Annotated in this window: 55 protein-coding genes and 1 riboswitch (1 of these 56 running past the window's edge); of the genes, 38 read left to right on the forward strand and 17 right to left on the reverse strand. The window is 64.2% G+C overall.

Annotated features, from left to right (window positions below; translation table 11 throughout):
• The first annotated feature begins 350 nt into the window (after positions 1–350).
• The 12 genes from AOT87_RS08695 (at position 351) to AOT87_RS08750 (ending at position 13,666) form a co-directional block, all read left to right on the forward strand.
• Positions 351–2,525 (forward strand): glutamine synthetase III, encoded by a 2,175-nt coding sequence (locus AOT87_RS08695; RefSeq protein WP_057969232.1) that lies wholly within the window; start codon positions 351–353, stop codon positions 2,523–2,525.
• A gap of 329 nt (positions 2,526–2,854) precedes the next feature.
• The gene (locus tag AOT87_RS08700) at positions 2,855–4,921 is read left to right on the forward strand and encodes an adenylate/guanylate cyclase domain-containing protein (protein ID WP_109398587.1); all 2,067 of its coding nucleotides are present in this window, start codon (positions 2,855–2,857) and stop codon (positions 4,919–4,921) included.
• Positions 4,921–6,342, forward strand: a complete 1,422-nt coding sequence (locus AOT87_RS08705) for a mechanosensitive ion channel family protein (RefSeq protein ID WP_057969234.1) — start codon at positions 4,921–4,923, stop codon at positions 6,340–6,342. The genes AOT87_RS08700 and AOT87_RS08705 overlap by 1 nt, the downstream gene beginning before the upstream one ends.
• Positions 6,343–6,571: 229 nt before the next feature.
• On the forward strand, positions 6,572–7,147 hold the full coding sequence (locus AOT87_RS08710) for a hypothetical protein (RefSeq protein ID WP_046253635.1): 576 nt from the start codon (positions 6,572–6,574) through the stop codon (positions 7,145–7,147).
• Positions 7,132–7,908, forward strand: coding sequence for an APH(3'') family aminoglycoside O-phosphotransferase (locus AOT87_RS08715; protein ID WP_057969235.1), 777 nt, complete (start codon positions 7,132–7,134; stop codon positions 7,906–7,908). The genes AOT87_RS08710 and AOT87_RS08715 overlap by 16 nt, the downstream gene beginning before the upstream one ends.
• A gap of 46 nt (positions 7,909–7,954) precedes the next feature.
• The gene (locus tag AOT87_RS08720) at positions 7,955–8,317 is read left to right on the forward strand and encodes a metalloregulator ArsR/SmtB family transcription factor (protein WP_057969236.1); all 363 of its coding nucleotides are present in this window, start codon (positions 7,955–7,957) and stop codon (positions 8,315–8,317) included.
• Positions 8,314–8,952, forward strand: coding sequence for an SRPBCC family protein (locus tag AOT87_RS08725; RefSeq protein ID WP_030097986.1), 639 nt, complete (start codon positions 8,314–8,316; stop codon positions 8,950–8,952). The genes AOT87_RS08720 and AOT87_RS08725 overlap by 4 nt, the downstream gene beginning before the upstream one ends.
• Before the next feature lie 36 nt (positions 8,953–8,988).
• Complete coding sequence (locus AOT87_RS08730; protein WP_057969237.1) at positions 8,989–9,504, forward strand: VOC family protein; 516 nt, start codon at positions 8,989–8,991, stop codon at positions 9,502–9,504.
• A complete protein-coding gene (locus AOT87_RS08735; protein WP_057969238.1) occupies positions 9,501–10,964 on the forward strand; it encodes an FAD-binding protein in 1,464 nt (487 codons plus the stop codon). The genes AOT87_RS08730 and AOT87_RS08735 overlap by 4 nt, the downstream gene beginning before the upstream one ends.
• Before the next feature lie 122 nt (positions 10,965–11,086).
• Positions 11,087–11,485 carry a hypothetical protein gene (locus tag AOT87_RS08740; RefSeq protein WP_030097983.1) on the forward strand — a complete coding sequence of 133 codons (399 nt, stop codon included), beginning with the start codon at positions 11,087–11,089 and terminating at the stop codon, positions 11,483–11,485.
• A 109-nt stretch (positions 11,486–11,594) separates the two neighbouring features.
• Positions 11,595–12,953 (forward strand): AarF/UbiB family protein, encoded by a 1,359-nt coding sequence (locus AOT87_RS08745; protein WP_057969239.1) that lies wholly within the window; start codon positions 11,595–11,597, stop codon positions 12,951–12,953.
• 83 nt (positions 12,954–13,036) lie between these two features.
• The gene (locus AOT87_RS08750) at positions 13,037–13,666 is read left to right on the forward strand and encodes a TetR/AcrR family transcriptional regulator (protein ID WP_057969240.1); all 630 of its coding nucleotides are present in this window, start codon (positions 13,037–13,039) and stop codon (positions 13,664–13,666) included.
• Here AOT87_RS08750 and AOT87_RS08755 read toward each other — a convergent pair.
• Positions 13,650–15,176: an AarF/UbiB family protein gene (locus AOT87_RS08755; RefSeq protein WP_078322528.1), complete on the reverse strand. Its 1,527-nt coding sequence runs from the start codon at positions 15,174–15,176 to the stop codon at positions 13,650–13,652. The genes AOT87_RS08750 and AOT87_RS08755 overlap by 17 nt on opposite strands.
• 248 nt (positions 15,177–15,424) lie before the next feature.
• Between AOT87_RS08755 and AOT87_RS08760 the strand changes: the two genes are divergently transcribed.
• The 14 genes from AOT87_RS08760 to gcvP all read left to right on the forward strand — a co-directional run bounded on the left by AOT87_RS08760 (position 15,425) and on the right by gcvP (position 29,636).
• Complete coding sequence (locus AOT87_RS08760) at positions 15,425–15,901, forward strand: SRPBCC family protein (RefSeq protein WP_030097979.1); 477 nt, start codon at positions 15,425–15,427, stop codon at positions 15,899–15,901.
• 46 nt (positions 15,902–15,947) lie between these two features.
• Positions 15,948–17,222 (forward strand): acyl-CoA dehydrogenase family protein, encoded by a 1,275-nt coding sequence (locus AOT87_RS08765; protein WP_057969241.1) that lies wholly within the window; start codon positions 15,948–15,950, stop codon positions 17,220–17,222.
• A 36-nt stretch (positions 17,223–17,258) separates the two neighbouring features.
• Positions 17,259–18,092, forward strand: coding sequence for a GNAT family N-acetyltransferase (locus tag AOT87_RS08770; protein ID WP_057969841.1), 834 nt, complete (start codon positions 17,259–17,261; stop codon positions 18,090–18,092).
• A gap of 59 nt (positions 18,093–18,151) precedes the next feature.
• On the forward strand, positions 18,152–20,476 hold the full coding sequence (secA2, locus tag AOT87_RS08775; RefSeq protein ID WP_164687590.1) for an accessory Sec system translocase SecA2: 2,325 nt from the start codon (positions 18,152–18,154) through the stop codon (positions 20,474–20,476).
• A 56-nt stretch (positions 20,477–20,532) separates the two neighbouring features.
• Positions 20,533–21,129, forward strand: coding sequence for a CDP-alcohol phosphatidyltransferase family protein (locus AOT87_RS08780; protein WP_057968260.1), 597 nt, complete (start codon positions 20,533–20,535; stop codon positions 21,127–21,129).
• A gap of 1 nt (position 21,130) precedes the next feature.
• Complete coding sequence (locus tag AOT87_RS08785) at positions 21,131–22,075, forward strand: DUF881 domain-containing protein (RefSeq protein WP_057968261.1); 945 nt, start codon at positions 21,131–21,133, stop codon at positions 22,073–22,075.
• A 36-nt stretch (positions 22,076–22,111) separates the two neighbouring features.
• Positions 22,112–22,444 (forward strand): DUF1290 domain-containing protein, encoded by a 333-nt coding sequence (locus AOT87_RS08790; RefSeq protein WP_005058551.1) that lies wholly within the window; start codon positions 22,112–22,114, stop codon positions 22,442–22,444.
• Positions 22,445–22,448: 4 nt separating this feature from the next.
• A complete protein-coding gene (locus AOT87_RS08795; RefSeq protein WP_057968262.1) occupies positions 22,449–23,207 on the forward strand; it encodes a DUF881 domain-containing protein in 759 nt (252 codons plus the stop codon).
• 53 nt (positions 23,208–23,260) lie between these two features.
• Positions 23,261–23,656, forward strand: a complete 396-nt coding sequence (gene gcvH, locus AOT87_RS08800; RefSeq protein ID WP_057968263.1) for a glycine cleavage system protein GcvH — start codon at positions 23,261–23,263, stop codon at positions 23,654–23,656.
• Positions 23,657–23,851: 195 nt separating this feature from the next.
• On the forward strand, positions 23,852–24,325 hold the full coding sequence (gene garA / locus AOT87_RS08805; RefSeq protein ID WP_030097970.1) for a glycogen accumulation regulator GarA: 474 nt from the start codon (positions 23,852–23,854) through the stop codon (positions 24,323–24,325).
• Complete coding sequence (locus tag AOT87_RS08810) at positions 24,322–25,065, forward strand: MerR family transcriptional regulator (protein WP_064393459.1); 744 nt, start codon at positions 24,322–24,324, stop codon at positions 25,063–25,065. The genes garA and AOT87_RS08810 overlap by 4 nt, the downstream gene beginning before the upstream one ends.
• A gap of 45 nt (positions 25,066–25,110) precedes the next feature.
• Positions 25,111–25,614: a bifunctional nuclease family protein gene (locus AOT87_RS08815; RefSeq protein WP_030097968.1), complete on the forward strand. Its 504-nt coding sequence runs from the start codon at positions 25,111–25,113 to the stop codon at positions 25,612–25,614.
• 224 nt (positions 25,615–25,838) lie between these two features.
• On the forward strand, positions 25,839–26,462 hold the full coding sequence (locus tag AOT87_RS08820) for a MerR family transcriptional regulator (protein WP_030097967.1): 624 nt from the start codon (positions 25,839–25,841) through the stop codon (positions 26,460–26,462).
• A gap of 62 nt (positions 26,463–26,524) precedes the next feature.
• A riboswitch (glycine riboswitch) is annotated at positions 26,525–26,622 on the forward strand.
• 185 nt (positions 26,623–26,807) lie between these two features.
• The gene (gene gcvP / locus AOT87_RS08825; protein WP_057968264.1) at positions 26,808–29,636 is read left to right on the forward strand and encodes an aminomethyl-transferring glycine dehydrogenase; all 2,829 of its coding nucleotides are present in this window, start codon (positions 26,808–26,810) and stop codon (positions 29,634–29,636) included.
• A 57-nt stretch (positions 29,637–29,693) separates the two neighbouring features.
• Here gcvP and AOT87_RS08830 read toward each other — a convergent pair whose 3' ends face one another.
• The 8 genes from AOT87_RS08830 to AOT87_RS08865 all read right to left on the reverse strand — a co-directional run bounded on the left by AOT87_RS08830 (position 29,694) and on the right by AOT87_RS08865 (position 40,952).
• Positions 29,694–31,547, reverse strand: a complete 1,854-nt coding sequence (locus AOT87_RS08830) for a substrate-binding domain-containing protein (RefSeq protein WP_057968265.1) — start codon at positions 31,545–31,547, stop codon at positions 29,694–29,696.
• A gap of 201 nt (positions 31,548–31,748) precedes the next feature.
• The gene (locus tag AOT87_RS08835; protein ID WP_030097964.1) at positions 31,749–33,944 is read right to left on the reverse strand and encodes a malate synthase G; all 2,196 of its coding nucleotides are present in this window, start codon (positions 33,942–33,944) and stop codon (positions 31,749–31,751) included.
• 100 nt (positions 33,945–34,044) lie between these two features.
• The gene (locus AOT87_RS08840; protein WP_030097963.1) at positions 34,045–35,100 is read right to left on the reverse strand and encodes a hemolysin family protein; all 1,056 of its coding nucleotides are present in this window, start codon (positions 35,098–35,100) and stop codon (positions 34,045–34,047) included.
• 5 nt (positions 35,101–35,105) lie between these two features.
• The gene (locus AOT87_RS08845; RefSeq protein WP_057963447.1) at positions 35,106–36,455 is read right to left on the reverse strand and encodes a hemolysin family protein; all 1,350 of its coding nucleotides are present in this window, start codon (positions 36,453–36,455) and stop codon (positions 35,106–35,108) included.
• A gap of 104 nt (positions 36,456–36,559) precedes the next feature.
• Positions 36,560–37,996 carry a GuaB1 family IMP dehydrogenase-related protein gene (locus AOT87_RS08850; protein ID WP_057968266.1) on the reverse strand — a complete coding sequence of 479 codons (1,437 nt, stop codon included), beginning with the start codon at positions 37,994–37,996 and terminating at the stop codon, positions 36,560–36,562.
• Between the two features lie 26 nt (positions 37,997–38,022).
• Positions 38,023–39,477, reverse strand: a complete 1,455-nt coding sequence (gene gndA / locus AOT87_RS08855) for an NADP-dependent phosphogluconate dehydrogenase (protein WP_057968294.1) — start codon at positions 39,475–39,477, stop codon at positions 38,023–38,025.
• Between the two features lie 87 nt (positions 39,478–39,564).
• Complete coding sequence (locus AOT87_RS08860) at positions 39,565–40,530, reverse strand: M56 family metallopeptidase (RefSeq protein ID WP_030097959.1); 966 nt, start codon at positions 40,528–40,530, stop codon at positions 39,565–39,567.
• 14 nt (positions 40,531–40,544) lie between these two features.
• Positions 40,545–40,952 carry a BlaI/MecI/CopY family transcriptional regulator gene (locus AOT87_RS08865; protein ID WP_030097958.1) on the reverse strand — a complete coding sequence of 136 codons (408 nt, stop codon included), beginning with the start codon at positions 40,950–40,952 and terminating at the stop codon, positions 40,545–40,547.
• A 244-nt stretch (positions 40,953–41,196) separates the two neighbouring features.
• Between AOT87_RS08865 and AOT87_RS08870 the strand changes: the two genes are divergently transcribed.
• Positions 41,197–41,955 (forward strand): hypothetical protein, encoded by a 759-nt coding sequence (locus AOT87_RS08870; RefSeq protein WP_057968267.1) that lies wholly within the window; start codon positions 41,197–41,199, stop codon positions 41,953–41,955.
• Between the two features lie 177 nt (positions 41,956–42,132).
• The gene (locus AOT87_RS08875; protein WP_030097956.1) at positions 42,133–42,543 is read left to right on the forward strand and encodes a PaaI family thioesterase; all 411 of its coding nucleotides are present in this window, start codon (positions 42,133–42,135) and stop codon (positions 42,541–42,543) included.
• A gap of 133 nt (positions 42,544–42,676) precedes the next feature.
• On the opposite strand, the gene AOT87_RS08880 is transcribed toward AOT87_RS08875, so the two are convergent.
• The 4 genes from AOT87_RS08880 to AOT87_RS08895 all read right to left on the reverse strand — a co-directional run bounded on the left by AOT87_RS08880 (position 42,677) and on the right by AOT87_RS08895 (position 45,824).
• The gene (locus tag AOT87_RS08880; RefSeq protein WP_057968295.1) at positions 42,677–43,477 is read right to left on the reverse strand and encodes a sensor domain-containing protein; all 801 of its coding nucleotides are present in this window, start codon (positions 43,475–43,477) and stop codon (positions 42,677–42,679) included.
• The gene (locus AOT87_RS08885; protein WP_057968268.1) at positions 43,474–44,238 is read right to left on the reverse strand and encodes a sensor domain-containing protein; all 765 of its coding nucleotides are present in this window, start codon (positions 44,236–44,238) and stop codon (positions 43,474–43,476) included. The genes AOT87_RS08880 and AOT87_RS08885 overlap by 4 nt, the downstream gene beginning before the upstream one ends.
• A 90-nt stretch (positions 44,239–44,328) precedes the next feature.
• A complete protein-coding gene (locus AOT87_RS08890; RefSeq protein WP_057968296.1) occupies positions 44,329–45,057 on the reverse strand; it encodes a sensor domain-containing protein in 729 nt (242 codons plus the stop codon).
• A gap of 11 nt (positions 45,058–45,068) precedes the next feature.
• Positions 45,069–45,824 (reverse strand): sensor domain-containing protein, encoded by a 756-nt coding sequence (locus AOT87_RS08895; protein ID WP_030097952.1) that lies wholly within the window; start codon positions 45,822–45,824, stop codon positions 45,069–45,071.
• A 145-nt stretch (positions 45,825–45,969) separates the two neighbouring features.
• On the opposite strand from AOT87_RS08895, the gene AOT87_RS08900 reads away from it, so the two are divergent.
• From AOT87_RS08900 to AOT87_RS08925, 6 genes are read left to right on the forward strand one after another with little or no spacing between them, the layout of a single operon-like run.
• Complete coding sequence (locus tag AOT87_RS08900) at positions 45,970–46,272, forward strand: urease subunit gamma (RefSeq protein WP_030097951.1); 303 nt, start codon at positions 45,970–45,972, stop codon at positions 46,270–46,272.
• A gap of 5 nt (positions 46,273–46,277) precedes the next feature.
• Entirely contained in the window at positions 46,278–46,601 is a 324-nt protein-coding gene (locus AOT87_RS08905) for an urease subunit beta (protein ID WP_057968269.1), read from the forward strand.
• On the forward strand, positions 46,598–48,331 hold the full coding sequence (locus AOT87_RS08910) for an urease subunit alpha (RefSeq protein WP_057968270.1): 1,734 nt from the start codon (positions 46,598–46,600) through the stop codon (positions 48,329–48,331). The genes AOT87_RS08905 and AOT87_RS08910 overlap by 4 nt, the downstream gene beginning before the upstream one ends.
• 8 nt (positions 48,332–48,339) lie before the next feature.
• Positions 48,340–48,984, forward strand: a complete 645-nt coding sequence (locus tag AOT87_RS08915; RefSeq protein ID WP_078354372.1) for an urease accessory UreF family protein — start codon at positions 48,340–48,342, stop codon at positions 48,982–48,984.
• Positions 48,985–49,029: 45 nt separating this feature from the next.
• Positions 49,030–49,704, forward strand: a complete 675-nt coding sequence (ureG, locus tag AOT87_RS08920; protein ID WP_030097947.1) for an urease accessory protein UreG — start codon at positions 49,030–49,032, stop codon at positions 49,702–49,704.
• Complete coding sequence (locus AOT87_RS08925; RefSeq protein WP_057968272.1) at positions 49,694–50,341, forward strand: urease accessory protein UreD; 648 nt, start codon at positions 49,694–49,696, stop codon at positions 50,339–50,341. Before ureG ends, AOT87_RS08925 begins: the two co-directional genes overlap by 11 nt.
• A gap of 6 nt (positions 50,342–50,347) precedes the next feature.
• Here the strand turns inward: AOT87_RS08925 and AOT87_RS08930 are convergent, their stop codons facing one another.
• From AOT87_RS08930 to AOT87_RS08945, 4 genes are all read right to left on the reverse strand, one after another.
• On the reverse strand, positions 50,348–51,802 hold the full coding sequence (locus tag AOT87_RS08930) for an NAD(P)/FAD-dependent oxidoreductase (protein ID WP_109398581.1): 1,455 nt from the start codon (positions 51,800–51,802) through the stop codon (positions 50,348–50,350).
• Positions 51,803–51,925: 123 nt separating this feature from the next.
• The gene (locus AOT87_RS08935; RefSeq protein WP_057968273.1) at positions 51,926–52,522 is read right to left on the reverse strand and encodes a TIGR03086 family metal-binding protein; all 597 of its coding nucleotides are present in this window, start codon (positions 52,520–52,522) and stop codon (positions 51,926–51,928) included.
• A gap of 49 nt (positions 52,523–52,571) precedes the next feature.
• Complete coding sequence (locus AOT87_RS08940; RefSeq protein ID WP_057968298.1) at positions 52,572–53,555, reverse strand: LLM class F420-dependent oxidoreductase; 984 nt, start codon at positions 53,553–53,555, stop codon at positions 52,572–52,574.
• A gap of 99 nt (positions 53,556–53,654) precedes the next feature.
• A complete protein-coding gene (locus tag AOT87_RS08945; protein ID WP_030097942.1) occupies positions 53,655–54,338 on the reverse strand; it encodes an SDR family oxidoreductase in 684 nt (227 codons plus the stop codon).
• A 171-nt stretch (positions 54,339–54,509) separates the two neighbouring features.
• On the opposite strand from AOT87_RS08945, the gene modA reads away from it, so the two are divergent.
• The 4 genes from modA to AOT87_RS08965 all read left to right on the forward strand — a co-directional run.
• The gene (modA, locus tag AOT87_RS08950) at positions 54,510–55,340 is read left to right on the forward strand and encodes a molybdate ABC transporter substrate-binding protein (protein ID WP_057968274.1); all 831 of its coding nucleotides are present in this window, start codon (positions 54,510–54,512) and stop codon (positions 55,338–55,340) included.
• Positions 55,337–56,134, forward strand: a complete 798-nt coding sequence (locus AOT87_RS08955) for an ABC transporter permease (RefSeq protein ID WP_057968275.1) — start codon at positions 55,337–55,339, stop codon at positions 56,132–56,134. The genes modA and AOT87_RS08955 overlap by 4 nt, the downstream gene beginning before the upstream one ends.
• A complete protein-coding gene (locus AOT87_RS08960; protein WP_057968299.1) occupies positions 56,131–57,198 on the forward strand; it encodes an ABC transporter ATP-binding protein in 1,068 nt (355 codons plus the stop codon). Before AOT87_RS08955 ends, AOT87_RS08960 begins: the two co-directional genes overlap by 4 nt.
• Positions 57,199–57,333: 135 nt before the next feature.
• Positions 57,334–57,671: the 5' end (the start) of an APA family fibronectin-binding glycoprotein gene (locus tag AOT87_RS08965; RefSeq protein ID WP_057968276.1), read on the forward strand. Its footprint extends 676 nt past the window's final position; 338 of the gene's 1,014 nt are visible here — the first part of the coding sequence; the start codon lies at positions 57,334–57,336; its stop codon lies off the right edge, out of view.

Genomic DNA, 57,671 nt, shown 5'->3' on the forward strand with positions numbered 1-57,671 from the left:
CCAACGCGGCACTGGCCAGCATCCACGCAGTGTCTCCGGTATTCGGGACACCCATTGACGGGAAACCATCCACTAGCGGCATTCCTCTCGGGGATCTTGGAACATGCACGGCGGAAGGGCCGCGGCCAGAACAATGCGCAGCAGATATGTCGAACGCGGCTCCTGCGTGTTGCATCTCTGTGAAGTGCTCAGCGCGAGTCGAACTCCATGCAGCAAGTTAGGGGGAGTTCCACAGCTACGCATTCTGCTGTTGATGTGTGCGAAACATCCCGGCTATCGGTCGTCCCTAACGTAGCCACGTTGGTCGCTCGCAAATCAGGTGCGGGCACGTCACGGCGATAGGAAGTCAATTGAGCGGAAATGCTGTTCGGCTGCAGGCGATCAACAACGTCGAGGCCTACGTGCCGCCGGCAATCAGCTTCGTGGTCGGTGAAGAGCCGGGTGAAGTGTTCGGCGCGAACGTCTTTAGCAAGGCCGTCATGCAACAGCGGCTTCCCAAGTCGGTCTACAAGTCCGTGACCGCCACCATCGAGCAGGGCGCCAAGCTGGACCCGGCCGTGGCCGATGCCGTTGCCTCGGCGATGAAGGACTGGGCACTTGAGAAGGGTGCGACACACTACGCGCACGTCTTCTACCCATTGACTGGTCTGACCGCCGAAAAGCATGACAGTTTCCTTGAACCAATCAGTGACGGTGCGACTCTGGCCGAGTTCGCAGGCAAGACCCTGATCCAGGGCGAGCCGGACGCGTCCAGCTTCCCCAGCGGCGGCCTGCGAAACACTTTTGAGGCCCGGGGGTACACAGGCTGGGATGTCACCAGCCCCGCGTACATCCTCGAAAACCCCAACGGCAACACGCTGTGCATCCCGACTGTGTTCGTGTCGATGACCGGTGAGGCTCTGGACCACAAGACCCCGCTGCTGCGCAGCCAGCAGGCGATGGGGGAGCACGCCGAGCGTATTCTTAAACTGTTTGGCCACAGCAACTTTGATCACATTGTGTCGTTCTGCGGTCCCGAGCAGGAGTACTTTCTGGTGGACCGTCACTTCTTCTTGGCTCGCCCGGATCTGATCAACGCGGGTCGTACTCTGTTTGGCGCCAAGCCGCCGAAGGGTCAGGAGTTCGACGACCACTACTTCGGCGCGGTGCCCGAGCGTGTTCTCGGATTTATGATGGATACCGAGCGTGAGCTGTTCAAGCTCGGCATCCCGGCCAAGACACGGCATAACGAGGTTGCGCCTGGGCAGTTCGAGATCGCTCCGATGTTCGAGCGGGCCAACATTGCCTCGGACCATCAGCAGTTGCTCATGACGACGTTCAAGACGATCGCCAAGAAGCACGGCATGGAGTGCCTGTTCCACGAGAAGCCCTTCGCCGGTGTCAACGGTTCCGGCAAGCACGTCAACTTCTCGTTGGGGAACTCGCAGTTTGGCAGCCTGCTGGTGCCGGGCGACACACCACATGAGAACGCGCAGTTCCTGGTCTTCTGCGCCGCGGTAATCCGTGCTGTGCACAAATTCGGTGGGCTGCTCCGGGTTTCAGTGGCATCGGCGACCAACGATCACCGTCTCGGCGCGAACGAGGCTCCGCCGGCCATTATCTCGATTTTCCTCGGCGATCAGCTGGCCGATGTGTTCGAGCAGATTGCCAAGGGTGCGGCGACGTCGTCAAAAGGCAAGGGCAGCATGATTATCGGCGTCGATACATTGCCGGTCTTGCCTACCGATCCGGGCGACCGCAACCGCACCAGCCCCTTCGCGTTCACCGGGAACCGTTTCGAATTCCGCGCCCCCGGCTCGATGCAGACAGTTGCCGCACCGATGGTCACGATCAACACGATCATGGCGGAATCGCTGGATTACATTGCCACCGTATTGGAAAAGGAAGTTGCCGACGGCACCGACTTCGACGAGGCCGTTCAGCAGCTTCTCACCGACATCATCACCGAACACGGCGACGTGGTGTTCAACGGGGATGGCTACTCGGAGGAATGGCAAACCGAGGCGGCCGTTCGGGGCCTGCCGAATCTCAAGACCACCTTGGACGCGCTCCCGGAGCTGATCAAGCCCGAAGCCCTGGAGTTGTTCGACAAGTACAAGGTCTTCAACGACCGGGAGATGCACAGCCGCTACGAGATCGGTCTTGAGCAGTACGCGCTGACGATTCACGTCGAGGCGAAGCTGTCCCTCGAGCTGGCCTCGACAGTCGTGCTACCCGCGGCACTGCGCTACCAGACTGAGATCGCGCAGAACGTCGCCGCACTGAAGGCCGCCGGGATGTCGCCCAGCACCACCTTGCTGGAGGATGTATCGGGCCCCATCGCCGACCTCGTCGCGGCCCTCGCCGACCTGAAGAAGGGAATCGAGAGCGACTCCGCCGTCAGCGCGCTGGAGGAAGCGGAGCACGCCAAGAGCCTGCTGCCCGCGATGGATGCGGTGCGAGCCGCCGCCGACATGCTTGAGGGGATAGTGGCCGATGACCTGTGGCCGCTGCCGACCTACCAGGAGATGCTTTACATCCTGTAAGTCGAGGAGCCAGCCGGCGGTGAATGTACCGCGATGCCGTGCTCATTCATTGTGCCCAAAGGGTTTAGTCGCTATCGATGAAAGGCGCCCGCCGAGTTGTGGGCTGAATACGGGCACGCACCCTATGCGTTCTGACCAATCTTGATCAGAGCAGGCCCTCGCTCTGTCACACTGATCAGTCGTCTAGCTGGGCCGTCGAAGGGACGCCGAGGGTGCAAGTTACGCGTGAGGCCCAGGGGGCGACACCGGACGCCGGTGGAGTCAAGAGGTTCAGGCTGCTGCGTTTCCGGCCGTTGTCCAGAGTCAGCATTCAATCCAAACTGATCGCGATGATGGTGGTGTGCACCATTGTGGGGGCCGCGGTGGTCGGCATCATCGCTTTTCAGGTCGGCCGCAACGGACTGCGCACGGCGGTGTTCACCCGGCTGACGGAGGTGCGGGAGTCGCAATCGCGCGCGCTCGCGGGGCAGCTTTCGGATCTGAAGAATTCACTGGTCATCTATTCTCACGGGACGACCGTCTCGGGCGCACTCGATGCGTTCACCAGTGGCTTTGATCAGCTGTCCAACGCGACCGTCGATCAGGCGCAGTGGCAATCGGTCGTCAACTACTACAACAGCAACTTCCTCAAGCAGACCGAACAGAACAGCGGGGTCAAACTCGACGCCGCAGCGGTGCTGCCCACGTCCAACGCCCAGCGCTATCTGCAGGCCATCTACACGGCTCAGCGGAAATCCGATGATGTGGCGATCGGTCTCAATGACGCCCATGACGGCAGCGCCTGGTCGGCGGCGAACGCCCGCTATCAGGAGTACTTCCGCGAAATCGCCAACCGTTTCCAGTTTCAGGATGCGCTGCTGCTCGATACTCGCGGAAACATCGTCTATACCGCGTTCAAAGATGTCGACTTGGGTACCAACATACTGACGGGCCCGTACAGCGGATCGAAACTACATGACGCGTATCAGAGAGCGCTGACGTCCAACGATTCAGACTTTGTGCTGTTCACCGACTTCGAGATCTATCAGCCGGCGGAGAATGAGCCCACCGCCTGGATCGTGGCACCGGTCATTCCCAACGACAGGGCAACCGGTGTGCTGGCCTTGCAGTTCCCGGTGTCGAAGATCAACAGCCTGATGACCTTCGACAAACGCTGGCAGGCAGCCGGTATCGGCAAAACCGGTGAGTCTTACCTGGCCGGCCCGGACGGTCTGATGCGTTCGGATTCACGTCTGTTCCTGGAAGATCCGCAGCGCTACAAGCGCGATGTCGTCGCGGCGGGAACTCCCACCGATGTGGCAGACAGGGCCATCCGGCTCGGTGGAACCACACTGGTGCAGCCGGTGGACTCCGATGCCACCCAAGCGGCACAACGTGGCCAATCGGGCACCCTGATCGCCACCAATTACCTTGGGCAGGAGACGTTACAGGCGTACGCACCGCTGGTGCTGCCGGACTCCGATGTGCACTGGTCGGTGATCGCGACGGTCGACACCGCGGAGGCATTCGAACACGAGGTGTCGTTCACCAAGACCATTGTGGTGTCGACCACCGGCATCATCTTCGCCGTCTGCCTGGCCGCCGCATTCTTCGCGCAGCTCTTCGTCCGCCCCATCAGGCGGCTGGAAGAAGGGGCCCGGAGAATCAGTGCCGGCGACTACACCGTTGCCATCCCGATCGAAACGCGTGATGAAATCGCGGATCTGACAAAAGCATTCAACGAAATGAGTAGAAGTCTGACCATCAAGGAGGACCTGCTCACCGAACAGCGCCAGGAAAACGACCGCTTGCTGCGATCGTTGATGCCCGAACCCTTCGCCGAACGGTACCGGCAAGGCGAAGAGCTCATTGCCACCGAACGTCATGACGTGTCGGTCATCTTCGCCGACATCGTCGGCCTGGATCGACTCCAGGCCGAGCTGGCCTCCGAGGATTCACTGGCGCTCGTCAACGATCTGGTTCGCCAACTCGATGCGGCGTCCGATGATCTCGGAATCGAGCGGGTACGAACGGCACACAACGGTTACCTCGGAAGTTGCGGTCTCAACACTCCGCGGCTGGACAACGTGCGCAGGATCATCGATTTCGCCCTCGCATGCCAGGGAATCATCGGGCGATTCAATAGCGAAACCGGGCATGAACTGAGCCTGAGGGCAGGCGTCGACACCGGCACAGTCAGCAGTGGGCTTGTCGGACGTCCCACGATGGTCTACGAAATGTGGGGAGCGGCAGTAAATCTCGCGCACCAGGTGAAGAGTGGTTCGCCGCAGCAGGGTATTTACGTCACCTCGCGCGTGCACGATGCCCTTCGCGAAACCTTCGAGTTCACATCGGCCGGAGCCGTTACGGTCGACGGGGAAGAACAACCGATCTGGCGGCTGTCGGAGAATCAGTGATGACCGACATCCTCACGTCTCCCTGGTTCTTCTGGTCTGTTGGCATCGCCTTCGGGCTGCCCCTGGGGTTGATCGCGCTGACCGAGTGGCAACAGGCGTTGCGCCGCAAGCACAGCGTCTTGGTGCGGCCGGTCAGCGTGCTGCGCAACTATCTGCTGCCGCTTGGTGCACTCCTACTGCTGCTGATCGAGGCGAAACAGATTCCGCCCGAGGCAACGTCGGTGCGACTCGTGGGCACCCTTTTCGCCTTCGTGGTGTTGGTGCTGGTGCTCTCGGGCGTGAGCGCCACGCTCTTCCACGGTGCTCCCGAGGGGACATGGCGCAAACGGGTGCCGGCCATCTTCGTCGACGTCGCACGGTTCGTCGTGATCGTGGTCGGCCTCGCGATGATCTTTTCCTACATCTGGGGCGCAAATGTGCGGGGGCTGTTCACCGCACTCGGCGTGACATCGATCGTGATGGGACTGGCGCTGCAGCAGTCCGTCGGCCAGATCGTCTCCGGACTGTTGATGCTCTTCGAGCAGCCGTTTCGGATAGGGGACTGGCTCGATACCCCGACCGCGCATGGCCACGTCGTCGAAGTCAATTGGCGTGCAGTGCATCTGCAGACTGACACCGGGCTGCAGATCACCCCGAACTCCGTGCTGGCCACCTCGTCGTTCACCAATGTGAGCCGCCCTGTCGGCAAGCACAAGATCGCGATCATCAGCGTGTTCTCTGTCGAAGACCCCCCAGATCGAGTGTGCGCCATGCTGCTGCGGGTGGCGGCCGAGCTGCCACAGCTCCGCCTGGATGCACCGCCCTTGTCAATCCCATTGGGCGGCATGGAATATCGCACCACTATCCCGCTGCTGTCCTTTGACGATGATGGCGAGGCGAAGGCGACCTTCCTGCGCTGGATCTGGTATGCCGCTCGCCGGGAAGGGCTTCACCTCGATCACGCCGCCGAGACGTTCTCCACACCGGAACGCGTCGCAGACGCGATACAGACTGTGGTCGCACCAACATTGCGGATAGGACTGGACGACCAGCAGGCGCTGATCTCGCATTCGACAGTCCAGCGTTACGGGTCCGACGAAAAAATTCAGGGCTCAGGCGAGGTGCCGAACCACATGCTGTTCATCGTCGCGGGCCGCGTGCGTCTCACCGCGGTCGGTGCGGATGGCGCGGAGATATCGGTGGGTACTCTCGACGAAGGTTCCTTTCTTGGGCAGAGCACGCTCACTCGTCAGCCGGTGATCGGTTGCGCGTATGCCGTTGGCGAAGTCACTGTCGTGCAGATCGAACGCGAGCAGGTCGAGACGCTGGTGCACCGGAACCCCTTGCTCATGCAGGAGTTTGGCCGCACGATCGAAGAACGAAGGGCTAATGTCCGCCGGGCAATCACCAGCGATGCCCTCGCAGAGAGCCGGAGCGGTTGAAACCCATCGGCCCCGGCGTGACCAGCAGTTGCTTGCATTGACGGCCTGTATACGGTCGGCGCATAGCCGCGAATATGTCATCTTGACACCTACATGCTGCGTAATGATCGTCACATGTTTGCTACTGATGCGACGGTCGCATCGATTGGTGCGGATTCGGGGTTTCTGACACACGGACACTCCGACAGTTCACACTTCCGGCCCCGTCCATGAGACCGTATCTCTCACTATGGATAGCGAGGCGAGTGGCCACCAATACCTCTCGTATGAGGAATTCGGCAGGGCGTTCTTCGAGATAGCCGTCAGCGAGGCCCGCGTACGGGCGGCGGTCGCGTCGATCGCCGGCGAACCGTTCGAGGTCGGCCCCATGGCTCAAGGGCCCGGAAAGATCGCCAAGGTCACTGCGAAGGTCCAGATCCTGGACCCGATAGTCACCCGGAACGCCGGCGAGACCATCACCTTCGACATTCAGGTGCCGTTGGCCATCGATCTGTTGATCGACCTGAAGCTCGACAAGAGCCGATTCAACGTCGCGGGCAATATCAACCTGAAGGCGACCGCCCGCGCCGCCGCGCCGCTGCAGCTGATCATCGACGTCGCACCGCCCGGCCCGTCAGACATCACCGTCGACGTGTCCTCAAACACCATTCGCGGCGAGCTGTTGCGCATCCTGGCGGGCGTCGATCAGCTGATCAGCCGTTTCATCGCCAAGTATGTCGCCGACGAGGTCGATAACCCGAAGGCCATGGCGGCACGCACCATCGACGTCGCGCACCGGCTCGATTCGGCCTGGACGGGCGTTTGATCGACCTCTCGGCCTGGGAACCTGTCACAACAGGGGAGTCCGGCGCCTTGGTCTACCGGTCGGCCGACCGCACGCGCTACGCGAAAGCGGGCGGTGCCGACCTGGAGGCGGAGCGAGATCGCATCGACTGGCTTAGCACTCGGGATGTCCCGGGCCCGAAGGTCCTTGAATGGACACCGGGGCCCAGCGGCCCCGTGTTGATCACCTCAGCCGTTCGCGGCACGCCCGCCGATCAGCTGGACGCGGACGATCTGGACAGGACGTGGCCCGCCATCGCCGAGACAGTGCGCCGACTGCACGCACTGCCGACGGCACAGTGCCCTTTCACACGGAATCTGGATGCGATGATGGCGCTGGCGCGTGACGTGGTGGCCCGCGATGCCGTCAATCCGGACTTCCTGCCCGATGAGGACCGTGATGTTCCTGCCGCGGAGCTCCTGGCGCGTATCGCGGCCGACGTACCGGCGCGCCTCGCCCAGGAAACCGGCGACCTGGCCGTATGCCACGGCGACTTGTGTCTGCCGAATATCCTCGTCGCTCCGGACGGCTTTTCGGTCGCCGGACTCATCGACCTCGGCAGGCTCGGGCTGGCGGATCGGCATGCGGATCTCGCATTGCTCTTCGCCAATTCGCGGGATACCTGGCCAGAGGACACCCGGGCGGCAACCGCACGTGGGCGGTTCCTGGACGTGTACGGGACACGTGCGGACCCCGATCGGCTGAAGTTCTATCTGCAGCTCGATCCGTTGACCTGGGGTTAGTATTTAATTATTGACTTATATAAGTAAAGGCTTTTAATATTGCGGCGTGCACGCCTTCGACATACTCGGAGACTCGGTGCGCCGGCGCATTTTGGAGCTGATCCAGGCGGGTGAGATGTCCTCGGGTGCCGTTACCGAGGTGATCCGGTCGGAGTTCGCGATAAGCCAGCCTGCCGTATCACAGCACCTGAAGGTGCTGCGCGACAACGGGTTCGCGACGGTACGTACCGAAGGAACCCGGCGTCTCTACAGCCTGGACGCCGCGCCGCTCCGGGAAGTGGACCGCTGGCTCGACACCTTTCGCCGCAACTGGACTCCGCATTTGGATGCGCTGGCCACCGAGATCTCCCGCGGCAAGCGGCACCGCGCATCCGCAAGCCCCCGAAACGACAAGGAGGACATCTCGTGATCGACGTTCAGCATCAGCTCAACGCCGTCCGCCGCACGGTCGGCACCAGGACATTCCAGGCACGAGAGGCGCGCGTTGTGACGGTCAGTCAGACCTACGACACCAACGCCGAAGACCTATGGGATGCCTGTACCAACGCCGAACGCATCCCGCGGTGGTTCCTGCCGGTCACCGGAGACCTACGCCTCGGAGGCCATTACTCATTGGAGGGCAACGCATCTGGAACCGTGCTCACCTGCGATGCGCCGCATTCGTTCAGCGCGTCCTGGGAAGCCATGGGCGCCACCAGCTGGATCGAGGTGACGATTACCCCCGAGTCCGGCGACCGGGCCACCTTCACCCTGGAACACATCTCCGATATCAGCGACGACGACGAACACTGGCTGCAGTTCGGTCCGGGCGCTGTCGGAGTCGGTTGGGACTCTGGGATTCTGGGCCTGGCCGGATACCTCGCGTCACCGGAGGATCGGATTACTCCCGAAGAGGGAGCGGCCTGGGCGGCCGGCGATGAGGGGCGCGCATTCATGGCCGGCTCCAGCGAACGGTGGTACGAGGCGGCCGTTGCTTCCGGTATGGACCCAGCGCAGGCCCGAGGCATGGCAGATCGCACCACGCAGGCCTATACCGCGGGCTGAAGTGGCCGGCGCCACAGCGGACGCTAGTATCGGCCCATGACCACATCGGCAATGCCGCCGGATGTTTCTGGATTTGGACGCGTCACCCAAATTGCTTGGGTTACTGATGATCTCGACGCCACGGAAGGCATGCTCAGTGCCGTATTCGGGGTCAAGAAATGGACGCGAATTCCAGATGTGCACTTCGGCCCCGACTCGTGCACCTATCGCGGTGCGCCGGCCGACTTCACCGCGACCATCGCGCTGAGCTACCTCGACGACATGCAACTCGAACTGATCCGCCCGGTCAGCGGTGTAAGCATCTATTCGGAGTTTCTGGAACAACATCCCCCGGGGCTGCACCACGTATGCGTGGAACCGCCCGACATGGACGTTGCGGTCCAACAGGCCACGGCACGCGGCATGGCAGTGGTCCAAGACGGTGTGATGCCCGGCGGTATGCGCTTTGCCTACCTCTCGGCACCTGAGGCCGCGTTGCCGTACATGGAACTGGCCCATGTCCCGTCCGAAATCCGGGCGTTCTACGACTACATCAAGAGTGAGCAGGCATGAGCGCAGCGATACCGGAAACCGTAGCGGTCCAGGACGTCACGGAGTGGTCTGACGAGGTAGATGTACTGGTCATCGGATTCGGCATGGGCGGCGGATGTGCCGCCGTCTCGGCCGCCGAGGCGGGCGCACGCGTACTCGCCCTTGAGCGTGCCGCCTCCGCGGGCGGGACCACCGCCATGGCGGGCGGGCATTTCTACCTCGGCGGCGGCACCGCGGTTCAGGAGGCCACCGGACATGCCGACAGCGCTGACGAAATGTACAAATACCTCATGGCGGTATCTCCGGATCCCGATCCGGAGAAGATCCGTCTGTACTGCGACGGAAGCGTCGATCATTTCAATTGGCTTGAGGCGCTGGGTTTTCAGTTCGAACGCAGCTTCTATCCGGAGAAGGCGGTCATCCAGCCCAACACCGAAGGGTTGATGTTCACGGGCAACGAGCTGGTGTGGCCGTACCGCGATCAGGCCGTTCCGGCGCCACGCGGACACAAGGTGCCCAAGCCCGGCGACACCGGCGGTGCGGGCATGGTCGTGGACCTGCTCGCACGGCGTGCCGACGAGCTGGGTGTACCCATCCGCTATGAGACCGGCGCCACGGCGCTCATCCTCGACGAGGAGGGTGCGGTCGTGGGCGCCACGTGGAAACGTTTCGCGGAAACCGGTGCGATACGCGCGAAGTCAGTGATCATCGCGGCGGGCGGATTCGTCATGAACCCCGCCATGGTGGCCGAGTACACCCCCAAGCTCGCCGAGAAACCCTTCGTGCTCGGCAGTACCTACGACGACGGTCTCGGCATCAGACTCGGGGTGTCCGCGGGTGCAGGTACCCGCAACATGAACCAGATCTTCGTGACTGCTCCGGTGTACCCGCCGTCGGGATTGCTCACCGGAATCATCGTCAACAAGAACGGTGAACGATTCGTCGCCGAAGACTCCTACCATTCCCGGACCTCTGGGTTCGTAATGGATCAGCCCGACAGTGCCGCCTACCTGATTGTCGACTCCGAGCACATGGATCGGCCGACCCTGCCGTTGACGCCGTTCATCGATGGCTGGGAGACCGTCGCGGAAATGGAAGCGGCGCTGGGCATCCCGGCGGGAAACCTTGAGAAGACCTTGCAGCGGTACAACGAACATGCCGCCAGGGGAGAGGACCCCGACTTCCATAAGTACCCGAAATACCTTGCCGCGCAGGGAACCGGCCCATGGGGTGCGTTCGATCTGACCCTTGGTAAGGCGATCTATGCGGGATTCACGCTGGGTGGACTTCGCACGGATTCGGACGGACGTGTGCTCGCCGAATCCGGGGAGCCGATATCGGGTCTCTATGCGGCGGGCGCCAGCGCTTCGAACATTGCTCAGGACGGGAAGGGCTACAGCAGCGGAACCCGGCTTGGCGAAGCGTCGTTCTTCGGCCGGCGCGCAGGTTCGCACGCGTCAGCAGGGGTATCCACCGGCTAATCCGATCTGGCACGCTATGTGAGGCCGGTCACAAACGTGCATCAAATGGTTGTCCAACGGGATAGCCGGTGGGTGACTGTGAACATGTCGCCTAGGCTGGGCGCAACGGAAAGGTGACTCCAATGGCGGAGGTCTATACCAGCAACGGGAACCGGCCCGCCCCGGCCCGTAAGATCCGCAAGCTGGCCAACGTCGCACTGAACATCGATGGCACCGTCGGACATATCGAATCGATGGCTGTTGAGGTGCACGACCTCACCGATCGGGTGGGTTCGATGCTCGACCACCTGGACTCCAGCCTGGAGCGGCTCGACGACTCCCTCGACTCGCTGAACCTCACGTTGAACAATCTGGCCGAGACCACCACGACCCTGGCTAACACGATGACGAGCCTCGAGACCCTCATCGACGTGGTCAATCCGCTCATCCGCGTACTGAAGGTCGCGCTCTACCCCACGAAGATCGTGCTGGATTTCGCCGACGATCGGATCGCCCAAGTCGAACGCGCCCTGCACCGGTAGGGCTTCCTTCCCTGGTCATCCCCGGATACTCCTGACGTTCGATTAACATACATACCGGATTGTCGGTAATGTCTCATCGACGTAGGTGATGAGGACGAAGGGAGTCGCGATGAGCGATTCATCCGATCAGCCCCGGAGGCCCCGGAAGCTTGATCCGGTTTCCGCCGAGATTCAGTTCGATCGGCTGGCAGCTACGGCCGGTCAGCTCCTCAAGGCCGGGTCGCGCATCCTGAGCCAACGTCCCACCGAACGCGACCTGCGCCAGGTGGTCGCCAAGGAAATGCGGCGTTCATTTGCCGAACTCGGTCCCGCCTACGTCAAGTTCGGCCAGCTCATCGCGTCATCGCCGGGGATGTTCCCCGAGGACCTCTCCGCGGAGTTTCGGTCGCTGCTCGATCAGGTACCACCGGCGAACCCGCGGACCATCCGTTCCATGCTCACCGACGAGCTCGGCGCCCCACCCGAGGACGTGTTCGGCTCCTTCGATGAGGTTCCCTTTGCCTCGGCATCCATCGCCCAGGTGCACAAGGCGACCCTGAAGGACGGCACCGCGGTCGTCGTCAAGATCCAGCGCCCCGCGATCCGCACCAGGCTCGCGGCCGATCTGCAGATCCTCAAACAAATCGCCCGGGGCCTGGAACTCACCGAGATGGGCCGCATGTCGAACATCTACGAGGTGATGCAGGATTTCGAGGCCAATCTCGCCGAGGAGCTCGACTTCACTCTGGAAGCCCAGGCCATGCGGGACTGGACCGCTGGCCTTGCGGGCTCCAAGTACGCACCGAAGGTGCGAGTACCCCAGCTCTATTCGGAGCTGTGTACCGACAAGGTGCTCACCATGGAGTACGTCGAGGGTATCCGTATCGACAACGCGGAAGGTATCCGTGCGGCAGGCTTCGACGGCCCCGAGGTGGTCAAGACCCTCATGCTCACCCTTTTCGATTCGGCGTTCGCCGCGGGCACCTTCCATGGTGATTTGCATGCCGGAAACCTGATGGTGGACCCGCAAGGGCGAATCGTGTTCCTGGACTTCGGAATCGTCGGCCGCCTCGACGAGCGCACCCGCAAGACGCTGCGCGAGTTGATCGGTGCACTCATCATCGAGCCCGATGACGAGGCAGCCGCGCGAACGCTGATCAAATTGGGGGCCATCGATCCCGGCGCCGACCCGGCCAAGGTTGCCGAGTCGCTCCGGAAGGTCACCCGTCCCATGGGTACCTCATTGGGCAAGATCTCCTACGGCACGATCGGCCGACAGCTCACCGCGTTGGGGCGCGAGCACGACGCTATCCTCCCCAAGGAATTCATCCTGGTGGGCAAGCAACTGCTCTATGTCGAGCGGTACACCAAACTGCTTGCGCCGGACTGGCAGCCGGTGGGGGACCCGGAAATACTCACCTACTTCGGCACCTTGATATCGGAGTATCAGCAGGCCCGCGAAGAAATCAAGGATGAGGTCGGAGAATGACACGCACCGCTGGCAGCCCAGCGCGGCCTGCTACCCGCGATCATCGTGCCGGGCGACGCACTCAGGAGGAACGTAGCGCCGCGATGCGCAGCAGGCTCCTGGACGCCACGGTGGATTGCCTGGTCAAATATGGATACGCGGGCACCACCACCACGCGCGTGGCGCAACGCGCCGGCGTCACCCGTGGCGCGCTTGTGCACCATTTCCAGTCGAAATCCGAACTTCTCGGAGAATCGGTGCGGCACTTGGCGTTCAAGCAAGGGCAGGAGATTCTTTCCGAGCTGATAGCGCTGGACAGTGAGAGTGGAACCGACTTCGTCAGCCGTTGTCTGGATGCGCTCTGGCGAATGCATCAGGGGTCGATGTTCATCGCCACCATGGAGCTATGGATTGCCGCGCGAACCGATCCCGAACTATCGGCTCAGATGGACCAGTTCGAATTTATTGTGATGCAGCAGTTCTCGACGCTGGGTCAATCGGTAAGTCAGACCGACGAAGAGCTGCGGGTCATTCGCAACATCACACTCACCGCCATGGACGCCGTTCGTGGGATCTTGGTCAACAGCATGACCGCACCGCAGGAGGCTCGTGATCAACGCTGGGCGCGCGCCAAGTCGATGTTGTTGAATATCGTCGAGTCGCCGATGGTCGGTGCGCCACTGGATTCCGCGTTACGCACCATCGACACCGGAAAGCTCAGTCTTTCCGACTAGGGCCGGACTCTCGCGCCGCTGCTTCCTCCATGCGTGATTGCTCGGCTTGGATCACCATGTTCCCGAAGTATCCGATGAATGACGGATCCGAGAGAATGGCCCAGTCGGGCGCCAGCAGCTTCATGTAGCGCTCCACATACAGCAGCTGCTTGGAGATCAGTACCAGCTCGCGCGGGAGTCGCACGTCGTATTCCTTGGCCATCATCGCCAGCTGCTTACCCAGCTGTCCGTAGGAGATCGCCGAAAGCTTCGATTGCTGTAGGGGACTGGTGAAATCGGAGATGGTCTTGGCGGCAGTTGTGGAATCGGCCGGCTTGCCTCGATCGCCGATGGCACCGAGTTTGTATATGCCGCGCGCCACGGCCGCATGATCGTTCTTGACGAACAGATCGACCATGATCTCGGTGAAGATCTTGCGGCTGCGTTCGTCGATACGGCCAACGATCCCGAAGTCCAGGAAGACGATTCGGCCGTTGGAATCCACCAAGAGATTGCCCGCATGTAGGTCTCCGTGAAAGAGCCCCTTGTGAAATCCCGTCTCGAACAGTGAGTAGACGATGGCCTTGACCAATCCGACCCCGTCAAAACCGGCCGCGGCGAGCTCGGTGACGTTGTCGATCCGGATTCCCTCGACATACTCCATCGTGAGTACCCGTTCGGTGCTGTACTGCCAGAACACCTTGGGGACTCGCACCTTGTCGCCGTACTCGGTGTCGGCCAAACTGGCGATCCACTGTTCCATGGCGTGGCCCTCGGCCGCGAAATCCAGCTCCTCATTGAGGTTCTGCTCGAAATCCTCGATGATCTCGGTCGCGTTGGTGGCGCGGCCCAGATCGGTTTTGACGACGACCCGCGCCAGCCGGCCCCAGATTCGGATATCGGCGGCCAACCGGGTGCGGATCTTCGGCCGCTGAATCTTCACCACCACCCGTTCACCTGTCTTCAAGGTGGCGTGGTGCACCTGGGCTATGGACGCAGAGGCGAAGGGGTGCTCATCAAATGTTGCGAATATCGTTGCTGGATCAGCGCCTAACTGCTCCCGCACGGTCTGGTGGATCAGTTCAGATGATGCCGGCGGAACTCTGTCGAGCAGGGTGCGGAACTCGTTGGACAGCGCCTCGGGGAAGACGCCGGGGGAGGAGGCGATGAGCTGTCCCAGCTTCACGTAGGTGGGACCCATCAGGGCGAAGGTCCGGCGCAGCTCGTGTGCCGCGCGCACTTCCAGAGACTTCCCGCGACGGGGCCGCACCAGCAGGCGGGCTCCGGAACTGGCCAGTCGGGACGCGGCGATGCCGACGCGCCCGACCTCCACTCTTAGCGGGGGTGGATGCAACGTGACCCGCGGGCGGGTGATCTCGATATCGATCGCCCCCCTGGCCGGTTGCGAATTCGCCGTTGCCGCGGCGATTTCCGAGGTAGATTCCGGGGGGCCGGGCTGTTGTGTCCCACTCTCGGACAGTCCAGTGGCGAGGGGCGCCGCGTCGTTGCCCGCGCCCTCGGGGGTGGTCATGTGCGCCACTGTAATACATACGAGCACAGTTGTATGTAACGTGCGCTGAGCTACTGCCGGGTAGCCGCAGAATCGGGCCCATCCACCCACAGGTCTGTCGGTATTTGACGGCAGTACACCTGCATTTAGTCGGCGCGCAGTGCGAGATCAGCGGTAATTGCATCTTACATACACGAGGGTATGTATGTTACGTTCGGATCCGCTGGTGCCAATCCGTGCCAGACCAATGACAAAGGAGTCTTCCGCCCATGTCCGAGCTGCACTCCAGCATCGACCTCCCGTACAGCATCGACAAGCTCTGGTCGGTGTTGCCGGATCTCAACAAATACGACGAGTGGATGACCATCCACACCGGATTCAAGGGCGATGTCCCGGCGATCGAGGACATCAAGGTCGGCACCAAGTTCTCCGAAATCGTCACCCTCATGGGCATGGCCAACACGGTCGAGTGGACCGTGCAGGAGTTCACCCCGGCAGACGAGGTGCTGTCCGCCAAGAAGGGCGCCTTCAAGCTGGGCGGGACCGGTATGGCCGGAGTCGAGGCCATCATCAAGTCGAGTGTCGAAGAAATCGATGCCGACAACACCCGGGTGAACGTGGACTCGTCCTTCACCGGGCAGATGCTCACCGGGGCAATCGGCACGGCCATCGATAAGGCCGTGCAGGAAGAGCTCGAAAACTCCGTCGCCCGCCTCAAAGAGTTGCTGGCCAAGGAACTCGGCTAACCGGGTCTGCCGACGTCGATCACTTTCACAGGAGAAAGCAGGAGACATGCTCGACTGGTCACCCATTGACCTCGCGGTGCGTGACGCCGTTCGCCAGTTCATCGACAAGGAGGTCAGGCCTCACGTCGATGCGCTGGAGTCCGGTGAGATGGAGCCGTACCCCATCATCCGAAAGATGTTCGCAACCTTCGGCATCGACGCTCTTGCCAAAGAGGCGCTGCAGAAGCAGATCGAGAAGAAGAAGACCCGGGAGGCCGCACTGGCGGCCGGTCAGCCGCTAGAGGACTCCAAGAAGTCCGACGGCGGGGGAGTCATGGGGCTCGCGGGCGGGTCGGCCGGTATGGGCTTCGTGCTCACCAGCGAAATCTCGCGTGTCTGTATGGGTTTGGTGACGGGTATGGGCGTGAGCATGGGCCTGACCGTCCCGACCATCGCCTCCCGCGGCACGGCCGCGCAAATGGAGCGATGGCTGCCCGAGCTGGTCACCTACGAGAAGGTGGGAGCGTGGGCCATTACCGAACCCGATTCGGGCTCGGACGCATTCGGCGGCATGAAGACGTATGTCACCCGCGACGGCGAGGACTACATCCTCAACGGCCAGAAGACCTTCATCACCAATGGACCCGATGCCGATGTGATCGTCGTCTACGCCAAGCTGGATGAGAAGGACCCTTCGGTCGACAAGCGGGACCGCACGGTGCTGACCTTTGTTCTCGACAAGGGCATGGAGGGCTTCACGCAGTCGAAACCCTTCCGCAAGATGGGCATTCACAGTTCCCGCACCGGCCAGTTGTTCTTCGAGAATGTCCGTCTGGGTAAAGACCGGCTCCTCGGCGAATCCGAAGCCAATGATCAGGGCGACGGCCGCGACAGTGCCCGTGCCAACTTCTCGATGGAACGTATCGGCGTGGCGGCGCTCGCACTCGGTGTCATCGAGGAGTGCCTGCGGCTCTCGCTGGACTACGCGAAGACACGCACCCTGTGGGGCAAGGAGATCGCCCAGTTCCAACTGATCCAGCTCAAACTGGCCAAGATGGAAGTGGCCCGGCTCAACGTGCGGAACATGCTGTTTCATGCCATCGAGAGCCTCTCGGAGAACAAGACGCCGTCCCTGGCGGAAGCTTCGGCCATCAAGCTCTATTGCTCTGAGGCCGCCACCGATGTCGCGATGGACGCCGTGCAGCTTTTCGGTGGCAACGGCTACATGACCGAGTACCGCGTCGAACAGCTGGCGCGCGATGCCAAGTCGCTCATGATCTACGCCGGCAGCAACGAGGTTCAGATCACGCACATCGCCAAGGGGCTGCTGGCAGAGAAATAGCTCGACACACCAGCCCCGCCGTATCACGCTGGGTTGATGCGGGCGCACCTTCACGAGGATCTGGCGGAGTACTGGGCCCTGGCCGGGCCGCTGTACTCCGCCGATCCCGTGCTGTACACCTTTGAGCTCCACCTGGCCGCGCGCCTGCGGCAGCCGGATTCCGATCCCGCGGCGGCACTGATCACCTTTACCGATCTGGATCATCTGGTGGGAGCGGCCCTGGGGACCAGCCAGGGCCTCGTCTGCAATGCCATTCCCACGGCCGGGATCACTGCCGCGGTGAACCTGCTGGCCGACAACGCGATACCGCTGCCTTCGGTGCGGGGGTCGCGTGCGGTGACCTTGGCGGTGGCCGACGCCTGGCTGTCGAGGACCGGCGTCACGGTCTGCGGCACCACCGACGAGCGGCTCTATCGCCTGGTAGATCTCATAAAGCCGCGCGTAGCGGGCGAGCCGCTGCTCGTCGCTGCAGAGGAGATCGAGTCGTTGGTGCCGTGGAGCGTGGAGTACAGCAGGGAAACCTTTGGTGTCGACAAGCCCGCCGACGAAGCGCGGCACTGGCTGATTGGCTCTTACCGATTGGGGGACGTCTACCTGTGCTGGGAACGCGGCGGGGCCCCTGTCGCGATGGCGGGCGTCCGGGCCCCCATCGAAGGGGTGTCACGAGTGGGTCCCGTCTACACACCCCCACCGCAGCGGGGCCACGGCTACGGCAGCGCCGTGACCGCGGCGGCCTGCGAATGGGCGCGTCAGGCAGGTGCGCGGGAGATCGTGCTCACCACCGATCTGGCCAACCCCACCTCCAACTCCATCTATCGCAAGCTCGGATTCCGGGCCGTCACCGATTCGGTGATCGTGGAATTCGCCTGACGGCACTCACTGGGCTTAACGATCGTCGCGAAGGCGCTCCTAGCTCCCTGACGTACCGTGTGCATGTGCGCAAGTCGAACACCGCCTCACGGTTCACCGGGAAGTTCTGGAAGCTCCTCGGTGCCGCCACGGACAAGAACCAGAGCCAGTCGCTGGAACTCGTGGATGCCTCGAAGAAGTACGACGAGAAGGCCAAGGACCTCACCGACGAACAACTCACCAAGGCGGCCAAGAAACTCGACCTGTCCGAGGGCATCGAATCCAAGGACATCGGCCAGTTCCTGGCGATAGTGCGTGAGGCCGCCGAGCGGACCATTGACGAGCGCCCGTTCGATGTTCAGCTGCTGGGCGCCCTGCGCATGCTCGACGGCGACGTCATCGAGATGGCCACTGGTGAGGGCAAGACTCTCACCGGTGCGATCACCGCCGCCGGCTACGCGCTGGGCGGACGCAGCGTGCACGTCATCTCGGTCAACGACTACCTGGCCCGCCGTGATGCCGAGTGGATGGGACCGTTCCTGGAGCGCCTGGGGCTGACGGTCGGCTGGATCACCGAGGAATCCACGGCTGACGAACGCCGTGAGGCCTACGCCTGTGACGTCACCTACGGGTCGGTCAACGAGATCGGTTTCGACGTACTGCGCGACCAGCTGGCGATCGATGTCGATGCCCTGGTATCGCCGAGCCCCGATGTCGCCGTCGTCGACGAGGCCGACTCGGTGCTCGTCGACGAGGCTCTGGTGCCGCTGGTGCTGGCCGGAACCAGCCATCGTGAAGCGCCGAGCTCGGAGGTCATCGAGGCGGTCCGCGAGCTGGTCGCCGGCGAGGACTACGAGGCCGATAACGACCGCCGCAACATCTTCCTGACCGATACCGGAGCCCGAAAGCTGGAAAAGCAGCTGGGGAACATCGACCTGTACTCCGAACACCACGTCGGGACGACCCTCACCGAGGTCAATGTGGCCCTGCACGCACATGTGCTCCTGGAGCGCGATGTGCACTACATCGTGCGCGATGGCGCCGTGCACCTCATCAACTCCTCGCGTGGACGCATCGCGACGTTGCAGCGCTGGCCCGATGGCCTGCAGGCAGCCGTCGAAGCCAAGGAAGGAATCGAAACCACCGATACCGGTGAGGTTCTCGACACCATCACCGTGCAGGCACTCATCAACCGCTATCCGCGTGTCAGCGGAATGACCGGTACGGCCCTGGCGGCCGGTGAGCAGTTGCGGCAGTTCTACAAGCTCGGTGTCTCGCCGATCCCGCCCAACACCCCGAACATCCGCGAAGATCAGCCCGACCGCGTCTACATCACCGAGGCGAGTAAGAACGACGCCATCGTCGCCCATATCGCCGAGATCCATGCCACCGGGCAGCCGGTGCTGGTGGGCACGCACGATGTCGCCGAATCCGAAGCACTGCATCACCGTTTGGTGCGTGCAGGGGTTCCGGCCGTTGTGCTGAACGCCAAGAACGATGCCGAGGAAGCCCGCGTCATCGCCGAGGCCGGCGCGCTCAAGGCGGTCACGGTCTCCACGCAGATGGCCGGACGCGGCACCGATATCCGCCTGGGCGGCTCCGAGGAGACCGATTACGACGCTGTCGTCGAAGCGGGCGGGCTGCACGTCGTGGGCACCGGGCGGCATCGCACCGAACGACTCGACAACCAGCTGCGCGGACGTGCGGGACGCCAGGGCGACCCCGGGTCGTCGGTCTTCTTCTCCAGCTGGGAGGACGAGGTCGTTGTCGCATATCTGGATTCGGCCAAGCTGCCCACCGAGACAGACGAGAATGGGCAGATTGTCAGCACCAAGGCCGGAGGGCTCATTGACCACGCCCAGCGCGTCGCCGAGGGTGCGATGCTCGACCTACACGCCAACACGTGGCGGTACAACCAGCTGATCGCCCAGCAGCGCGCTATCATCTCCGAGCGCCGCGACACCCTGCTGCGCACCGACACCGCGCGTAAGGAACTCCAGGAGCGCTCCGCTGAGCGTTACGACGAGCTGGCCGAGGAGCTTTCCGAAGAACGCCTGGAGCGGATCTCACGGGAGATCATGCTGTACCACCTCGATCGGGGCTGGGCTGACCACCTGGCGTACCTCTCCGATGTGCGCGAGAGCATCCACCTGCGCGCGCTCGGGCGGCAGAACCCGATCGACGAGTTCCACCGGCTCGCCGTCGACGCCTTCGCGTCGCTGGCCGCCGACGCCGTGGAAGCGGCGCAGCAGACCTTCGACACCGCCAATCTGGTTGACGAGGAACAGGGATTGGACCTGTCGAAGCTTGCCCGGCCGACCTCGACGTGGACGTACATGATTCACGACGACCCGCGCAAGAACGACAGCCTGTCGATCTTGAACCTGCCTGGCGTCTTCAGCTGACGACAGACCGTCTATTTGCGCGGGGCATACCTTCGCGAATATGAGAGGGTGGCCGGATGGGAACCGCCGAACCGCCCTCCGGAGACGACCGGATACTGACGGTCCCCAACGTGCTGAGCGTCATTCGGTTGGCCTTCATTCCGCTGTTCCTGTATCTGCTGTTGGTCAAACACGCCGACGGCTGGTCCGTTGCCATTCTGATGCTCAGCGGCTTCACCGACTGGGCCGACGGCAAGATCGCGCGTCTGATGAACCAGTCTTCGCACCTGGGCACGCTCCTGGACCCGGCTGCCGACCGGCTGTACATGGTGACCACACCGATCGCCTTCGCGATCCGGGACATCGTCCCGTGGTGGATCGTCCTCACTCTGCTGGCCCGCGACCTTATCCTCACGCTCGGACTGCCCATCGTGCGTAGTCGCGGAATCGAGGCGCTGCCCGTCATGTACATCGGCAAGGCCGCGACGTTTGCGCTGATGTCGGCATTTCCGCTGATCCTCATCGGTGAATGGGACTCGTTGTGGGGCAGGATAATCGGCCCCTGCGGGTGGGCATTCCTGATTTGGGGTCTGGGGATGTATCTGTGGACTTTCGTGCTTTACGTCGCCCAGATCGTGATGGTGGTCCGGCAGCTGCCCAAGGTCAGCACCTGACATGAGTGCCGAGGACCCCATACACGGCAACGGGCCGCATCTCATGGGTGGTTTCGAACCCGAGGAGGGTCTGGGTCACCACAGTGCGAACCGGCCCAAGCGCAACCCGGTGCCGTCGCTGCTGCGCACCCTGCTCTCTGATCACCTGGACGCCGGATACGCCGAGGCGGCCGCAGCACGCCGAGACGGCGCGCCACCGCGTTCACGCCTGGCTGAATGGGGTTGGCAGGCAGTCGCTGCCGTCGCCATTGCCACGGTCTTCGCGGCGGCGATCGCCCAGACCACCCGTATCGCGCCCGGCGTCATGCAGGAAAAGCAGGGACTGCTGGCGAGTATCCGCAGTGAACAGCGCGACTCCGGGGCCCTGGAGTCGACGCGAGACCAGCTGGCGGCAGAGGTAGCCGGCGCTCGGCGCAGTCAGCTGGAAGGCAACGAGCAGGGCAAGGAGCTGCTGAATCGATTGGACCACTTGGGTCTTGCCGCGGCGAGCACCGAGGTGCGCGGACCGGCGCTGATCGTCACGCTGGCCGACCCTGGCAGTGCAGGTGACCTCTCGGACGTCTCGAAGGAACGCATCCCGCGCAGCCAGCAGGTCATCCTCGACCGCGACATGCAGCTCGTCGTGAACTCGCTGTGGAACAGTGGTGCAGAAGCGATTTCGGTATCGGATGTCCGCATAGGCCCGAATGTCACGATGCGTCAGGCCGGGGGAGCGATCCTGGTGGACAACCAGCCCATCAGCTCGCCGTACCGGATTGTCGCCGTCGGCCCCGCGAACACCATGAAATCCTCGTTCGAGCGCAGCCCGGGAATGGCCAGGATGCGGCTTCTGCAGAAGTCTTACGGCATCAGACTCACCCTGGGCACCCAGGAGAACGTTCAGCTGGCTCCCGCGGTTAATCGGGACGTCAAGTACGCCAAGGAAATTCCAGCAGGAGGCCGGTGAGGTGACCCGGACGGTGAACAGGAGAGGAAGTAAACGATGATCGGCATAGTCGCGCTGGCGATCGGCGTGGTTTTGGGGCTGGTGTTTCACCCAAATGTGCCCGACGCGGTCGCCCCGTACTTGCCGATCGCGGTGGTCGCGGCGCTCGACGCTCTTTTCGGCGGCGCTCGGGCCTACCTGGACCAGATCTTCGATTCGAAGGTGTTCGTGGTCTCCTTCGTGTTCAACGTGCTGGTAGCGGCGCTGATCGTGTTCGTGGGCGACCAGCTTGGGGTCGGTACGCAGCTGTCCACGGCCATCATCGTCGTTCTCGGCATTCGGATCTTCGGAAACGCGGCCGCCCTGCGGCGCAGGTTGTTTGGGGCATAAGCCGATGACCGATGCACCGCACGAACCGCACCCCGGCAAGCATGAGATGCCCAAAACGCGCCGTCCGTCGACGCGTACTCAGGTTATCTTTGGAGTGCTGGGCGTCGCGCTGTGCGCGCTGCTGGGCCTGGCGATCACCACCCAGGTCCGCCAAACCGAATCCGGCGATGGCCTGGACACCGCGCGACCCGCCGACCTGCTGGTGCTGCTGGACTCCCTGCAGCAGCGCGATGCCAACCTGAACAAGGAGATCGCGGATCTGCAACAGAGCCTTATCACGATGCGCGCCAGCGGAACCGGCAACCAGGCCGTGATCAACGACGCGAAGGCCCGACTGTCCGCACTGTCCATCATGGCGGGGACCGTCGGGGCCACCGGTCCTGGTGTGATCCTCACCATTGACGATCCGGGGCAGGGCCTGGGTGCAGAAGCCCTACTGGACATCATCAACGAGCTACGGGCGGCCGGTGCCGAGGCCATTGAGATCAAGTCGGGCGACCAGTCGGTGCGCATTGGGGCCGATTCCTGGGTCACCGGGGCCCCAGGACAGCTCATCGTCGACGGCGTGCTCCTGACACCTCCGTATTCGGTTCTGGCGATAGGCGATCCACCGACACTCGCGGCGGCGATGAACATTCCGGGCGGTGCCGTCGACACCGTCTCGCGGGTTGGCGGCGGCGTTACTATCGACCAGCCGGCGCGCGTAGACATCACCACCTTGCGAGAACCGAAACCGCGCCAATACGCTCAGCCCGGCAAGTAGCCCCCAGGCCAGCGACCACGCAGACCACTGACCGAGAGCAAGGATGATTCACCGTGACCGAAATTCCTGCCGACCTGCACTACACCGAGGAACACGAATGGGTGCGGCGCACCGGTGAGCGCACCGTGCGTATCGGAATCACCGACTACGCACAGTCGCAGCTCGGCGACGTGGTGTTTGTTCAGCTGCCGGATGTGGGCTCGGACCTGAGTGCCGGCTCGACGTTCGGCGAGGTGGAATCCACCAAGTCCGTATCGGACCTTTTCGCGCCGATCACCGCGAAAGTTGTTGCCGCGAACGGCGATTTGGATTCCAACCCGCAGCTGGTGAATTCCGATCCGTACGGCGAGGGCTGGTTGGTCGATCTTGAGGTCGCCAGCGAGGCCGATCTCGACGTGGCTCTTAATGACCTCTTAGACGCATCGGGATATGGTGACGCCACCGATTAGGAGGGCACCAGTTCTCCAACCAGTCCGATGACCACAATTTCGGGTGGACCACTGGCGGATACGGCAGAGGTGGCCCGTTACGGGCAGTCAGACGGTACGGTCGGAAATGAGCGGCGATGAGGGTCGCGAAGGGCGTCATGCTCAACGAGATCCGCACTGACAATCGAATCCTCCAGGGGCGAGGAAGAAGGAGCGATGGTGACCGATAACGACAAGGACGACACGTCAGGCGAGGTCACCGCGGAGACGACCTCGGTGTTCCGCGCCGATTTCGCCACCGAGCTGGAAGCGCCCGCGCAGGCCGGTAACGATGTGTCGGGTGTCGAGGGATTGCCCGCCGGTTCGGCACTGTTGGTGGTCAAGCGTGGACCCAACGCGGGATCGCGCTTTCTGCTCGATCAAGCAACCACGTCGGCCGGACGGCACCCCGACAGCGACATTTTTCTCGATGACGTCACGGTGAGCCGCCGTCACGCCGAATTCCGGCTTGACAGTGATGAATTCCAGGTAGTCGACGTGGGCAGCCTCAACGGCACCTATGTCAACCGCGAGCCGGTGGATTCAGCGGTGCTCGCCAACGGCGACGAAGTGCAGATCGGGAAGTTCCGTCTGGTCTTCCTGACCGGGCCGAAGTCGGCAGGCGATGACACCGCCCCGGGTGGCCAGTGACAGCTCCCGACCGGCCGGCTCTCACCGGAATGTCGATCGGGTCGGTACTCGACCTGTTGCGTCCGGAGTTTCCGGACGTCACGATCTCGAAGATTCGATTCCTCGAATCAGAGGGACTGGTTACCCCGTCGCGTAGCGCGTCGGGGTATCGCCGGTTTTCGGCCTATGACGCCGAGCGGCTCCGGTTCATCCTGACCGCGCAGCGTGATCACTACCTGCCGCTGAAGGTGATCAAGGAGCAACTCGACGCGCAGCCCGACGGAGCGCTGCCGGATGTGGCGGGTTTCACCGGCGGCCCTCGTCTCTTTGCCATCACCGATGGCGACAGCACCAACAGTGTTGCCCGTCAAGGAATCCCATCTACCCGTCCCACGCGGCTCAGCCGTGAGGACCTGCTGTCGCGTTCCGGTGCGGACGAGGTGCTGCTGACCTCGCTCATCAAGGCGGGGATCATCACCGCCGGCCCGGGCGGTTTCTTCGACGAATACACGGTCCTGATCGTTCAGTGCGCCGCTGAGCTGGCCGATTACGGCGTCGAGCCGCGGCATCTGCGCACGTTCCGCTCCGCGGTCGATCGAGAGACCGATCTCATCGCCCAGATTGTGGGCCCAACCGTCAAAGCCAACAAGGCAGGGGCCCGCGACCGCGCCGATGACCTGATCCGAGAGGTGGCGGCGCTGTCGATCGCGCTCCACGGCGCGATGATCAAGTCCGCGGTGCGCGGCGTCCTCGATCGCTGAGGACTAGACTCGCGGTACGACAGAAGCACTGGTGTTGGAGGCACGATGAGCGAAGTTCGAGTCGTGGGAATCCGCGTGGAACAGCCCCAGAACCAGCCGGTGTTGTTGCTGCGGGAGTCTGCCGGCGATCGTTACCTGCCGATATGGATCGGCCAGTCCGAGGCCGCGGCCATCGCCCTGGAGCAACAGGGGGTAGAACCGGCGCGGCCACTCACCCATGACCTGATCCGTGATCTCATTGCTGCCCTTGGGCATTCGCTCAAAGAGGTGCGGATCGTGGATCTTCAGGAGGGGACGTTCTACGCGGACCTGGTTTTCGACAGCGACATCCGGGTGTCGGCGCGCCCATCGGATTCGGTGGCAATCGCGCTACGCGTGGGAGTTCCGATTTACGTCGAGGAAGCCGTGCTGGCCGAGGCGGGCTTGATCATTCCCGACGAGGACGATGAGGATTCCGGCGGAGCGCTGCGAGAAGACGAGGTAGAGAAGTTCAAGGAGTTCCTCGACAGCGTGTCTCCCGACGACTTCAAGGCCACGGAAGGCCCGTAACAGGGCTTTAAGTAACGAGTAAGTCTCAACCTGACCTTTACAGTCACGGCCCGGGCGCGTCGCGTTGACCGTGATTTCCCGGGGACCATAATTTGACTCAGCGGCCGGCACGGGGCAGCGCAAAGGGCGTATGCTCGGAGGATTCGTGCTTGGACGAACGCACTACCGGCGAACTGAGAACCACAGGACGGTAGCCGGAGAAGCGATCGCGAGAGGGAGCAGAAGTGGTTGAAGAGCCGCAGCAGGGGCAGCTGGAGATGACATTGGACAACGGCGCCACCGGTTCCGCCGACTCCGCGTCAGCCGGGCCTGTCCAGCCGGGTCTTTTCCCGGATGACTCCGTTCCTGACCAACTCGTCGGCTACCGCGGACCCAGTGCCTGCCAGGTTGCTGGCATCACCTACCGCCAGCTGGACTACTGGGCCCGCACCTCGCTCGTGGTTCCCTCGATCCGTGGGGCCGCTGGTTCCGGCAGTCAGCGCCTGTACTCGTTCAAGGACATCCTGGTTCTCAAGATCGTCAAGCGATTGCTGGACACCGGGATCTCGCTGCAGAACATCCGGGTTGCCGTCGAACACCTGCGTCAGCGTGGCGTCGAGGATCTGGCCAACATCACGCTGTTCTCCGATGGCACCACTGTCTACGAATGCACGTCGGCCGAAGAGGTCGTCGACCTGCTCCAGGGCGGACAAGGTGTGTTCGGCATCGCGGTCAGCGGCGCCATGCGCGAACTGACTGGTGCCATCGCCGAGTTCCCGGGGGAGCGCGCCGACGGTGGCGAAACCATCGAGGCGCCCGAGGACGAGCTGGCTTCCCGTCGCAAGGATCGTGCCCGCAAGATCGGCTGATTCGCCGGTTCCTACTCGGCTGTCTGGACCCGTGGGTTAACTCGCGTAAGCTGGTCAGGCATCGCCCGTGGGCGGGAGAGTGTCATGACCGCCAGTCATGGCCGCCGAAGGAGCAACACCTCTCCGTCAATCTCTCAGGCCCCCGAACCGCTCTCGGCCCCGATGCCTCTGAAAAGTGGTGATCCGATCTTGTGAGCGGATCACCCGCCGACGGGGAAAGGCTCTCGTCCGGGTATTGGCCCGGTGAGACGACCGAATCTCTCAGGCGCCCGCACCGGGTTGATGACAGAGGGAGGGGAGATGCTGTCGTGTGCCCGCCGCGCGACTCGGCCCTTCGGGAGTGTCATGTCTTTCGCCGATCGCCATATCGGTCCCACCGCCGCCGATATCGACACCATGCTCGCCACCATCGGTGTGGCCAGCCTTGACGAGCTCGCCGAGAAGGCGGTACCGGCCAGCATCCTCGATGAGTTGCACGGTGGCCTCGCCACCGGCCTCGACGCGCTCCCGGGAGCGGCATCCGAGCACGAGGCTCTCGACGCGCTGCGGAAACTCGCCAGCCACAACACGATTGCCGTATCGATGATCGGGCAGGGCTACTTCGACACGTTGACCCCGCCCGTGCTGCGTCGGCACATCCTGGAGAATCCGGCCTGGTACACGGCCTACACGCCGTACCAGCCAGAGATCAGTCAGGGACGCCTGGAAGCGCTGCTGAACTTCCAGACCATGGTCTCCGAGCTCACCGGCCTGGACATCGCGAATGCCTCGATGCTCGATGAGGCCACTGCCGCCGCCGAGGCGATGACACTGATGCACCGCGCCGTGAAGTCCAAGTCCAACCGTCTGATCGTCGACGCCGACGTGTACGCGCAGACTGCCGCCGTGATCGACACCCGCGCTCAACCACTCGGCATCGAGGTGGTGATCGCCGATCTCGCCCAGGGGTTGCCTGACGGTGAGTTCTTCGGAGTCATCGTGCAGCTGCCCGGTGCCTCCGGAGTGGTACGCGACTGGTCGGCGCTCATTTCGGAGGCCCATCAGCGCGGCGCACTGGTAGCGGTGGGCGCTGACCTGCTGGCCCTGACCCTCATCGCCCCGCCCGGCGACATCGGCGCCGACGTCGCCTTCGGCACCACGCAACGCTTCGGCGTGCCGATGGGATTCGGTGGGCCGCACGCCGGGTACCTGGCCGTGCACACCGCCCACGCCCGGCAGCTGCCCGGACGGCTCGTCGGAGTGTCGGTGGATGCCGATGGCGCACCCGCCTACCGGCTCTCCTTGCAGACCCGCGAACAGCACATCCGCCGCGACAAGGCCACCAGCAATATCTGTACCGCGCAGGTGCTGTTGGCCGTGATGGCCGCCATGTACGCGAGCTACCACGGCCCGGAAGGCTTGCGTGCCATCGCCACCCGGGTGCACCGCAACGCGCAGCTGTTGGCCTCCGGCCTGACTCGCGGTGGCCACACCGTGGTGCACGACCAGTTCTTCGATACCGTTTTGGTGCACGTTCCCGGCAAGGCCATCGAGATCCAGGCCGCCGCCAAGGCCGAGGGTGTCAACATCTGGAGTCCCGACGGCGACCATGTCTCGATCGCCTGTGATGAGGCGACAACGCTGCCGCACCTGGTCTCGGTGCTGCGGGCGTTCGGAACCGATTTCGGTGGCGGAACATCCGACACCTCGGACATCGCGTCCCGCACCTCCGATTACCTGACGCACCCGGCGTTCAACCGCTACCACAGCGAAACCGAGATGATGCGCTACCTGCGTGCGCTATCCGACAAGGATATTGCGTTGGACCGCAGCATGATTCCGCTCGGTTCGTGCACCATGAAACTCAACGCCGCCGCCGAGATGGAACCCATCACCTGGCCGCAGTTCGCCGCACAACACCCATTCGCCCCGGCAAGCGACTCCCGCGGCCTGCGCACGCTGATCGCCGACCTCGAGGGCTGGCTGGCCGATATCACCGGCTACGACAGCGTGAGCTTGCAACCCAATGCGGGATCCCAGGGCGAATACGCGGGTCTGCTGGCCATTCGGCAGTACCACATCGACCGCGGCGAGAGCGCCCGCGACGTCTGCCTGATCCCGTCGAGTGCCCACGGCACCAACGCCGCCTCGGCCGCGCTGGCCGGTATGCGGGTTGTCGTGGTGGCCTGCCGTGAGAACGGCGACGTCGACCTGGACGACCTTCGCGCCAAGATCGCGGCGAATGCCAGCGCCCTCTCGGCGATCATGATCACCTACCCGTCCACCCACGGTGTCTACGAGCACGACGTCGCCGACATCTGCGCGGCCGTGCACGATGCCGGGGGGCAGGTTTACGTCGACGGTGCGAACCTGAATGCCCTTGTCGGACTTGCCCGCCCCGGGCACTTCGGTGGCGATGTGAGTCACCTGAACCTGCACAAGACGTTCTGCATCCCGCACGGCGGCGGCGGGCCAGGTGTCGGACCCGTCGCGGTGCGCAGTCACCTCGCGCAGTACCTGCCGGGGCACCCGTACGCCGCGGAACTGCCCTCGGGCCCGCCGGTGTCGGCGGCGCCCTATGGTTCGGCATCGATCCTGCCGATCACCTGGGCCTACATCAGGATGATGGGGCCCGACGGCCTGCGGGCCGCATCGCTCACCGCGATCGCCTCGGCCAACTACCTGGCGCGCCGTCTCGACGAGTACTACCCCGTGCTCTACACCGGCGATAACGGCATGGTGGCCCACGAGTGCATCCTGGACCTGCGGGAGATCACCAGGAACACCGGCGTTACCGTCGACGATGTGGCTAAGCGGCTGGCCGACTACGGTTTCCACGCGCCAACGATGAGCTTTCCGGTGGCCGGCACGCTCATGGTCGAGCCCACCGAAAGTGAGAGCCTGGCCGAGGTGGACGCCTTCTGCGAGGCGATGATCGCGATCAAGGCCGAGATCGACAAGGTCGGCTCCGGGGTGTGGCCGGTGGAGGACAACCCGCTGCGCGGGTCGCCGCACACCGCCGAATCCCTCACCGCCGACGAGTGGCAGCACCCCTACAGCCGGTCCGAAGCCGCATATCCGCTGGGGAAGGGCTTCCGCCCCAAGGTGTGGCCACCGGTACGCCGGATCGATGGTGCATACGGTGACCGCAACCTGGTGTGCTCCTGCCCACCGATCGAGGCCTTCGCCCAGTAGCGATTTCTAGCGAAGCAGGCCCCCGCCACGGCGGGGGCCTGCTCACCGGAAATGACGTTAAGACACGAAGCGGGTGATGGCTCCGGCCAGCTCGGGGCTGTTCGAGGTCGCCAGGTTCTGGTAGGCGCCGCCGGTCTGCTGAGCTAAGGCCTGCCAGGTCTGCTGATCGGAGTCGTTGCCGAAGTCGATCACGTTGATCCGAACCGGTCGCGCCGGATCTTTCTGACGGTTGATCGTGTCGATGAGGCCGGCACTGTCCAGGCTCTGATCGGTATGCGAGCGGCCTGCCACGATCAGCACCGAGTTGACCTGGTTCGGCCGGAAGCTATTGACCGCTTCCTGGTACACGTTGCGCAACGTGGTGAACGCCACCGCGCCGTTGGAGGTCGGCTGCAGCGCCGTCAACGCGTCGGCAACACTCTGTGACCTGGGCACGCCCTCGACGTCGTCGGAGGCGGTACCCAGCCGCACCACGGTGTTGCCTTCCCTGCCGTCATATGTCCAGAGCCCGACTCCCGAGCTCGGAGCGATGGCGCGTACGCGATTGGCAAGTGCCCCGGTCACATCGGACAGCTTCACCGCTTCGGAGGACAGCGAGGAATCCAGCATGATCGTGGTGGCCCCGGCGCCTGTCGAGGTGCCATCGGCGAGCGCGACCCGGACCTTGTCCTCGATGCTCAGCGGCTTGTCGATCTTCGTGAAACTCACCACGTCGCTGCTGGGCAGATCCGCGCCTTCGGCACGGAAACCAGCGGCCGCCAAATCCTTGAGCTGGTCCTTGTCGCCCAGGAAACGCGCGAATTGGCTTGCCGCGGTGTGCTGTTCCTCGGAGAGCCACGGCCCGTCCAATTGAACGGTGGGGTAGTCGGCGATCGGCGTCGCCCCGGCGGGCTGCCACGCGGCAATCACCTTCTTGGCGTCGCCGTTGCTGCGAGTACGGGCGTAGAGCTGCTGTTCGGTGGTCACCACCGCGTGCACGGCGGCACCGGGTTGTTCGCCGCCGTCCAGCAGTGCGCCGATGGCGTCGGTCAGGTTGTTCGCGGGAAGCTTGGGAGCCGCAGCGGTCAACGATGCGGCCGCGCCCGCGCCGAGCTCGGGCGAGTCGCCGGGGCGAACGCTGGCGGCGGCTACCGCCTCGGCGGCGAGCTGCGCCGCATCCCCATTGCCGCTCGACGGCAACACCAACCGCAGCGAACCCCAACCGGGCAGACCGACACCGTCGAGCGAGTTCGGAACATTCTGCAGCGCAGGCACATCCGCCCAGCTCTTGTCATTGGGAATGGCCTGACGCAGCCGGGGCGTCGTCGCGATGACCACGGGTGTGCTGACCAGCGACCGGCTGTCATTGACGATGTTTGTCTTGGAGGCGGCCTTCAGACGTGCCGAGGAGATCGAGCTGCCGGGGATCCACAAGGCCGGCTGCTCCCCGAGCTCGGCGGGCCACTGACCCGTCAGCCCCTTGATCACGTTGGTCGTATCCGCCGGGCGCACCGACACGGTGAAGCAGTAGTCGCCGATCACCTCGTGCTTTTTGTTGAACCGTTCGGACAGCTCGCCGATACGGTCCGCGATCGACGGGTCGGCGACCACGGCGATGGCGTTGTCACCGTGTACACAGGTAGCAGATGCCTCTGCCTGGTTGTCGGTGGTCCGCCGGTCGAAGTACCACCAGAGTCCGATGGACACGGCCACCACGAGGACGGCCGCGAGGGCTCCGATCAGACCCTTGCTGACACCCCAGTTGCTGCCACCGCTGCGATGCGACCGCTGCCAGCTACCCGTGTCGAACTCAGAGCCGGAGTTCTCAGGGCCGGAGCCCGACTCGTAGTCCGGCGCCGCGTCGGCACCCCAACCGTCGTTGTCGTCGCGATCGTTTGGGCTACCTGACCCAGATGCGCTGTGCCTGCCCATGTGTTGTCGCGACCCTTCTGATCGTGTCTAAGTACTTGTCCAGCGGCTGCGTGAGAGCCCTGCTGTGCGTCGGCCTGAGTCTACTGTCTCAGACCCCGTGAACTACGGCACGCGACACCAAACCGCAGCCAAACCGACACTCAACAGACCGGGACGGCAACGACCCTCGGCGAGGTCCAGGCACGTCAGCCAAACAGGCCGCTACTTGGCCGCCGCGGCCTTGTACTCGCGGCGACGCCGGTGCAGGATCGGCTCGGTGTATCCGTTCGGCTGGTCCTTACCCTCGAGGATCAGCTCCTTGGCGGCCTCGAAGGCGATGTTGCTGTCGAAGTCCGGAGCCATCGGGCGGTAGTCCTTGTCGCCGGCGTTCTGCCGATCGACAACAGGTGCCATCCGCTTGAGTCCCTCGACCACGTCGGCGTCGGTGATGACGTCATGACGCAACCAGTTGGCCAGCAGCTGGCTGGAGATACGCAAGGTTGCCCGGTCTTCCATGAGCGCCACGTCGTGGATGTCTGGAACCTTGGAACAGCCGACTCCCTGATCGATCCAGCGGACCACGTAGCCCAGGATCGACTGGCAGTTGTTGTCGATTTCCTCGCGGATGTCCTCCGCGGTCCAGTCATGACGCGACTCGGCCAACGGAATGGTGAGCAGCGACTCCAGTTCGGCGCGGTGCTTACCGGCGAGCTCCTGGTCCACAGCCTTGACGTCGACCTGGTGATAGTGCAGCGCGTGCAGCGTCGCGGCAGTGGGAGACGGCACCCAGGCGGTGGTGGCCCCCGCGCGCGGCTGGGCGATCTTCTGCGCGACCATGTCCGCCATCAGGTCGGGCATGGCCCACATGCCCTTACCGATCTGCGCCTTACCCGCCAAACCGGCACCCAGTCCGGTATCGACGTTGTGGTCCTCGTATGCCAGGATCCACGGCTGCGACTTCATGACGGCCTTGCGGCACATCGGGCCGGCTTCCATCGAGGTGTGGATCTCATCGCCGGTGCGATCCAGGAAGCCGGTGTTGATGAAGACCACTCGATCCGAGGCGGCCTTGATGGCGGCCTTGAGGTTGACGGTGGTGCGACGCTCCTCGTCCATGATGCCGACCTTGAGGGTGGCGTGCGGGAGTCCGAGCACCTCTTCGACGCGGCCGAACAGCTCGGCGGTGAAGGCCACTTCCTCGGGCCCGTGCATCTTGGGCTTCACGATGTAGATGGATCCGGTGCGGCTGTTCTTCAGCGGGCCGTTCTTCTTGCCGGAACGCAGACCGTGGATCGCGATCAGGCTGGTGAACAACGCATCCTGGATGCCCTCGGGCATCTCGTTGCCCGCGGCATCCACGATGGCGTCATTGGTCATCAGATGACCGACGTTGCGGACGAACAGCAAGCTGCGGCCTGGCAGGGTCAGCTCGCCCTTGCCGTCGGGGGTGTTGAACACGCGGTCCTCGTTGAGTACCCGGGTGAATGTCTTGCCGCCCTTGGAAACATCCTCGGACAGATCACCCTTGTTGAGTCCCAGCCAGTTTCGGTACCCGAGCACCTTGTCTTCGGCGTCCACGGCAGCCACGGAGTCCTCGAAATCCATGATCGTGGTGATCGCCGACTCCAGCACGACATCCTTGATGCCGGCCTTGTCGGTGGATCCGATGGGGGAGTCGGGGTCGATGAGGACCTCGATGTGCAGGCCATGGTTGATGAGCAGCACCGACCATTGCGGCTTGCCCAGCTTGCCGGTGTAGCCGACGAACTGATCGGGGTTCTGCAGTCCCACCGAGAGCTCGTCGCCCAGCTCGATGAGCAGCTGACCGTCGTCGATCTTCAGGCCGACAGCGTCCTTCCAGGAGCCGCCCGCCAGCGGGGCCGCGCCGTCGAGCACCTCGCGGGCGTAGGCGATGACCTTGTCGCCGCGGATCTTGTTGTACGACGAGCCCTTCTCGGCGCCATCGGCCTCGGAGATGACATCGGTGCCGTACAGCGCGTCATAGAGGGAGCCCCAGCGCGCGTTGGCGGCGTTGAGCGCGAAGCGCGCGTTCAGGATCGGCACCACCAGCTGCGGACCGGCAGTGGTGGTGATCTCGTCGTCCACATTGGCGGTGGTGATGGTGAAATCTTCGGGCTCGGGGACCAGGTACCCGATCTCGGTGAGGAACTCCCGGTACGCCGACTGGTCCAGCGGCTCGATGGCGCGCTGCCGGTGCCAGCGATCGATCTGAGTTTGCAGGTCGTCCCGCCGGTCGAGAAGCTCGCGGTTCCGCGGAGCCAAATCGGTGACTACTTTGTCGACCCCGGCCCAGAAAGCGTCGGCATCCACACCGGTGCCCGGGAGGGCCTCGTTGGTGATGAAGTCGTACAGCACCCGCGCCACGCGAAGGTTGCCCACATCGACGCGATCACTCATCGCAACTCCTCTGTGTTGTTAGGGGGTCTGGGACCGGACGCTCTTGCGATTCGGTGAACATTGATCCTACTCACTGGTAGCCATGTACCCCGAAACCGCTCTATATGCGGTGAGTTCCGTCACGCACGGTGCCGACGAGATCCTCCACCAGATCCTCGAGTGTGACGAGGCCCACCACGCTGCCGTCGGTGGTCGACATGAGTGCAAGATGACTGTTGCTGCGACGTAGCGTCGACAGCGCTTCTGGCAGTGGAACCGAGCCGTGTAGACGTGGGAGCGGTCGAATGAACGCGGGGTCGACAATCGCCTCCGGATCGTCACCCATGGTCAGGACGTCCTTTATGTGCAGATAGCCGAGGTAATCCCCGTGGGGCCCGATAACTGGAAAACGTGAGTAACCAGTTTCCGCCACCGCGCGCTCCACGGCAGTCACCGAGGGCGCCTGCGCCGAACCCGATACCGCGATCGCCCGAATCTGGTTAGCGGGCACGACCACGTCCGCGACCACCCGGTGCTGGATCTGTAGCGCGCGGCGTAACCGGGTGTGTTCCTCTTCGTCGAGAAGCCCCTCGGACAGCGACTCCGCGATCATCTCGGAAAGCTCCACGGTGGACACGGTGACCTCGAGCTCGTCCTTCACCGGGACCTTGACCAGCCGCAACGCGGTGTTGGCGCACCAGTTGTAGAAGGCGATCAATGGCCGTGCCAGCCGGATGTAGACCAGGTACGGCGGAATCAGCAGCATGGCCGCGGATTCTGGCCCCGCGATGGCGATGTTCTTGGGCACCATTTCGCCGAGAAGCACGTGCAACAGCACAACAATGGACAGCGAGACGACGAACGCGATGGTGTGCGTGAGCGCGGGCGGCGCACCTAACAGCTCGAATGGTCGTTCCAGAAGATGTGCTACGGCCGGTTCTCCGATGCGGCCCAACAGGATTGAACAGATCGTGATGCCGAGCTGGGCGCCGGCGAGCATCAAGGACAAGTTCTGGCCGGCCATCATCACGGTCACGGCGCGTTTCTTGCCCGCCTCCGCCAGTGCCTCGAGTCGATCCCGGCGCGCGGAGATGAGGGCGAACTCGGCCCCGACGAAGAATGCGTTCGCCAAAAGCAGTGCGGCGGTGAGGAGTACGCCGAGTATGTCGCTGCCCATCGTGGTCATTCCCCCCGACCGTCGGCGTCGGTCAGCTCGACAAGCTCGATCTGGTCGATGCGGCGACCATCCATGCTCGCTACCCGAGCCCGCCAGCGGGGCAGCTCCGCGAACGGATGATCCGGCACGACCGCGGACAACTCGACGGTCTCGCCGACCGTCGGGATGTGACCGAGCTCCTGCAGCACCAAGCCGCCGATCGTCTCGTACTCGCCTTCGGGGGCACGGTAGCCGGTCGCGGCGGCGACCTCGTCGATCCGCAGCAGACCCGACACCACCCAGCCGCCGCCGGAGGACACCACGTCGGGGGTGGCGTCATCGTGCTCGTCCCGGACATCGCCCACGATCTCTTCGATCATGTCCTCGACCGTCACCAGCCCGGCGGTGCCGCCGTACTCGTCAACCACCAGCGCGGTCTGCATGCCGTTGGCCCGCACCTGCTCCATCACGGCATCGCCGTCGAGGGTGGAGGGCACTACCGCGACGGGCCGGGCCAGACTGGCCAGGGTGGTCGTGGCGCGCTGTTCCCGTGGCACTTCGAAGATCTGCTTCACGTGCACGATGCCGATCGTCGCGTCCAGGTCGCCTTCGGTGATCGGGAACCGTGAGAAGCCGGTGTCCACGGCGATGGCGACCAAGTCGGCAACGGTGTCCGTCGCTTCGAGCGATTCGATCTCGGTGCGCGGGGTCATGAGTTCTTCGGCGGTACGGCTCCCGAATCGCAACGAGCGGTCCACCAGCACCGCCGTGGTCTCATCCAGTGCACCGCTACGGGCGGAGGTGCGCACCAACGAACCCAGCTCCTGGGGCGAGCGCGCCGAGCGCAGCTCTTCGGCGGGTTCAATGCCCATGCGACGCAGCACCCAGTTGGCGATGCCGTTCAATGCCCGGATCGCGAAGGCGAATACTGCCGAGAACAGCACCATGGGGCCCGCGGTGGCGCGTGAGGTCCAGATGGGACGTGCCAGCGCAAAGTTCTTGGGCACGAGCTCGCCGAAGATCATCGATATCGAGGTGGCGAGGATCAGTGCCAGCGCCAGCGATATGGCGCTGCTGACAGCCACTCCGGTGTATCCGATCACCTGCGTGAGCAGCCGCGCGATCACCGGTTCAGCCAAATACCCGGTGACAAGTGTGGTGATGGTGATGCCGAGCTGCGCGCCGGACAGCTGGAAGGACAACGTGCTGTGTGCCCGTTTGACCAACCTGTCTCGGCCGTCGCCGGTCTTGGCGCGCGCCTCGATGGAGCTTCGTTCCAGCGCGGTCAGGGAGAACTCGGCCGCCACGAACAGTGCCGTCCCCGCGGTCAGCGCCACGAACGCAAGCAAGCTCAGCCCGGTGAATAAGAGCGTCACCGCTGGCTGGCCCCTTAGGTTGAGTGATCACACGGTGTGACCATCGTGAGGCTCATGGTAACGGTGCAGCTGGCCCGCAGGTACTCAACCATCAGGGAGGACGGTTACCAACCTTCGGGAAGCGGGCGCCCTTCGGCAAATCCGGCGGCGGACTGGACACCCAGAACCACCCGTTCGTGCAGCTCCGCCAGCGTGCGTGCCCCGACATAGGTGCAGGTGCTGCGCACGCCCGAGATGATGTGGTCGATGAGGTCCTCGACACCGGGCCGTTGCGGGTCCAATTCGATCCGCGACGTGGAGATGCCCTCTTCGAAGAGGCTTTTGCGGGCCTGGTCAAAGGCGCTGTCCCCGGCGGTGCGGGCGGCCACGGCGCGTTTGGACGCCATCCCGAAGCTGTCCTTGTAGCGCCGGCCACTGGCCGAGTGCTGCAGATCCCCGGGTGATTCGTGCGTGCCCGCGAACCAGGAACCGATCATCACATTGGCGGCACCCGCGGCGAGTGCCAGCGCGACATCCCGGGGATGCCGAACGCCGCCATCGGCCCACACATGGGCGCCGAGTTCCCGTGCCGCCGCCGCACATTCGATGACCGCCGACAACTGTGGACGACCCACTCCGGTCATCATCCGGGTGGTGCACATGGCGCCCGGGCCCACGCCCACCTTCACGATGTCGGCTCCGGCCGCGATCAGATCCCGGGTGCCCTGGGCGGACACCACATTGCCCGCCGCGATCGGCACACCCAGCGACAGTTCCGCGACCGACGTCAGCACCTCGATCATCTTCTGCTGATGTCCATGCGCGGTATCGATGACCAGCAGATCCACCCCAGCCTGCGCCAAGGCGGTCGCCTTGGCGCGGACATCGCCGTTGATGCCGACGGCACCGGCGACCCGTAGGCGTCCGCTCGCGTCCACGGCCGGCGTGTACAAACCCGCCCGGATCGCCCCCGTACGGGTCAGGATCCCCGCCATGGTTCCGTCCGGACGCGTCAGCACCGCCACCGGCACATGCGCCTCGGCCAGGCGGTCGAAGATCGCCCGCGGATCAGTTCCCGTGGGGACCGCGACGAAGTCGGCGGTGGCGATGTCGCGCACGCGGGTGAACCTGTCGATGCCGGTACATGCGGCCTCGGTGACGAGCCCACGTGGCTTGCCGTCCTCGAGCACCACCGCAGCCCCGTGCGAGCGCTTGTGGATCAGGGCGACCGCCTCACCCGCGGAATCGTCTGGAGCCAGGGTCACGGGCGTGTCGTAGACCAGATCCCGGCTCTTGATGAACTCGACGGTCTGTGCGACCGCTTCCACCGGAAGATCCTGGGGTAGCACGGTGATTCCGCCACGGCGAGCGACGGTCTCGGCCATCCGCCGCCCCGCCACCGCCGTCATGTTGGCCACCACGATCGGGATCGTGGTGCCGGTGCCGTCGGCAGTGGTCAGGTCGACATCGAACCGCGAGGTGACATCCGAGTGGTTCGGCACCACGAAGACATCGTCGTAGGTGAGGTCGTACGGTGGTCGCTGCTCGTCTAGAAACCGCACAGTATCGCTCTCCTTCTGCGTCCTGCTTAGGCTTCTACCTCGCTGCGGTCGCCGCTCCAGAGCGTGTGGAACTTGCCGGGGGAGTCGACGCGCTCATAGGTGTGCGCGCCGAAGAAGTCCCGCTGCGCCTGAGTGAGGGCGGCAGGCAGACGATCGGTGCGCAGACCGTCGTAGTACGACAGCGACGAGGCGAAGCCGGGAACCGGAATTCCCAACTGCGTCGCCGCCACCACAACGCGACGCCAACTATCGATGCCGTTTTCGACGGCTGCCCGGAAGTAGGGCGCGGCGATCAACGTGGCCAGGTCGGGCTCGTCGGCGAAGGCGTCCTTGACGCGATTGAGGAACTGCGCGCGGATGATGCAGCCACCCCGCCAAATGGTGGCCAGGTCACCGGGGTTGACGTTCCAGCCGTACTCGGCGCTGCCCGCGGCAATCTGGTTGAAGCCCTGCGCGTACGCCACGATCTTGGACGCATACAGCGCTTGGCGTACATCTTCGACGAACTGCTTTGCATCACTTGGCTTCTCGCCCAATGCCCCGGAGGCGAACCCGGCCGCGGCGGCGCGCTGGGGGCGGGAACCGGACAGCGCGCGCGCGAAAACCGCCTCGGCGATACCGGTGACTGGCACGCCGAGGTCCAGGGCCGACTTCACGGTCCAGCGGCCGGTGCCCTTCTGTTCGGCGGCATCGACGATGACATCGACGAGGGGCTCGCCGGTCTTCGCGTCAGCCTGCTTGAGCACCTCTGCGGTGATCTCAATCAGGTAGCTCTCCAGCTCGCCCCTGTTCCATTCGGTAAAGACGTCAGCGATCTCCGGTGCACTCATGCCGAGGCCGTCGCGCAGCAGCTGGTAGGCCTCGCCGATCAGCTGCATGTCCGAGTATTCGATGCCGTTGTGCACCATCTTCACGAAATGGCCGGAGCCGTCGGGGCCGATGTGGGTACAGCAGGGCACACCGTCGACGTGCGCGGAGATCTCCTCCAGCAGCGGGCCGAGGGATTCGTACGACTTCTTCGGGCCGCCCGGCATGATCGAGGGACCGTTCAGCGCACCCTCTTCGCCACCGGAGATACCCGCACCGACGAAGTGCAAGCCGCGATCGGCCATCGCCTTCTCCCGGCGGATGGTGTCGGTGTACAGGGAATTGCCGCCGTCGATGATGATGTCGCCCTGCTCCATGGCATCGGCGAGCTCATTGATCACCGCATCGGTCGGATCGCCGGCCTTGACCATGATGAGCACGCGGCGCGGGCGCTCCAGGGCTGCGATGAACTCCTCGATGCTCTCGCTGCGGACGAAGCTGCCCTCGGATCCGTGCTCGGCGAGCAATGCGTCGGTCTTGGCGACCGATCGGTTGTGCAGAGCGACGGTGTATCCGTGCCGTGCGAAGTTCCGCGCGATATTCGAACCCATGACGGCCAGGCCCGTCACGCCGATCTGAGCTTTACCCTGCGCCGAGCCGTCTGCAGCCGTCACCAGCACATCCTTTCGTTGACGTGTTGTGCTCCACGGATTCTCGCGCAGTCACAATCGGCCCGCGAGCGCGGGTCACCTACTCGGAGGTTACTTGCTGAACAGGCGCTGAAGTTCGGTGAACCATGGGATCACCACGGCCAGCGTCGGCACCACGAGGATGGCGGCAGCGGCGGTATAGGCGCTGCACGACAACAGCAGGCTGTTTCCGTCCCCGCCGAGGCGGCGGACGCGGATGAGTGTCGTCGGGCCGCCGGCGGCCATTGCGCCGACCGGGGTCGGTCCACCAGCGCACGCGACGAGCGCGCGGGCCAGGGGAGTCGGCCCGGCTGTCCGCACCGCGGCATCGTCGGCGAGCAGCTCGACGAGCAGCTTGACCGCCTCCAGCGCATTCTTGCTGCGCACGATGACAGGGAAGGCGTCGTGGACTGCGGTGAAGGCTTCCAGCACCAGGTCATGGCGCGCGCGCAGGTGCGCACGCTCGTGCGCGACGATCGCGGTCACCTCGTTGTGCCCAAGCGTGCTCAGCGTTCCCTCGCTGACGACCACCCGGCTGCGTACTCCCGGCAAGCAGTAGGCCAAGGGCTCGTCGACTTCCAACACCCGCAGGTCGTGGTCGCGCCGACGATGGATGTCGTAGCCGCCGCGCCAGTTCTCGCAGTACCGCTTGTGGTCCAGTAGATCAACGATGGCGCGGTGGCGGGCACGCCGACGGCGGGTGCGCACCCCGACTCGGATCACCGACACCATGAGCCGGATACCGATAAGGATCGTGATCGCGAACACCGTGACGTAGAGCAGCCACAAACCCCAACCAAGGCGGTCGATTTCACCGGTGATCGTGGCGGTTGGATGACCATCGGGGCCAGGGACGAGGAGTCTGCTCGCGATCGCCAGCCCCGAACTGAACGCGGAGAGAACGGCGGCCGCGGCAATGGCCTGCCACAACACCATCGCGGCACGTGGCGCGCGGTACGGCCAGCGCGCACGCGCAAGCAACGCCGGTACGGGACCGGTCAGCAGCAGCGCGAGTATCGCGAACGCCAGGGCGGACACATAACTAGTGTCCCTTACGCGGTGGGGCGACCGCCAGCAGATGGATCTTTCGCTTCGAGCTCGGCCAGTGCGCGGCGCAGCGCATCGGCCTCATCGGGGCCGACGCGCTCCACGAAGTGCACCAACGCGGCCTCACGGGCACCAGAGTTGTTGGCCTGCGCCAACGCATCCACCATCAGGCCCGCGACAAGCTCGTCACGGCCATGTACGGGTGCGTAGCGGTGCGCGCGATCATCGCGGTGCTGCACCACCAGATCTTTCTTCGCGAGACGCTGCAACACGGTCATCACGGTCGTGTAGGCGAGGTCACGCCGCGCCGACAATGCCTCGTGGACCTGGCGCACAGTCTGGGGCTCGGGGGACGACCAGAGATGGTCCATCACCGCGCGTTCAAGTTCGCCCAGGCGTGCCATTCCGAACATTCTACGTTCACCTCCGACGCAATGCCGTACTACATCCAGTCGTACTACTTCTGACAGCCAACGATCTAGAACTCGGTCTTTGTTCCAGCGCTGGATCCGGTCTCACCATGTGGGCCGAAATCGTTAGCACTGCCCGATGATCAGGAGCTTTGGTGAGGGCAGTCACAACACCCGCACCTGGCGATGTCATCCTACATGTGGTTAGGCTTACCTATCTTGTCTACGTGAAGGGAGGCTGCCAACTGTGACACTGGCCATTGATCGATGCTCTTCGACGAGGAGCCTCATCGCCGACGATCCGCTGATCGCCGGGATGTCTATCCGCCAATCACTGCCGCTGCACGAATCGAGCGCCCGGCTTCGCGAGCTGTATCCCGAGTGCCCTCGGGCCTATGGTGTCGCCGTCATGTCCGATGTCGGCCGGCGCCGATGGTGGCCGCTGGCACGAGCCCTGAACACCGACCGCCTCGAGCGGATGTACGCCCGCGCCATTGAAGAGACCGGTAGCGACGCGGTCGCCGTCCATCAACTCGCGGACGCGCTTGTGCACACCGTGGTCGGCCGATTGGTCGCCCTGGTCGTCCTGGAGGGACGCGCCTGGGATCCGGGCCTCGGCAACTTGTGGGTGTATTTCGATTCCGAGGGCTGCATCGACTGGGCGGGTGTGGTGGACCCGACGCTGCGGGTGTTGCCCAATGACCCAGACCGGGACCGGGAGCAGGTTGTGGTGTTCCCCGGCGAGGACGCACTTGCCGCGTGGACGGCGCACCGATGCCATCGCGCCCTGGCGCCGTTGTTTACGCGCCTGTCTCAGATCAGTTCCGGAACAATGGAAATCGGCCAGATGTGGCAACTGGTGGGCTCAACCGTGGTGGGTGCGGCGACGCATGTTCCGCTGCTGGCCCGCTCCAGCGAGACCGATGGAATGCGGCGCGGACAGGCGATCCTGGACCGCTTCATGACACTCGGATTGCCGGTTCGCCACAAGGCCCTTGCAATTTAGGGCAGCCTTGCCTATCCTTAGAAATGTCGAACGCGCTACCGCGCGACCAGACACCCGGACCGCGCCGGAGTCCTGAGGGCTGCAGAGACCCCCGGTCCACTCGAAGGAAGTGCCCCACCTGCCTCGGCAGGTGGGGCACTTCTTCGTTAACGGATCCCGCACTGATATGAACATCGCATGCCAGACACGCCGGAGCACCTCAGCCAGATGCCCACCGCGCCCTTCGACAAGCTCGTGGGGCTCGAATACACCTCGCTGACACCCGAGGGAGTGTCCGCCACCCTGACGGTCACCGAAAACCTGTTGCAACCCAATGGGATCGTGCACGGTGGCGTCTACTGCTCCGTGGTGGAAAGCGTCGCGAGCGTGTCCGCGTACGTCTGGCGTGCCAACGTGCTGGGGGAGGAGAGTGCGGTGGTCGGCGTCAACAACAACACCGATTTCCTGCGCGCCATCTCGACCGGCACGCTGACCGCGACATCCACGCCGATACATCGGGGACGTCGTCAGCAGCTGTGGCTCGTCACCATTGCCGATGATCAGAACCGCACAATCGCACGCGGGCAGGTCCGCCTACAGAATCTGTGAGACTCGGGTGGGCGCAACCCCCGTACACCCACCCGAGCTCATTTTCGAGAGATGTCGGCCGGCCCCCCGATGGTCGGGCCGCCATCCTCGTCCCCCCGCCCGGATCCAGTCCCCCCTGGATCCGGGTAGCTCGTCAGCTCAGCTGCAGTTTGTCGACAATCCTGTCGGCCATCTTCTGCACCAGCTGCTTTGAATTGCTTCGTGCACAAACCTGCGTCTGCACAATCAGATTCGCGACACCGTTGTACGACACGAAGCAGCGATACTTACTGGGCCCGTACGTGAGGGCCCAATTCACCTTCTTGTCGTTCGACAACGAGACAGACACCGTCACCGGCACCTTGCGCCCGCCGGGATCGGTGAAGTTGTACGACTTTCCGTCACATTCCGTGATCTCGTCAGCTGCCGTCGAGAACTGCGCCTGCGCGGAGTCCTTGTCCCTGTACGCCGCGATGCCCTGGTAGACCTGCGCATCCGGGCTCTCGGCGTCGCCGAGCAGCATCTCGGTGCCGCGGAACGTCTCGTACTCCTTACCCACCGACTCCACGGTGAGCCCCTGTGTCACATTGCAACTCGCGTCATCAGACTCCGTGGCCGTGAAAGGCTTTTCGCGCTTGTTGGTCTTGGCGACTTCGGCGTCGAACACCTTGGAAATCTCCTCGTTGGTGAACAACGCCGCCACCATGGCTTCCTCGGTGATCTTGTCCTGGCCGGGCCACCCCGTAAGCCCCGCTGGTCCGCTGCTCACCGGAGCCGGTGCCGGCGCGTTTACCGACCGTGAGGCCGTCGTGGTGGTGGCCGTTGACGTTCCGGCGGCCTCCCGCTGGCCGGAACACCCGGACAGCGCCAGCGCGGCGATCGCCGTCGCGCACAGCACCGCCCGCGCCGTTGTGCCTGTCATCGGGCCCCCTGCCGTGTTCTTCGTCGTGGTCATGCCGGAATCCATTCGGCCATGCGGTCGACGATCGCGGTCACTATCGGAGTGCCGTTGCCGTTCTGGCACAGCAGGCTTCCGAAGAGTGCGTTGTTCTTGACCCGGTAGTCGTAGAAACACCGCCACCCTGCGGGTTTTCCGTCCTTGAGCTCCTGTCGCACCCACTTCACGCTGGTGCCGTCGTTCGAGAATTGACCGATCCGCCATTCGATATCGCCCTCGGTCTGGCGCGAGTCCGCGCAGGACGCGAGCGACGGGGGATATGCGGTCTGAAGCTGGTTCGCCGCGGCCTTCGCATCGGGGAACAACACGACCGCTTGCCACACGATGTGGTCATACCGGTCCTGTGTTTCCTGCAGACGCGAGCCCCGGTAGGTGGTCCACTCATCACCCAGGCTCTCGCTGCGCAACCCGGTGAGTGCCTGACACTTGCCTGTCGCGGAGGCATCGCTGGGCCGAGTGGACTTGAACTCGTACGTCAGCGGCGATCCGACCAGCCTGCCCACATCGTCGGCGGAGATGATGATCGATTCCGCCTTGTCGGGCGTGACGATCACCGGTGCCGGCGGTTCGAGTGAGGTGGTGACCGGTGGAGCACTGGACTTGGGGCTCGCGATCGCCCCGTCCTGCCCGTGATCGGTCGGCGCCGATGTCTCGGTGGCACCGACCGGTATCGGCTTGATGCCCCCGGTCTCCGTTCCACAACTCACCGCGAGCATCGCTGCCAGGCCAAGCCATCCGACAGCCAACACGTGACGCATCTCAATCCCTCCCTGCCGATTTCAGACCCGTATCGACCCAAATCATGGCTACATCGGATCGCTGGCGCCCAGTGTTACACGAGCGATTTCTTACTTCGGCTGGGTGGCGGCAACCATCCTGTCCACGATGGCGCGCAGCGCCGGACCGCCGTTGGCCACCTGACAGACCGTCGCCGAGAGCAGCAGATTCTCGATGATGCGGGCCTCCAACATGCAGCGCCATCCCGACGGGCGCCCATCGGCGATTTCATCGAGCACCCACTGGGCGCGGTCGTCGGATGCCTCGCGGACAGACACGCGCCAGATCGCCGTGTCCACCTTCAGTTCCTCGCCGGAACAACTGCGGACATCGGCGGGAAACTCCTTTGAGTAGTTCTCCCGCGCATCGTCTTTCGACGAGTACAGCAGCACCCGCTGGGTGACCGAGTGCGTGAACGTGTCCTTGCCCTCCCGATACCAGACGTCCCGGTAGGTGGTCCACTTGTCGCCGACGTCGACGGTCAGCGGCACCATCAGCGCCTGACACGATTGCTTGCCGTCGATCGGCGACGACGATCGCGGATTCGAGGACTTGCCCTCGTATTCGAGGGTCGAGCCGACCAGCTCGGACACGTCATTTTTGGAGACGATGATCGAGTTGGCTCTGTCGGGACTGATCGCATCCACCGCGGACGTTGTCGACGTCTTCGATGCGCCGGATGTCGCCGACGGCCCGGACGTCGCAGGGTGCTGGCCACCTCCGAAAATTGAGCATCCCGTCAGGACCGCGGCGGCGCACACCGCGACGGCAGTCTTTCGGTACACCGATCTGCTGGTCACAGCGATTCCTTTCACTGCGGGATCCACGCCGCGATCCGGTCGGTAATGGTCGTCACACCGGGTACGCCGTCACCGTACTGGCATAGGTACGTCCCGAAGAGCACGTTGTTCTTGTTGCGGAAGTCGAAGAAGCAGTGCCACGTGGCGGTCTGTGTGATCTGCAGTTGGGTCCATTTCGCCGCGCCATCACTGATTTCCGCGATGTTGCTGATCTTCCACTTCTGGTCCTGCTTGGAGATCTCCGCGTTGGCGCATGTTCTCGCTGCGGACTTGGGAAACGCGTGTGCGAAAGCCGCCGCGGCCTCCTCGCGGGACGGATACAGGACGGCCACCTGACTCACGATGTATGCGGTGGTGTCCTTGGTCTCGCGGTAATAGTTCCAGCGATATGTCGTCCATTCGGATCCCAATTGGCCAGCCCGCGGGTTATCCAGGTTGGCACAGTCCGGTGCACCACCGACGGCATCGGTCGGTGGTGTCGATGTGTTGTCGTCGTACTCGAGCGTGGTTCCCAGAATCTTCCCGACATCCGAACGTGAGCCCAGGATCGAGTCGATCTTCTCCGGAGTGACCACCAGAGGCGGGGGTGGAGGCGCTTTTGTGGTCGTGGGGATGGACGCGGGCGCTGAGGTGCCCGCTGTCATGGGCATATCCGCCGCAGTGGTGCTCGGTGCCGACACCGGCTTTATCCCCTCGCTGGGTTGACCGCACCCGGATATCAGCACTCCGGCCGACACCACACACCACAACGTCATCCCGTACCGCATTGCGAACCCTCCTGATCGACTCCACACCCCACAAGCTCCGTGGATTCTCGCACTCACCATCTCGACCGCAGGGCAAAACCGTCCGCTGTCTGCGCAACGGCCGTGAAAGTGCCAGGCAGCCCGGATCATGGCAGGATCGCCCCTTATGCGATTGACCCCGCACGAGCAGGAACGGCTGCTCATTTCCTATGCGGCGGAATTGGCGCGACGACGCCAATCCCGAGGCCTGCGCCTCAACCACCCAGAAGCAATCGCCATCATCACCGATCATCTCCTCGAGGGTGCGCGTGATGGTCGCACCGTCTCGGAATTGATGGCCAGCGGCCGCGAGGTGCTGGGGCGCGATGATGTGATGGACGGCGTCCCCGAGATGATCCCGGACGTCCAGGTGGAGGCAACCTTTCCTGACGGCACCAAGCTCGTCACTGTGCACCACCCGATCGGATGAGCCACATGATTCCTGGCGAATACCTGTTCGCACCGGACGATATCGAACTCAACGCGGGAGCGACCGTCATCGAGCTCGACGTCGTCAACACCGGTGACCGCCCCGTGCAGGTCGGTAGTCACGTACATTTCCCGCAGTCGAACCCGGCGCTTGACTTCGATCACGAGGCCGCGCACGGACACCGCCTGCACATTCCTGCGGGTACCGCGGTTCGCTTCGAACCCGGTGTGGCGCAAAAGGTCCGACTGGTTCCCCTACGTGGCCGCCGAGAAGTGCACGGACTGACGCTTGACGCCCCGGGACATCTGGATGGCGGTGAACCCGCATGACCCGGCTATCCCGGGAGCATTACGCCAAGCTATACGGGCCGACAACGGGTGATCGCATCCGCTTGGCCGACACCGATCTGCTTATCGAGATCACCGAAGATCGATGTGGTGGTCCGGGTTTGGCGGGCGAGGAGGCGGTCTTCGGTGGTGGCAAGGTGCTGCGCGAGTCGATGGGGCAGAGCCGCCTCACCCGCGCCGGGGGAGCGCCGGATACCGTCATCACGGGCGCCGTCATCATCGATCACTGGGGAATCATCAAGGCCGACATCGGTATTCGAGACGGACGCATTGTCGGTATCGGCAAGGCGGGTAATCCGGATATCATGGACGGGGTTCACCCCCAACTGATCGTCGGCCCGTCCACCGAGATCATCGCCGGCAATGACCGGATCGTCACCGCGGGCGGCATCGACTGCCACGTCCACTTCATCTGTCCCCAACTGGTCGAAGAGGCGATCGGCGGCGGCATCACCACGATGATCGGCGGTGGCACCGGCCCCGCCGAGGGCAGCAAGGCCACCACAGTCACTCCCGGAGCATGGCACCTGGGCCGCATGCTGCAGGCGCTCGACAGGTGGCCGGTGAACGTGTTGCTGCTGGGCAAGGGCAACACCGTCAACCCCGAATCCATGTGGGAACAATTACGCGGTGGCGCAGCGGGTTTCAAACTTCATGAGGACTGGGGCACCACGCCCGCGGTGATCGATGCGTGCCTGCGTGTCGCCGACGAGGCCGACGTCCAGGTCGCCCTGCATTCGGACACCCTCAACGAAACAGGTTTCGTCGAGGGCACTCTGGAGGCGATCGCCGGACGTGCGATACACGCCTACCACACCGAGGGCGCCGGCGGCGGCCATGCTCCCGACATCATCACCGTGGCCAGTCACCCGAACGTGATGCCAAGCTCCACCAATCCCACGCGCCCGCACACGGTCAACACCCTGGACGAGCATCTCGACATGCTCATGGTCTGCCATCATCTCAACGCCGCGGTGCCGGAGGATCTTGCCTTCGCCGAGAGCCGGATTCGTCCGTCCACGATCGCTGCCGAGGATCTGCTGCACGATATCGGCGCCATCTCGATGATTGGCAGCGACAGTCAGGCCATGGGACGCATCGGAGAAGTGGTGATGCGCACCTGGCAGACCGCGCATGTGATGAAGAAGCGCCGGGGTGCGTTGGAGGGGGACCCGTCCGGGGCCAGAGGCAACGACAACAACCGCGTCCGCCGGTATGTCGCGAAATACACGATCTGTCCGGCGATCACGCACGGCATCGATCACGAGTTGGGTTCGGTAGAAGTCGGCAAGCTGGCCGATCTGGTGCTGTGGGAACCGGCCTTCTTTGGGGTCCGGCCACATGTCGTCATCAAGGGCGGCGCCATCGCGTGGGCTGCCATGGGCGATGCCAACGCTTCCATTCCCACCCCGCAACCCGTGCTGCCACGGCCCATGTTCGGCGCCATGCCCAACGTGGCACCCGGTTTGGCCGTGCACTTCGTCTCGCCGACGGCCATCGAGGACGATCTGGCGGCCCGGCTCGCGTTGCGGCGCAGGCTGGTTCCCACCCGCGATGTGCGCCATCGCGGCAAGGCCGACCTGCCGCTGAATGACGCGATGCCGGATATCCGAGTCGATCCCGATACCTTCACCGTACGTATTGACGGCGAGGTCTGGCAGGAACAGCCGGCCACCGAACTGCCCATGGCGCAACGATATTTCTTGTTCTGATGGGTGGCATCGATACTTCTGCGACGACAGCACTGCTGCTGTCGCTGGCCGATTCCCGGTTGCCCACCGGTTCGCATGTGCATTCCGGCGGGGTGGAGGAGGCCATAGCGCAGGGTCTGGTGCGAGACGGTGCGACTCTGAATGCGTATCTGCGGCGGCGTATTCGGACTCACGGCCTGGTTGCGGCATCCATTGCCGCCGCCATCACGTCGGGGCGGCTGGATCCGGAGCGGGCCGATGCCGAAACGGACGCGCGGACGCCGTCGCAGGCGGCGCGGGACGCTTCCCGCGCCCAGGGGCGGGGGCTCAAGCGCCTGGCCGGGAGCGCCTGGCCGCATATCGACTGGCGTGCGCACGGCCGCCAGCCGCACCTGGCCGTGGTCTACGGCATCATCGGCGCGGCAACGGGTTTGTCGGGCCGCGATATCGCCCTCGTTGTCGTGTACACCACACTGACCGGGTCCGCTACCGCGGGCCAGCGGCTGTTGGCGCTAGACCCCACAGAGGTGGCGGTGGGTACCTTGGCCATGGCGGGCCTGTGTGAGGAGACCGCGACCGTGGCCGCCACCGATCTGGCATGCCTGTCCGACCCCCTGCTGGATGTGCTCGCTGAGCGTCATCTCACACGTGAACGTCCGCTTTTTGTTTCGTAGTTTTAGGGTTCTAGGTTTTTCACGCACAACCACGATTGGATCAACATGCCACCGCATCTTCTCGACGGTCAGCCCCATCAACACATCGACAGGCCCCGCCGGGTGCGCCAGCCGGGTGAGCCGCTGCGCATCGGGATCGGCGGACCCGTGGGGTCGGGCAAGACCGCGCTGGTCGCCGCGCTGTGTCGCACGCTGCGCGACGAGATTTCGGTGGCGGTGCTCACCAACGACATCTACACGACGGAGGATGCTGACTTCCTGCGTCGCCACGCGGTGCTGCCCGACGAGCGCATCACCGCCGTGCAGACCGGTGGCTGCCCGCACACCGCCATCCGCGATGACATCACCGCGAACCTGGACGCCATCGAGGATCTCATCGCCACCAATGATCCACTTGACCTCATCCTCGTCGAGTCGGGTGGCGACAATCTCACTGCCACGTTCTCCTCAGGTCTGATCGACGTGCAGATCTTCGTCGTCGACGTCGCCGGCGGTGACAAGGTGCCACGCAAAGGCGGTCCCGGCGTGACCTTCTCGGATCTGTTGGTCATCAACAAGACCGACCTGGCTCCCATGGTGGGCGCCGATCTGGGCGTGATGGCGCGGGACGCGGCAGCTGTACGGGAAGGACGGCCCACCGCGATGATCTCGTTGACCGAAGACCCGACGGCCACCGAGGTGTTGGCGTGGGTCCGGAGCCACCTGGACCATGCGCACTGACGTCGAGATCATTGCGGTGAAGGGCCGCCTCCCACGGATACGCTGCTCGGGCAGCCTGCAGGGCAGGCTCACCGAGGCCGATACCGTTCATCTCATCGGAGTGGCCGCTAGCCCCCTGGGTGGTGACGAGATCTCGGTGCGTATCGAGGTCGGCGACGGGGTGTTGTTGCGCGTGCGATCGGTGGCGGCAGCGGTGGCCCTGCCCGGCCGGGACACCCTGCGGTCCTCGACAGCGTGGAGCTGCTCGGTGGCGGGCGAACTTGACCTCGACCCCGCGCCAACCATCGTGGCGGCCAATGCCGTCCACCATTCTCATGTCACCGTTCATGGATCGGGCAGCGCGAGCGTGCGGCTGCGCGAACGTGTGCAGATCGGCAGGGCAGGGGAGTCGTCCGGATTCTGGAGCGGCGAGCTCGAGGCGGATATCGATAATCGCCCCCTGCTGCGCCACCGCATCGAACTCGGTGCGGGATCAGTGACCGATGACGAATTGGGTCGCCCACTGGCCCTGATTAGTGAATTGCGCTATCCCGCAACAGATTCCATGCCACCATGTCCGGCCGACGCCACTGTGCTGCGCCTCGCCGGCGACGCCACCCTGCTCACGTGGCAGGGACAGCGGCTACCGTCCGACTGATCGGAACTAGCTGGCTGCCTTTTCCTCTTCGGGCTGCGCAACTTGTTCGTCGTCGCCGTTTTTCTCCGCGACCAGCTCTTCAAGCTGATCCAGACGTGTTCGAGCCCAGGCCTGCTGTTCGGTGATCGCCATCTGGCCGCGCGAGCGCGTCATGAACGCGATAGACCACAGGATCAGGGTGACCAGACGATTCTTGAACCCGACCAGATAGACCAGGTGCAGCGCCAGCCAGCTGAGCCACGCGATGAATCCGCTGAACTCCAGCTTGCCGATCTTGACCACCGCGTTGTACCGCGACACGGTGGCCATCGAGCCCTTGTCGAAGTACTTGAATGCGGGGCGTTCCTCGGCGCCACGCCCCTTTAGTTCGGCCTTGATCTGCTTGGCGGCGTAGCGCCCACCCTGGATGGCGCCCTGGGCGACGCCGGGTACACCGTCCACCGCCATCATGTCGCCGACCACAAAGACATTCGGGTGACCGGGAATCGACAGGTCCGGGCCGACCTTGACACGCCCGGCACGATCCAGTTCGACACCGGACTGTTCGGCCAGGTTCTTACCGAGGGGGCTGGCGGACACGCCCGCGGACCACACCTTGCACCAGGATTCGATGCGTTCCACGGTGCCATCGGAATGCTTGACGGTCAGGCCATTGCGGTCCACGTCGGTGACCATGGCGCCCAACTGGATTTCGACGCCGAGTTTCTCGAGGCGCTTGCGTGCCTTGTCGCCGAGCTTGGGGCCGAAGGGTGGCAGTACGGCGGGCGCGGCGTCCAGCAGGATGACCCTGGCATCGGTGGGATCGATGTGCCGGAAGGTGCCCTTGAGGGTCTCGTTAGCCAGTTCGGCGATCTGCCCGGCCATTTCGACGCCAGTGGGACCGGCACCGACCACGGTGAAGGTCATGAGTTTGCGGCGCCGCACCGGATCGCTGGAGCGCTCGGCCTGCTCGAAGGCGCCCAGAATGCGTCCGCGCAGTTCCAGAGCGTCGTCGATGGTCTTCATGCCCGGAGCCCATTCGGCGAAGTGGTCATTCCCGAAGTAGGACTGGCCGGCGCCGGCGGCGACGATCAGGCTGTCGTAGGGCGTGGAGTAGTCGTGCCCCAGCAGCGAGGAGTGGACCACCTGATTCTCCAGGTCGATGCTCGTCACATCGCCGAGAACGACCTGGGCGTTGTCCTGGTCCTTCAAGATCTGCCGCGTCGGGGGAGCGATCTCCCCTTCCGAGATGATCCCGGTGGCCACTTGGTACAGCAGCGGCTGGAACAAGTGATGAGTGGTGCGTGCGATCAGCGTGACATCGACGTTGGCACGTTTGAGCGTCTTGGCGGCCGTGAGACCGCCGAATCCCGACCCGATGATCACGACTCGGTGCTTGGGCGTCAGCGCGTCCTTGATCTTGGGCTTCGGATTGGCCTCGACAGGCGCCGCGCCGGTGGCGGCGTCTGGTGTCGTGCTCATCGATCACTCCTCGTCAAATGGTGTCTCAACTGGGGTTATTCACCTTGTCTGACACTTGGTGCAACACCTCAACCGTAGTCGGGATTTCCCTGTACGTCGCGTCAGTTAGTTTAGCGAAATATCTCACACACCCTGCGGACGCCAGCCTGGGTCACGTCCCGACATGGCGAGCATGTGATCGAACCGTGGAGCACTGGTGGGAACTGGCTGGCGCGGGCCGAACAAACCCGGAATCCCGTCGTCGGAGGCCAGCGCCCTGATGAATCCATACAAACCCGGATCGGTGCCCTCAGGCAGGTCAAACGGCTGCCCGGTGGCCGCCGCCAAATCCCATCCATGCAGTACCAACTCATCCAGGACCACCATGGCCACCTGGTCATTGGGCATGACAGTGCCCGCGATGGTCGACTGGCCAATCCATGACCGGGGCTGCGCCCAGATCGCCACCAGATCTGCGAGCCGTTGCGGAAGCAACGTCCGCCACTGCGGATCGAGGTCCTCGGTGAACGACGGGCCCGAAAGGTCGATGCCGAGAGCCGCCGCCTCCTTGGGGCGGACGACGTATCGGAACGCCACCGATAAACCCATCAGGTGATTCAGCAGGGCACGGACCGTGAGTTCGGTACACGGAGTCGAGCCGTCCAGCGCCTCATCCGACACCCCCGGAAGAAGCGCCACCACGGCTGTCGCGGCTGGCTGCAGGCTGAACGGAGCACCCATATCGCACATCCTGCCGAAGGATTGCGCGACGGAGGGCGAATCCGGCCGACTAGTCCTTGAACAGGGGGCGAAGAGTGTTGCCGATCAGCTCCACCACGCCAGGCACATGCCCGTTGGCGGTCGCGTTGAGCGTGACAGCATCGATTCCCTGATCGAGAACTCGGGTCTGCACCTGTTCGGCGATCTCGTCGGGGCTGCCCACGAGAGTGCGTCCGAGAACCTGCGCACGGGCCTCCTCGGGGAGGGTTTCCAGATCGATGCCGTTCTTGCGTAGTTGCTCACCGGCGAGTTTCCAGGCTGTCGCCGAGTCGTCGTCGATGAACACCGAGAAAAACGCCGAGGTCTCCAGGGTGGATGGGTCACGGCCTGCTTCCTCGCACCGCTGTCGCAGCACCGACAGCTTGTGTGGGATCTCGTCCAGGGAGCTGAGCAGGTTCAGGTGGTCGGCGTACTTCACAGCCAGCCCGAAGGTCTTCTTCTCGCCGCTGCCGCCGATCATGATCGGAATGTTCGGCCGGAGCCTGGGCTCGTTCATGGCGGTCTCGGTGCGGTAGTACTTGCCCTCGAAGGTGGGTCGCTCACCGCGCAGCATCGGGGCGATGATCTCCAGGGCCTCGTTCAGCCGCTCGAAGCGGTCGGTGAACGTGCCGAACTCGAACCCGAGTTGCTGGTGTTCCAGTTCGAACCACCCCGCTCCGATGCCCAGGATGGCGCGCCCGCCGCTGACGACGTCGAGGGTGGTCACGGCCTTCGCGAGCAGGCTCGGGTTTCGGTAGGTGTTGCCGGTGACCAGCGTCGAGAGCTGAATGGTGCTGGTGGCACTGGCCAACGCGCCCAGGGCTGTGTAGGCCTCGAGCATCGGCTGATCGGGGGTGCCGATCATGGGCAGCTGATAGAAGTGGTCCATCAGGAAAACCGTGTCGAAACCTGACGACTCCGCCTCGCGCGCCTGTCTGACGACGGTGGGAAAGAGCTCGGCCACGCCGGTGCCGTAGGAGAAATTGGGGATCTGATAGCCAAGCCGAATGGTCACCCGATCGAGCCTACGCTCGAACTGCTGCCACGGCACTACGTACGGTCTTGCCTCGCAATGCAATTCGGCGATCTACAGCTGGAGTGCACTCCAGCTGTGTCAGCTGACGCCGGCGGGAACTCCGCGGCTGACATGCAGGGTTTGGCCGGTGATGTGACGCGCCTGCGGGCTGGTGAGGAACAACGCCAACCGTGCGATCTCGGCGCTGACCAGCTCTTGGGCATCCTCGGTGCTGTCAAGGCCGTCGTAGTTGGCGTCGGCCGACTGCCCGGGAGCGATGGTGTTGATGGTGATCCCGCGGGTGCCCATTCGTTCGGCCTGCTCGGCGGTCCACGCCGACAGTGCGGCCTTGGCGGCAGTCGTGGCGCCCGATCGGTCCCGGCTGCCCAGCGTGCACAGATTGACGATGGCCGCGCCGGAACGCAGATGATCGCCGATGGACTGCACCGTCAGCACAGCGGTCAGCACGCTGGACTCGTAGCGAGACAGCCACGCCTCGCCGGTATCGGTGAGGGTGCCCAGATGCGGGCCGGGCTCGCTCCAGACGGGGTTCGGGATGTTCACGATGGCGTCGAGGTGCTGGGGGAACAGTTCGACGTTCTCTTCCAGGCTGTCCGGGTCGGAGTTGTCGCACACGATGGCGTCGACCTCGAGCTCCTTGGCGGCGATTTCCAGCTCGTCGGCATTGGGGCCGGTGATGACTACCCGATGGCCGGCGTTGCGGAATTCCGCAGCCACCGCCCGGCCGACCTCGTTAACCGCTCCGGTTACCAGTACGTCCATGGCGGTACCTTCCTTACCTTCCTGCAAGCCTTACCGATCCGCTTCTGTTGCCAGGCCTGATCAGCTTGATCGTGACACAACCCGGACCTCATACCCCGGATTTCGTGGCCGGGTCGCACGGGTTTGAGCGCCAATATTACTGGACGGTAGCAATACCCACGACCACCACGTATGGCCTCGGCTGGGGCTAGGGTTGTGCCGGTGACCAGCAGAGGGTGGAAAATTCTCGCCGCAGCACTCCTTACGGGTTCGCTGGCCATGTCTGGCTGTGGTTCGCGAACGGCGCCCGAGGGCAGCACAGCGGCCCCGTCGACTGGTTCGGATTCTGCTCCGGTTCAGTTGCACGTGCTGGCCGCGGCGTCGCTGCGCAAGGCCTTCACCGAAATCGGGAAGTCTTTCGAATCGACCCACGCGGGCACGACCGTCGAGTTCACCTTTGCGGGGTCCTCGGATCTGCTCACTCAGCTCACGCAGGGCGCCCAGGCCGACGTGCTTGCCACCGCGGATTCGGCCAACATGGACAAGGCGTGGAAGGCGCACTCGGTGGTCAACCCCGTCGACTTCGCGGCCAACACGCTCACCATCGTCGTCGCCCCCGGGAATCCGAAGGGCATCGCCACCTTCGGGGACCTGGCTCGTCCTGGTCTGGACGTGGTGGTGTGCGCACCGCAGGTTCCGTGTGGTGCGGCCGCCGCGACCGCATCCAAAGAGACTGGGGTGCAACTGAATCCGGTCAGTGAAGAGTCCTCGGTGACTGACGTGCTGAACAAGGTGGTCGCGGGCCAGGCGGATGCGGGTTTGGTCTACGTGACCGATGCCAAGTCCGCCGGCGAGAAAGTCGCCGCGGTCGCATTCCCCGAGGCGCGGTCGATCGTCAACACCTATCCCATTGCGGTGACTGCGAACTCACGCAATCCCGAACGTGCGAATCAGTTCATCGAAACGGTCACCGGGGATGCCGGACACAAGATTCTGGCGGCGGCCGGGTTCTCTGCGCCGTGACACCGGCACCCGGTCTGCCGCGCTGGGTGTATCTGCCGGCGGCCGTTGGGGCAGTGCTCATCGTGCTGCCGCTGCTGGCACTCGTGGTCAAGGCCGACTGGCCTCAGCTCCCCGCTTTGATCACCAGCCCCGCCTCACAGGCAGCGCTGCTGCTCAGCGTCAGGACATGCGTGGCCAGCACGGCGTTGTGCCTGCTGCTGGGTGTCCCGCTGGCCATCGTGCTGGCCCGCGGACCGGCGTGGCTCACCCGCCTGCTGCGCCCGTTGATTCTGTTGCCTCTCGTACTGCCGCCGGTCGTCGGCGGCATCGCACTGCTCTACGCCTTCGGCAAGCTCGGCCTACTAGGCCACTACCTGGACGCCGCGGGTATCCGGATAGCGTTTTCCACGTCTGCTGTGGTGCTGGCGCAGACATTCGTTTCGTTGCCGTTTCTCGTCATAAGCCTTGAGGGCGCGCTGGCCACGACAGGGGAGCGCTACGACCATGTGGCGGCAAGTCTGGGCGCACCACCGACCACAGTGCTGCGGCGGGTGTCGCTGCCGCTGGTGATGCCGGCACTGGTCTCGGGTACGGTGCTGGCCTTCGCGCGTTCGCTCGGTGAATTCGGTGCCACCTTGACCTTCGCGGGATCCCGGCAGGGGGTCACGCGCACACTGCCCCTGGAGATCTATCTGCAGCGCGAATCCGATGCGCAATCGGCCGTGGCGCTCTCGCTGCTGCTGGTGGCGGTGGCGGCGGTTGTGCTGGCCGTTGTGGGAGCCCGGGCCTGGCGCCGCGATGGGTGGCGGCGATGAGTGAGTTGCGATTCGAGGCAGAGCATTCCGGTCGGGGTGTACACGCCGCATTCACCGTTGCGCCCGGAGAGACCTTGGCGATCGTCGGCCCCAATGGGGCCGGTAAGTCCACATTGCTCGGGCTCATTGCCGGACTGCTGCGACCCGACTCCGGTGAGATCCGCCTCGGCGATCACGTGCTGACGAACTGTGCCACAGGCACTTTCGTCCCGACCCATCGGCGACGTACGGCGCTCCTGCTGCAAGAAGCCTTGTTGTTTCCGCACCTGACGGTCGCGCGCAACGTCGAGTTCGGGATGCGCGCCCGGCATCGAGATGAGGTGCCTGCTCTGCGCGATCGCTGGCTGGAATCGGTCGGCGCGCGCGACCTTGCCCGACGCCGGCCGGGCGAACTGTCCGGGGGGCAGGCGCAGCGAGTGGCGATCGCCCGTGCCTTGGCCACCGAACCGGACCTGGTGCTGCTCGACGAGCCGCTCGCCGGCCTCGATGCCGCGAGCGCGCCGGAAATCCGGGCCTTATTGGGCCGGGTGCTGGGCCGCGGTGGCCAGAGCGCTCTGATCGTCACGCACGACATCATGGACGCCGTCGCCATCGCCGACCGGGTGATGGTCCTGGACTCTGGCCACATCGTGGAGCTGGGAGATACCGCGACCGTATTGGCCCGGCCGACCAGCAAGTTTGGTGCCCGGTTCGCGGGTGTGAACCTGATCGCAGGCACCGTGGGCGAGGACGGAGCCCTGCACGCGGACGGCATCGTCATCCACGGCGTGTGGTCCGGCGCCGGCAGTCCCGAGCCGGGCCAGCATGCCGTCGCGGTGTTCGGGCCGCGTGCGGTGGGCGTGCATCTGTCCCCGCCGGGCGGCAGCCCGCGCAACGTCATCGCGGTGGCCGTGTCGACCCTGAGCGCTCATGGCGACAGCGTGGTTGTAACGGCAACCGCGGGGCCCGCGATATTCACGGCACACATCACCGCGGCTGCCGCGGCAGAGCTAAAGCTGGCACCCGAGGAGTCGGCATACTTTGCCGTGAAGGCTCACGAGGTCGTCATTCAGGCGGCGCAGTAGCTGGGGACGGTGATTTCGGTAGCCTTTGAGAGGAAACCTATGTTTGCTTCGGATCAGCCAAACCCCTTGCCGAATCGGGCGCGCCGATTGCCGGATAGGCTTGCACGTGCAGGACAAAACGGTACGTTCATTGGCATGCAGCAACCACGGGCAACTTTGGCCGCCAAGCGGGTGAAACGGGCGCGGGTGATGGCAGCTGCCGTCGCCGTGGCCTCGCTGTCGGGGGCAGGGGCGATAACGCTTGTCGCCGGACCGGCTGATCAGTCGCCGACGTCGGTACGCACGGCGGAAATCAATCTGGTGACCACCGATGCGCCGCCGCCACCCGCAACGCCTGCACCCGGCCAACCGGCACCCAACCCGGAGACTCCGACAACCGTGATGACGCCTCCGGCGTCACCTCCGCCCGGTACTGCCGCACCCACTCCGCCGCCGGCACCCGGTGCGCCGGCAGATGCCGCGCGCGTCAACAA

The organism is Mycobacteroides sp. H003 (genome assembly GCF_001440135.1).
GTDB classification, from domain to species: Bacteria; Actinomycetota; Actinomycetes; order Mycobacteriales; family Mycobacteriaceae; genus Mycobacterium; species Mycobacterium gwanakae.

Bases quoted from the DNA above. Each gene is read 5' to 3' on its own strand.
- AOT87_RS08700 (WP_109398587.1), top strand. From the start codon at position 2,855: ATGATGGTGGTGTGCACCATTGTGGGGGCCGCGGTGGTCGGCATCATC.
- AOT87_RS08750 (WP_057969240.1), top strand. From the start codon at position 13,037: ATGCGCAGCAGGCTCCTGGACGCCACGGTGGATTGCCTGGTCAAATAT.
- AOT87_RS08770 (WP_057969841.1), top strand. From the start codon at position 17,259: ATGCGGGCGCACCTTCACGAGGATCTGGCGGAGTACTGGGCCCTGGCC.
- modA (WP_057968274.1), top strand. From the start codon at position 54,510: ATGGCCTCGGCTGGGGCTAGGGTTGTGCCGGTGACCAGCAGAGGGTGG.
- gcvP (WP_057968264.1), top strand. From the start codon at position 26,808: ATGTCTTTCGCCGATCGCCATATCGGTCCCACCGCCGCCGATATCGAC.
- AOT87_RS08785 (WP_057968261.1), top strand. From the start codon at position 21,131: ATGAGTGCCGAGGACCCCATACACGGCAACGGGCCGCATCTCATGGGT.
- ureG (WP_030097947.1), top strand. From the start codon at position 49,030: ATGCCACCGCATCTTCTCGACGGTCAGCCCCATCAACACATCGACAGG.
- AOT87_RS08730 (WP_057969237.1), top strand. From the start codon at position 8,989: ATGACCACATCGGCAATGCCGCCGGATGTTTCTGGATTTGGACGCGTC.
- AOT87_RS08710 (WP_046253635.1), top strand. From the start codon at position 6,572: ATGGATAGCGAGGCGAGTGGCCACCAATACCTCTCGTATGAGGAATTC.
- AOT87_RS08910 (WP_057968270.1), top strand. From the start codon at position 46,598: ATGACCCGGCTATCCCGGGAGCATTACGCCAAGCTATACGGGCCGACA.
- AOT87_RS08790 (WP_005058551.1), top strand. From the start codon at position 22,112: ATGATCGGCATAGTCGCGCTGGCGATCGGCGTGGTTTTGGGGCTGGTG.
- AOT87_RS08815 (WP_030097968.1), top strand. From the start codon at position 25,111: ATGAGCGAAGTTCGAGTCGTGGGAATCCGCGTGGAACAGCCCCAGAAC.
- AOT87_RS08795 (WP_057968262.1), top strand. From the start codon at position 22,449: ATGACCGATGCACCGCACGAACCGCACCCCGGCAAGCATGAGATGCCC.
- AOT87_RS08745 (WP_057969239.1), top strand. From the start codon at position 11,595: ATGAGCGATTCATCCGATCAGCCCCGGAGGCCCCGGAAGCTTGATCCG.
- AOT87_RS08735 (WP_057969238.1), top strand. From the start codon at position 9,501: ATGAGCGCAGCGATACCGGAAACCGTAGCGGTCCAGGACGTCACGGAG.
- AOT87_RS08780 (WP_057968260.1), top strand. From the start codon at position 20,533: ATGGGAACCGCCGAACCGCCCTCCGGAGACGACCGGATACTGACGGTC.
- AOT87_RS08840 (WP_030097963.1), bottom strand. From the start codon at position 35,100: ATGGGCAGCGACATACTCGGCGTACTCCTCACCGCCGCACTGCTTTTG.
- AOT87_RS08830 (WP_057968265.1), bottom strand. From the start codon at position 31,547: ATGGGCAGGCACAGCGCATCTGGGTCAGGTAGCCCAAACGATCGCGAC.
- AOT87_RS08925 (WP_057968272.1), top strand. From the start codon at position 49,694: ATGCGCACTGACGTCGAGATCATTGCGGTGAAGGGCCGCCTCCCACGG.
- AOT87_RS08960 (WP_057968299.1), top strand. From the start codon at position 56,131: ATGAGTGAGTTGCGATTCGAGGCAGAGCATTCCGGTCGGGGTGTACAC.
- AOT87_RS08740 (WP_030097983.1), top strand. From the start codon at position 11,087: ATGGCGGAGGTCTATACCAGCAACGGGAACCGGCCCGCCCCGGCCCGT.
- AOT87_RS08935 (WP_057968273.1), bottom strand. From the start codon at position 52,522: ATGGGTGCTCCGTTCAGCCTGCAGCCAGCCGCGACAGCCGTGGTGGCG.
- AOT87_RS08905 (WP_057968269.1), top strand. From the start codon at position 46,278: ATGATTCCTGGCGAATACCTGTTCGCACCGGACGATATCGAACTCAAC.
- AOT87_RS08885 (WP_057968268.1), bottom strand. From the start codon at position 44,238: ATGCGTCACGTGTTGGCTGTCGGATGGCTTGGCCTGGCAGCGATGCTC.
- AOT87_RS08760 (WP_030097979.1), top strand. From the start codon at position 15,425: ATGTCCGAGCTGCACTCCAGCATCGACCTCCCGTACAGCATCGACAAG.
- AOT87_RS08880 (WP_057968295.1), bottom strand. From the start codon at position 43,477: ATGACCACGACGAAGAACACGGCAGGGGGCCCGATGACAGGCACAACG.
- AOT87_RS08755 (WP_078322528.1), bottom strand. From the start codon at position 15,176: ATGACCACCCCCGAGGGCGCGGGCAACGACGCGGCGCCCCTCGCCACT.
- AOT87_RS08865 (WP_030097958.1), bottom strand. From the start codon at position 40,952: ATGTTCGGAATGGCACGCCTGGGCGAACTTGAACGCGCGGTGATGGAC.
- AOT87_RS08930 (WP_109398581.1), bottom strand. From the start codon at position 51,802: ATGAGCACGACACCAGACGCCGCCACCGGCGCGGCGCCTGTCGAGGCC.
- AOT87_RS08900 (WP_030097951.1), top strand. From the start codon at position 45,970: ATGCGATTGACCCCGCACGAGCAGGAACGGCTGCTCATTTCCTATGCG.
- AOT87_RS08895 (WP_030097952.1), bottom strand. From the start codon at position 45,824: ATGCGGTACGGGATGACGTTGTGGTGTGTGGTGTCGGCCGGAGTGCTG.
- AOT87_RS08875 (WP_030097956.1), top strand. From the start codon at position 42,133: ATGCCAGACACGCCGGAGCACCTCAGCCAGATGCCCACCGCGCCCTTC.
- AOT87_RS08835 (WP_030097964.1), bottom strand. From the start codon at position 33,944: ATGAGTGATCGCGTCGATGTGGGCAACCTTCGCGTGGCGCGGGTGCTG.
- AOT87_RS08765 (WP_057969241.1), top strand. From the start codon at position 15,948: ATGCTCGACTGGTCACCCATTGACCTCGCGGTGCGTGACGCCGTTCGC.
- garA (WP_030097970.1), top strand. From the start codon at position 23,852: ATGGTGACCGATAACGACAAGGACGACACGTCAGGCGAGGTCACCGCG.
- AOT87_RS08705 (WP_057969234.1), top strand. From the start codon at position 4,921: ATGACCGACATCCTCACGTCTCCCTGGTTCTTCTGGTCTGTTGGCATC.
- AOT87_RS08945 (WP_030097942.1), bottom strand. From the start codon at position 54,338: ATGGACGTACTGGTAACCGGAGCGGTTAACGAGGTCGGCCGGGCGGTG.